This is a genomic window from Comamonas sp. 23, assembly GCF_049601575.1.
In the GTDB taxonomy this organism is placed as follows: Bacteria; Pseudomonadota; Gammaproteobacteria; order Burkholderiales; family Burkholderiaceae_C; genus Comamonas; species Comamonas squillarum.
In genome coordinates, this window is the sequence record NZ_CP187127.1 from 987,616 (window position 1) to 1,030,000 (window position 42,385).

36 protein-coding genes (1 of these 36 cut by a window edge) are annotated in these 42,385 nt (G+C 64.7%); 19 read left to right on the plus strand and 17 right to left on the minus strand.

The window, feature by feature from the left end; all coding sequences use genetic code 11:
- Positions 1–885: 885 nt before the first annotated feature.
- Positions 886–2,916, minus strand: a complete 2,031-nt coding sequence (locus ACPEE1_RS04450; RefSeq protein ID WP_423935349.1) for a glycosyltransferase family 2 protein — start codon at positions 2,914–2,916, stop codon at positions 886–888.
- A 64-nt stretch (positions 2,917–2,980) separates the two neighbouring features.
- Positions 2,981–6,673: a methyltransferase domain-containing protein gene (locus tag ACPEE1_RS04455; RefSeq protein ID WP_423935351.1), complete on the minus strand. Its 3,693-nt coding sequence runs from the start codon at positions 6,671–6,673 to the stop codon at positions 2,981–2,983.
- An 81-nt stretch (positions 6,674–6,754) separates the two neighbouring features.
- On the opposite strand from ACPEE1_RS04455, the gene ACPEE1_RS04460 reads away from it, so the two are divergent.
- The 13 genes from ACPEE1_RS04460 to ACPEE1_RS04520 all read left to right on the plus strand — a co-directional run bounded on the left by ACPEE1_RS04460 (position 6,755) and on the right by ACPEE1_RS04520 (position 20,687).
- Positions 6,755–7,660 (plus strand): glycosyltransferase family 2 protein, encoded by a 906-nt coding sequence (locus tag ACPEE1_RS04460; RefSeq protein WP_423935353.1) that lies wholly within the window; start codon positions 6,755–6,757, stop codon positions 7,658–7,660.
- 65 nt (positions 7,661–7,725) lie between these two features.
- A complete protein-coding gene (locus tag ACPEE1_RS04465; RefSeq protein WP_260718236.1) occupies positions 7,726–8,517 on the plus strand; it encodes a glycosyltransferase family 2 protein in 792 nt (263 codons plus the stop codon).
- Complete coding sequence (locus ACPEE1_RS04470; protein WP_116926369.1) at positions 8,517–9,617, plus strand: glycosyltransferase family 4 protein; 1,101 nt, start codon at positions 8,517–8,519, stop codon at positions 9,615–9,617. The genes ACPEE1_RS04465 and ACPEE1_RS04470 overlap by 1 nt, the downstream gene beginning before the upstream one ends.
- Before the next feature lie 73 nt (positions 9,618–9,690).
- Positions 9,691–10,584, plus strand: coding sequence for an acetylglutamate kinase (gene argB, locus ACPEE1_RS04475; protein ID WP_116926370.1), 894 nt, complete (start codon positions 9,691–9,693; stop codon positions 10,582–10,584).
- A 200-nt stretch (positions 10,585–10,784) separates the two neighbouring features.
- Entirely contained in the window at positions 10,785–11,465 is a 681-nt protein-coding gene (slmA, locus tag ACPEE1_RS04480; protein WP_021028954.1) for a nucleoid occlusion factor SlmA, read from the plus strand.
- Positions 11,466–11,635: 170 nt separating this feature from the next.
- On the plus strand, positions 11,636–12,385 hold the full coding sequence (locus ACPEE1_RS04485) for a TetR/AcrR family transcriptional regulator (protein ID WP_021028953.1): 750 nt from the start codon (positions 11,636–11,638) through the stop codon (positions 12,383–12,385).
- A 19-nt stretch (positions 12,386–12,404) separates the two neighbouring features.
- Positions 12,405–14,207, plus strand: a complete 1,803-nt coding sequence (locus tag ACPEE1_RS04490) for an acyl-CoA dehydrogenase C-terminal domain-containing protein (RefSeq protein WP_182343679.1) — start codon at positions 12,405–12,407, stop codon at positions 14,205–14,207.
- 39 nt (positions 14,208–14,246) lie between these two features.
- Positions 14,247–14,696: a DUF2147 domain-containing protein gene (locus tag ACPEE1_RS04495; RefSeq protein ID WP_409935109.1), complete on the plus strand. Its 450-nt coding sequence runs from the start codon at positions 14,247–14,249 to the stop codon at positions 14,694–14,696.
- A 68-nt stretch (positions 14,697–14,764) separates the two neighbouring features.
- Positions 14,765–17,173 (plus strand): 3-hydroxyacyl-CoA dehydrogenase/enoyl-CoA hydratase family protein, encoded by a 2,409-nt coding sequence (locus tag ACPEE1_RS04500; protein WP_260718235.1) that lies wholly within the window; start codon positions 14,765–14,767, stop codon positions 17,171–17,173.
- A gap of 75 nt (positions 17,174–17,248) precedes the next feature.
- On the plus strand, positions 17,249–17,599 hold the full coding sequence (locus tag ACPEE1_RS04505; protein ID WP_423935358.1) for an endonuclease domain-containing protein: 351 nt from the start codon (positions 17,249–17,251) through the stop codon (positions 17,597–17,599).
- Positions 17,600–17,604: 5 nt separating this feature from the next.
- A complete protein-coding gene (locus tag ACPEE1_RS04510; RefSeq protein ID WP_116926374.1) occupies positions 17,605–18,804 on the plus strand; it encodes an acetyl-CoA C-acyltransferase in 1,200 nt (399 codons plus the stop codon).
- Positions 18,805–18,968: 164 nt separating this feature from the next.
- Positions 18,969–19,811, plus strand: a complete 843-nt coding sequence (locus ACPEE1_RS04515) for a thioesterase family protein (protein WP_423935360.1) — start codon at positions 18,969–18,971, stop codon at positions 19,809–19,811.
- Between the two features lie 93 nt (positions 19,812–19,904).
- Positions 19,905–20,687, plus strand: coding sequence for an enoyl-CoA hydratase (locus ACPEE1_RS04520; protein WP_116926376.1), 783 nt, complete (start codon positions 19,905–19,907; stop codon positions 20,685–20,687).
- 7 nt (positions 20,688–20,694) lie between these two features.
- Here ACPEE1_RS04520 and ACPEE1_RS04525 read toward each other — a convergent pair whose 3' ends face one another.
- From ACPEE1_RS04525 to ACPEE1_RS04535, 3 genes are read right to left on the minus strand one after another with little or no spacing between them, the layout of a single operon-like run.
- Positions 20,695–21,510 (minus strand): ChbG/HpnK family deacetylase, encoded by an 816-nt coding sequence (locus ACPEE1_RS04525; protein WP_423935362.1) that lies wholly within the window; start codon positions 21,508–21,510, stop codon positions 20,695–20,697.
- Positions 21,507–21,941: a GtrA family protein gene (locus ACPEE1_RS04530; RefSeq protein ID WP_423936386.1), complete on the minus strand. Its 435-nt coding sequence runs from the start codon at positions 21,939–21,941 to the stop codon at positions 21,507–21,509. The genes ACPEE1_RS04525 and ACPEE1_RS04530 overlap by 4 nt, the downstream gene beginning before the upstream one ends.
- A complete protein-coding gene (locus tag ACPEE1_RS04535; protein WP_116926378.1) occupies positions 21,938–23,005 on the minus strand; it encodes a glycosyltransferase family 2 protein in 1,068 nt (355 codons plus the stop codon). Before ACPEE1_RS04535 ends, ACPEE1_RS04530 begins: the two co-directional genes overlap by 4 nt.
- Positions 23,006–23,103: 98 nt before the next feature.
- Between ACPEE1_RS04535 and ACPEE1_RS04540 the strand changes: the two genes are divergently transcribed.
- Both ACPEE1_RS04540 and ACPEE1_RS04545 read left to right on the plus strand, forming a co-directional pair.
- On the plus strand, positions 23,104–23,619 hold the full coding sequence (locus ACPEE1_RS04540) for a thioesterase family protein (RefSeq protein ID WP_116926379.1): 516 nt from the start codon (positions 23,104–23,106) through the stop codon (positions 23,617–23,619).
- A 172-nt stretch (positions 23,620–23,791) separates the two neighbouring features.
- Complete coding sequence (locus tag ACPEE1_RS04545) at positions 23,792–24,412, plus strand: bactofilin family protein (protein WP_182343667.1); 621 nt, start codon at positions 23,792–23,794, stop codon at positions 24,410–24,412.
- A gap of 105 nt (positions 24,413–24,517) precedes the next feature.
- Here ACPEE1_RS04545 and ACPEE1_RS04550 read toward each other — a convergent pair whose 3' ends face one another.
- Positions 24,518–24,931 carry an acyl-CoA thioesterase gene (locus ACPEE1_RS04550; protein WP_021028940.1) on the minus strand — a complete coding sequence of 138 codons (414 nt, stop codon included), beginning with the start codon at positions 24,929–24,931 and terminating at the stop codon, positions 24,518–24,520.
- Positions 24,932–24,972: 41 nt separating this feature from the next.
- Between ACPEE1_RS04550 and ACPEE1_RS04555 the strand changes: the two genes are divergently transcribed.
- Positions 24,973–26,799 (plus strand): ABCB family ABC transporter ATP-binding protein/permease, encoded by a 1,827-nt coding sequence (locus ACPEE1_RS04555; RefSeq protein ID WP_423935365.1) that lies wholly within the window; start codon positions 24,973–24,975, stop codon positions 26,797–26,799.
- 12 nt (positions 26,800–26,811) lie between these two features.
- On the opposite strand, the gene ACPEE1_RS04560 is transcribed toward ACPEE1_RS04555, so the two are convergent.
- From ACPEE1_RS04560 to exaC, 3 genes are all read right to left on the minus strand, one after another.
- Positions 26,812–27,252, minus strand: coding sequence for a polyhydroxyalkanoate granule-associated phasin (locus tag ACPEE1_RS04560; RefSeq protein ID WP_423935367.1), 441 nt, complete (start codon positions 27,250–27,252; stop codon positions 26,812–26,814).
- Positions 27,253–27,424: 172 nt separating this feature from the next.
- Positions 27,425–27,826, minus strand: coding sequence for a DUF779 domain-containing protein (locus ACPEE1_RS04565; protein WP_260718229.1), 402 nt, complete (start codon positions 27,824–27,826; stop codon positions 27,425–27,427).
- A gap of 139 nt (positions 27,827–27,965) precedes the next feature.
- Positions 27,966–29,486 (minus strand): acetaldehyde dehydrogenase ExaC, encoded by a 1,521-nt coding sequence (gene exaC / locus ACPEE1_RS04570; protein WP_423935369.1) that lies wholly within the window; start codon positions 29,484–29,486, stop codon positions 27,966–27,968.
- 295 nt (positions 29,487–29,781) lie between these two features.
- Here exaC and ACPEE1_RS04575 point away from each other — a divergent pair, with 295 nt between their 5' ends.
- The gene (locus ACPEE1_RS04575) at positions 29,782–31,770 is read left to right on the plus strand and encodes a sigma-54-dependent Fis family transcriptional regulator (RefSeq protein WP_423935371.1); all 1,989 of its coding nucleotides are present in this window, start codon (positions 29,782–29,784) and stop codon (positions 31,768–31,770) included.
- Between the two features lie 69 nt (positions 31,771–31,839).
- Entirely contained in the window at positions 31,840–32,685 is an 846-nt protein-coding gene (locus tag ACPEE1_RS04580) for a creatininase family protein (protein WP_423935373.1), read from the plus strand.
- 17 nt (positions 32,686–32,702) lie between these two features.
- On the opposite strand, the gene ACPEE1_RS04585 is transcribed toward ACPEE1_RS04580, so the two are convergent.
- The 7 genes from ACPEE1_RS04585 to ACPEE1_RS04615 form a co-directional block, all read right to left on the minus strand.
- A complete protein-coding gene (locus ACPEE1_RS04585; protein WP_423935375.1) occupies positions 32,703–33,671 on the minus strand; it encodes a threonine dehydratase in 969 nt (322 codons plus the stop codon).
- Between the two features lie 3 nt (positions 33,672–33,674).
- A complete protein-coding gene (locus ACPEE1_RS04590) occupies positions 33,675–34,400 on the minus strand; it encodes a VOC family protein (RefSeq protein WP_243419462.1) in 726 nt (241 codons plus the stop codon).
- Positions 34,397–35,335, minus strand: coding sequence for a PhzF family phenazine biosynthesis protein (locus ACPEE1_RS04595; RefSeq protein WP_423935377.1), 939 nt, complete (start codon positions 35,333–35,335; stop codon positions 34,397–34,399). The genes ACPEE1_RS04590 and ACPEE1_RS04595 overlap by 4 nt, the downstream gene beginning before the upstream one ends.
- A gap of 22 nt (positions 35,336–35,357) precedes the next feature.
- Positions 35,358–36,242, minus strand: a complete 885-nt coding sequence (locus tag ACPEE1_RS04600) for a PhzF family phenazine biosynthesis protein (RefSeq protein WP_423935379.1) — start codon at positions 36,240–36,242, stop codon at positions 35,358–35,360.
- A 78-nt stretch (positions 36,243–36,320) separates the two neighbouring features.
- The gene (locus tag ACPEE1_RS04605; protein WP_182343651.1) at positions 36,321–36,962 is read right to left on the minus strand and encodes a glutathione S-transferase; all 642 of its coding nucleotides are present in this window, start codon (positions 36,960–36,962) and stop codon (positions 36,321–36,323) included.
- Between the two features lie 111 nt (positions 36,963–37,073).
- Positions 37,074–38,261, minus strand: coding sequence for a PLP-dependent aminotransferase family protein (locus ACPEE1_RS04610; RefSeq protein ID WP_182343648.1), 1,188 nt, complete (start codon positions 38,259–38,261; stop codon positions 37,074–37,076).
- Positions 38,262–38,527: 266 nt separating this feature from the next.
- A complete protein-coding gene (locus ACPEE1_RS04615; RefSeq protein ID WP_116927847.1) occupies positions 38,528–39,124 on the minus strand; it encodes a LysE family translocator in 597 nt (198 codons plus the stop codon).
- A gap of 236 nt (positions 39,125–39,360) precedes the next feature.
- Here ACPEE1_RS04615 and ACPEE1_RS04620 point away from each other — a divergent pair, with 236 nt between their 5' ends.
- Positions 39,361–40,827: a PLP-dependent aminotransferase family protein gene (locus ACPEE1_RS04620; RefSeq protein ID WP_116927848.1), complete on the plus strand. Its 1,467-nt coding sequence runs from the start codon at positions 39,361–39,363 to the stop codon at positions 40,825–40,827.
- 33 nt (positions 40,828–40,860) lie between these two features.
- Here the strand turns inward: ACPEE1_RS04620 and ACPEE1_RS04625 are convergent, their stop codons facing one another.
- Positions 40,861–42,385: the 3' portion of an ATP-binding cassette domain-containing protein gene (locus ACPEE1_RS04625; RefSeq protein WP_423935382.1), read on the minus strand. Its footprint extends 392 nt past the window's final position; 1,525 of the gene's 1,917 nt are visible here — the last part of the coding sequence; its start codon lies beyond the right edge, outside the window; it ends in the stop codon at positions 40,861–40,863.

Here is a 42,385-nt window from a genome sequence, read left to right on the forward strand (position 1 = left end):
GCGGCTGCAAATGCTGCGGATGCAGGATCTGTGGACCATGCCGATGCAAGGGCATCTTGGGGTTGGGCATGCACCTCGGAGCTGCCAAACTACCAAGGAGTGATTCACGCGTACCGAGCAGATGGCCTCTTCTTAGGGGTGCTTGAAGCGAACCATCCGCGAGAACAAGCCGTGGCAAATCTCTGCGGCGGCAATGGGAATCATGGATTCGGAGGCGACTTTATCTATGATGCGAGCAAGCTAGATGGCAGAAGATACGATATTAATTTGTATTTTATTCGCGCAGATGGATCTCACTTCGAAGTCTCAGGCTCACCAGTGAGGAATGTCCAGTTTGGGAATCCGCCGCCTCCTCCGCCTCCGCCACCACCTCCTCCACCCCCACCACCGCCACCCAGTCCACCATATGTGGTTGTTGAGGGTTGCAATATCCAACGGCCTGGACCAGGTTGGGCTGCGATCGCATGGGGTGGCAGCCCTCCACCATCCGCAAACTGTCCACCACCAAATTCCTTCGGAGTGCAGACTTATATGAAGTACAGAAATTTCAATGTATTTCCGGCATTCAGGCGAGGCACAATCATGACAACATGTGCTGGGCCTGTTCCGACAGGATGGACCGTAGCCAGCAATAGCAGATCTTCTTATATTTGCCGCCAGCCTGGCGGAACCGGTGCAAATGGATGGGAATGGGAAATCCGTAAAAACTGAGTTGAGTTCGCCTTCAAAACCATCTCATTAAACGTCACCTCACTGCTTGGACACTGCTCCAAACAGTGGGGATTTTATATGGCGAAATACGATGTGGGATACCCACACTCTCCCGGACCTGTTTGGCTTAACAGCCTACCGGAGCCTTACCTCGCCTTGTAGCGAGCATGAGGGTCATGCGTTGACGGTTGTAGGGTCTTCCTGCTGGATTGGCACCGAGACGCTGGCGCTGTAGCTCAGGCGCTGCATGCGCTGGCCCAGGCCGCTGCGGCTAAAGAGCCGACGGTTGATCGAGGCCTCACAATGCAGGGGCGTGCGCACCAGCCAGCAGGTATGGCGCACTTCAAATGCGGGGTGGAAGTACGGATCGCCCTGGTCCAGAAAATCGCGCCAGCGGCTGGCGAACAGTGCCGAGTCCTCGGGGTGCGGGTCATAGCCTTCGGCCTTGCCCCGGGTGATCGACTCATGGTGTACCAAGGTGGCCTGCGGGCAGTACAGCACGCGCCAGCCCAGCTGCAAGGTGCGCAGGCACAGGTCCACGTCGCCAAAGCCCACGGCCAGCTTTTCGTCATAGCCGTCGATGGCATCAAAGGTTTCCTTGCGCATCAAGAGACAGGCAGCGGTTACGGCCGATACCTCATGCGTGCTCACCAAACGGCCCATGAAGGCGATATCGACGCGGTCGGGCGGCAGCTTCAAAAACTTGCCATAGTGCTCGGCAATGCCGAAGGCCCCCACGCAGACACCGGCGTGCTGGATCGACGTGCGGTCGGGGTAGAGCAGCTGCGCGCCCACCATGCCGACGCTCGGGTCCTGGCACTGTGACAGCATGTGCTCCAGCCAGCCGCTCTCCAGCGCCTCGATGTCGTTGTTGCAGAACAGGTAGTGGCTATACGGCCGGGTCAGCTGGCGCACCGCCCAGTTGTTGATGGCCGAGAAATTGAAGGGGCCCTGGTAGCGCAGCACGGTGGCGGTGCCTTCTTGCTCCAGTTGCGCAAAGTAGTCGAGGCTGGCCTGCTCGGTCGATGCATGGTCGATCACGATCAGGTCATAGGCGGCATGCTGCACGGTGGCGCGGATGCTGTCCACACACTGGCGCACGAGGCTGCCGTAGTTCTTGGTCGGGATGATGATGGCCACGCGCTGGCCATCGGCGATCTGGTGCTGCGTCTCAAAGAAATTGAACGACACCCCGGGGGCCGAGCGCGCCGCCACGCCGCTGCGGTCCAGGTGGCGCTGCAGTACGGCGGTCGAGGTGCTCATCACCTGGGCCATCTTGTCGTGGCCGGCCGAGCCGGTGTGGGTGCGCCATTGGTAGAGGATCTCCGGCAAGTGCACGATGCGGCTGGCCGCTTCGCTGACCCTCAGGATCAGGTCGTAGTCCTGCGAGATGCCCAAGGTCTCGTCAAAGCCACCCAGGCTGCGCAGCAGCGCCGTGCGAAAGCCCACCATGTGCACGATATAGGGGTGGCTGCGCAGGTATTCGGGTGAGAAGGCCGGGCGGTGGAAGTACTGCAGCACCTCTTTGCCATCGGGGCTGACCAGCACTTCGTCCGAGTACAGCATGTCCGGGTCATCGGCCATGACGCTTTGCGCGACGCGGTAGATCGCCTGCGGCTGGAGCAGGTCGTCATGGTCGAGCAGCACCACAAACGGGGACGTGGCCAAGGCCAGCGCCCGGTTGCTGGCGTGTGATACGCCATGGTTGCTCTCGCCCAGGTGCAGCTTGATGCGCGGCTCTTGCGCGGCCAGCTCCTGCAGCATCTGGCGCACATGGGGCTTGGGCGATGCATCGTCGGCAATGCACAGCTCCCAGTGCGGGTAGATCTGGGCGCGTACCGAGTCGACCATCGCGGTGAGCATGGCCGGGTCGGTGTTGTAGGTGGGCACCAGGATGGAGATGCTGACGGGTTGCTTTAACGCGGCAATCTCGGCGCGCAGCACGGGCAGCACTTCGCTAGAGAGGCGCTGCTGGTAGTCCTGCCAGGCATCGGTAGGGGCGACGGGCACCGTCGGTGCATCGGGATGGCCCAGCGACAGCAGCTGGTGCTTGAGCATCTGGCTGCCGCCCGTGCGCCAGGCGCGCCAGAGCCTGCGGCTGTTGCTGCCCAACTGGCGTGGATCGGCGGCCAGCAGGTAGAGGCTGCGGCTGAGCTGGCGCAGCTTGTGGGGCAGCTTGCGCAAGGTAGAGAGAGTGGATGACAAGGAATGGCTCTTTGTTTTTGTAGCGGTGGCTGCTTGATTTGCAAGCACTATTGGCCTATTTTATTTAATTAAGGGCCGGGCGCAGACCCGTCAGGTAATCGTGCCCGTAGCTCCAGGGCTGCAGGTACTGGGCTTTCAGATCGACCGCGGCAGCCGGGGCAGGCAGCGGTGGCTGGCCGTCGACGTACTGGCGCTGGCGAATGTCCTGCAGCAGCGCCAGCCATTCGTCGGCCGAGGTGCTCCAGGGACGCAGCCAGGTCCAGGGGCGGCCTGCCAGTCGCTCGGGGAAGGCGCCGATATCGGGCGCGATCACCGGCACACCGGCTTGCAGGCAAGCGCTCAAGGTGTAGCTATAGGTCTCGGGCCACAGCGCCGGGAACCAGACCACATCGGGCTGCAGGCGCGCCATCAGTGCGGGCAGGTCGGCATCGTCATAGGGGCCGTGCACGGTCAGGCTGGCATGGGGCTGGGTGCGCATGCGGCGGTGCGGGTAGCCCAGCAGGTGCAGCTCGACCGGCGCCTGACTTTGGGCGGCGGCCAGCGCCACGGCTTCCATCACATCGCCCCCCTTGGCCAGGCTCACGCCGCCGAGGATAAAGACGCGCAGATGGGCATGGGGCGCCAGCGGCTGGCCCTTGGGCACAGGCAGCAAGGCTGCATCGGGGATGTCATGGTGGGTGACATAGCGCACTGGCGCATCGGGGAAGTACTCGTGCATGCGCAGTGCCGCATCCTTGCTGGGTGCGAGCACATAGCGCGCCTGGTTCAGGAACAGGCGGTGGCGCATGCGCCAGGCATCGATGTACTCGCCGGTGGGCGCGGGTTCGGCGCCAGAGCATTGCGGGCACTGCGGCACCCCCAGCGCCGCATAGCGCGGGTTGTGGGTGGGCTCCATCAGGTTGATCTGCGGGCAGATCGCGTAGTAGTCGTGGGCGGTGAAGTCATAGCGCACGCCCAGCAGCTCGGGCAGGCGCATCACTTCCAGGTTCAGCCCCATCAGGTGGTGGAAGTGGATATGGCTCACGCCCAGCTCGCGCAGCTGCGCCACCAGTGCGTCAGACTGCGTGGGCCAGTGGAACTCCTCGTCATAGCCTTCGGCCGCATCGAGCCACTGCAGGCGGATGTAGTTGTCTTCCAGCGGGGTCAGGGCCAGCGATACCGCGCGGTCGCGCAGGCTGTGGGCCAGCTCCTTGACATGGCGCAGGGTGCCGCCGCCGGCGTTGTGCAGCACCATCAGCACGCGCGGCAGCGGGTGCTGGCGCAGGCGTGCCTTGTCGATGGCATTGCGCGCGGCCTGGGCCGGGTTGGCCTTCAGATGCGCTTGCACCAGGCTGTCGTAAGCAGGGTGCAGTTGCAGCAGGGTCTGGTAGGCGGCCTGCTCGCGCGGCGTCTTGCTGTCGCCAAAGCTGACGCCGCCGGTGTGCAGCACCACGCTGTCCAGCGCCAGCAGATGGCGCCAGCCCAGGTCATGGGCGCGCATGCAGAAGTCGTTCTCTTCGCCGTAGCCCTTGCCGAAATGCGCCACATCAAACAGGCCGGTCTGCGCAAGGCAGTCGCGGCGGATGTACATGCAAAAGCCCACGCCGGTGGGCACCTCGACCGTCTGCCCGGCATTGGCGCTGGCGGCCAGGTGGTTCAGGCGCAGCAGATCGGCGTCGGCCGGCAGCGCATTCTTTTCGCAAAAGCGCGGGTAGCTGCAGATCGTCGCGTTGTTGGACAGCGGCGTGACGCTGCCCACATCGGTGGCGCTGTAGGCCGCCCGGTGCAGGCGGTCCAGCCATTCGTGCGACACCTCCGTGTCGCTGTTGAGCAGCAGCACATCATGGCTGGGGTTGAGCGCCATGCCTCGGTTGACGGTGGCGACAAACCCCAGGTTGCTGTCGTTTTCCAGCAGTTGCACGCGGCTGTCCTGCTGGGCCAGCTCGCGCAGCCAGGCGGTCAATTCCGGCTCGGGGCTGGCGTCATTGATCACCACCAGCTGGCTATTGGTTTGCGTGGCCGCTTGCAGCACCGACTGCAGGCAGCGTTGCGTATCGACCAGGCCCCGGTAGACCGGGACGATGATGTCGACCATGGGAGCGGGCTGGGCTGCTGCGAGCGGGCGCACAGGCTCGGGCCGGGATTCAGCGGGCGCAGCTTCATCGACAACAACGGCGAGCACTGCATCAGCTTCCAGCTCTGCGATCACCTCCTGTGCATCGACTGCTTGCACTGCATCCTGCACAGGCTCGGGCACATGCACAACGGCCGGGGCGGGCGCAGGCCGGCCGCGCAGCCGCGCCTTGGCGCTGGCCAGTTTCTGGCCCACACGGTAGGCCTCCGAGGCTTCGATATTGCCCAGGTGGGTTTGCAGGTTGCCGATATGGGTCTGCTGGCCCTGGATATGTTCTTGCTGCTGGGCAATCGCGGCTTCCAGGTTTTCTTTCTGCTGCTGCATATGGGCCTGCAGCAGGCGCAGCTGGGTGTGGGCATCGGCCTGGGCCTGTTGGGCGCGCAGCACCTCGGTATCAGCGTGGCGGATGCGGGCCTGCAGCTCCTGGGCGCTATCGGCCAGCGCAGCGTAGTCGGCCGACATCGGCCAGCCCAGGCTGACTTCGAGCACCGCACCTTCGGTCTGCAGGCAGTCCTGCAGCAGCGCCGGGGCAATCGGCAGGTGCAGGTGCGGGTCATCGCCCGTCAGCAACAGCAGCGTGCTGCCCGGCGCGGTGGCGGGGGCCGGCTGCCAGCTGATCTGGCTGTGCGGCACCTGGGCCAGCGCTTCTGGCCGGTCCGCTTCCCAGCGCCAGCGCAGCGCACCACTGGCGTCATAGAGGCGCATCGCATGCAGGTGCAAAAAGCCGGGGCGGTCGGCCGGGTCCCAGCGCAATGTGGGCTGGGTGCCTTCAAAGCGCGGCAGCGCAAAGCGAATGCTCTGCTGCAGGGCGCCGATCTGGCCCTTGGCAATCAGCTTGTGCGACTCGCTGAACTGGCCGGCATCGGCCCAGTACAGGTTGGTGGTGAAGCTGGCATGCGCCGTGTTGGCCTCGCTCTCGATCGCCAGCAGCGCATGGGCCTGGGCTGCAGCGGCATCGCTGCTGGGCCGGACACTGCAGATGAACTGGTAGGCCAGCGCATCGGGCTGGGCCAGCAGGTAGCGCATCACGGCGGGCGGCAGGCTGTCGGCGGTGGTCCGCGCAAATTCGGATTCGTCGAGCGGGCGGTCGATGGTCTCGAGCGACTGCACGCTCCACTGGCCCGCTTGCATCAGCCGCAGCAGCGACTGGCGGGTGAAAAAGCGCAGGTGGGTGGCGTCAAGCAGGCCTTCTTCGCGGTAGCGCAGCTCACCTTGCATCAGCTCCATCACCAGGCCGCAGTAGCCCGCATTGGGGATCGAGACCAGGATTTCGCCGTTTTCTGCCAGCAGATCGCGGCAGTCGGCCAGCAGTTGCTCGGGCTGGCGCAGGTGCTCCAGGACATCGGCGCAGACGATATAGTCATACTGGCGCAGCGCAAAAGCTTCAGCCAGGTTGATCTGTTCCAGATCGGCCACAGCCAGATCGCGATAATACGGCCTGGCGAGCGCGGCCTCCTCAGCGCTGAACGTCACACCATCGAGGGTGCAGGCCTTGTGCTCGTGCAGGTACTGGCCCAGCACGCCGGGGCCGCAGCCCAGATCGAGCACCCGGGCGCCCGGCTGTATCTTGTTCGCCAGCACGGACAGCGAACTGCGCTGCTGGAGATCGATGTGGCGGGTGTAGACGTGGTGTTCGCGGGTCATGGATATGGGAATGGGTAGGAATTTTGCCGAGATAGGCCTGCAGATGCAGGTGAAAGATGAATGACTGACAAGCAAAATCGTGTGGCAATTCTATTGTCTACATTCAACGGCGAGCCGTTTCTGCCTGCGCAGCTCGATTCCCTGCTGGCGCAAAGCCATGCGGGTTGCGATATCTGGGTGCGCGATGATGGCTCCAGTGACCAGAGCCTGGCCATTGTCCGGCGCTATGCCAGCATCCATCCAAACATCCACATCCAGGCCGGCGAAAACCTTGGTTTTGTAGCTAGTTTTTACGAATTATTGCAAAACGTGGGCGCTGGCTATGATTTTTATTTATTCTGCGACCAGGATGACGTCTGGCTGCCCGGCAAGGTGAGCCGCGCGCTGGCGCTGCTGGAAGGCAAGCAGGGCGCGGCGCTCTACTGCTCGCGAACCCAGTATGTGGACCGCGATCTGCAGCCCATCGGCCCTTCGCCCGATTACGACCGCCGCTGCATTGGCTGGGGCAATGCGCTGGTGCAGAATATTGCGACCGGTTGCACGATGGCGCTCAACCGCGCGGCGCGCGAGCGCCTGCTGGCGCAGCGCCCCGGCTTTTGCCTGGCGCATGACTGGTGGGCCTACCTGGTGGTATCGGCCTTTGGCCAGGTGGTGTTCGACAGCGAGAGCCACATCCTCTACCGCCAGCATGGCAGCAACACCATCGGCATGCAAAAGCAGGGCCTGGCCGGCCAATGGGCACGCGTGCAGCGCTTTTGGCGCCGGCTGCGCCAGGCGGGCCCCGGCTGGATCGACCAGCTGAGCGAGTTCGACCGGCTCCATGGCCCCAGCCTGGCCGATACCCAGCGCCGCCAGCTGCGCATGCTGATCCGCTCCCGCAGCAGCTGGACGACGGCGTTGCGCGCCTCGACCCAGCGCTATTACTGGCGCATGAGCAAGGTCGACACCTTGATATTGCGTGTGCTGCTGGCGCTGCGCCTGTACTGAGGTGCCGTTACAACTGGCGCGCTGGGCTGATTTCAGCACTGGCCGCTGATGGATAATGCCCGCTGATGTCCGCCAGCCCCACCTCCCCGCTCCCTCCCATCGCCTTGTCCGTGGTCAGCCATGGCCATGGGGCGATGGTGCAGCAGCTGCTCGATGCCTTGGCGCTGCACGGCGCGGGCGGCACCGGTGTCCGCCGCGTGGTGCTGACCCTGAACCTGCCCGAGCCCGCACCCTTGGCGCCCGCCGGCGGCTGGCCCTTTGTGCTGGAGCTGCGCCACAACAGCGTGCCGCAAGGCTTTTCAGCCAACCACAATGCGGCCTTGGCCGGCGCGACCGAGCCCTTGGTCTGCGTGCTGAACCCGGATGTGGATCTGACGGGCGGCAACCCCTTCCCCGCGCTGGTGCGCGCGCTGCAGCGCCAGGGTGTGGGCCTGGCCTACCCGATGCAGGTGGATGAAAACGGCCAGCTGCAGGACAGCGAGCGCGAGCTGCCCACCCCCTGGTCCTTGCTGCGCCGCTATGCGGTCAAACGCCGCGAGACCCGGGCCGAATGGGTCAATGGCGCCATGTGGCTGCTGCCTACGCCCGTCTGGCAGGGCATTGGCGGGCTCAATACCGCGTACTTCATGTACTGCGAGGATGTGGAGCTGTGCCTGCGCCTGCGCCTGGCGGGCTGGACCCTGGCGCGCGCCGCCTGCGTGGTGGGCCATGCTGGCCAACGCGCCAGCCACCGCCGGGCGCGCCATGCTTTGTGGCATATTCGCAGCTTGCTGCGGCTGTGGACCTCGGCAGTTTTCTGGCGCGCCCGGGCCTTGCTCCGGCGTACCCCCACGGCAGCACTCACGATGATTGAATAATGATTTTCCTGGCAGTGGTCGCTTTTCTCTGTACGCTCATTGGCGCGGGTTTCATCGTGCGCCGCATGCGCGGCCATGCCAAACGCTATGGCAAGGATTTGCCCCAGCGCTTCCATATGGGCAACATCCCCCGGCTGGGCGGTTTGGCGATGTTTGTCAGCCTGGTGCTGACGGTGGGCGTCGCCGGCCTGCAGAACTGGTGGGGCTACTACGGCAATGCGCTGCACTGGAACCAGTGGGTGCTGTATTTCTTCATGGCGATGCTGCCCGCCGTCGCCGGTGGTATTGCCGAAGACATGACCCAGCGCATGACGGTGCGCTACCGCCTGGTCCTCACTTTGCTGACCGGCTTGCTGGCCGTCTACCTGCTGGGCATGACGGTGCCGCGCATGGGCTTGGTCTGGCTCGATACGGTGCTGAGCGCCGCGCCCTGGCTGGGCATGGCGCTGGCCGTATTGGCCATTGCGGGCCTGCCCCATGCCTTCAACATCATCGATGGCTACAACGGCCTGGCCGGCATGGTGGCGGTCATCATCTGCGCGGCGCTCACCCATGTGGCGCTGCAGCTGGGTGACCGTGAGCTGGCAGCGATCCTGGTGATCACGGCCGCCGCCACCCTGGGCTTCATGTTCTGGAACTACCCCATGGGCCAGCTGTTTGCCGGCGATGGCGGCGCCTATGTCTGGGGCATCGTGATCGCCTTTTGCAGCATCACCTTGGTGCAGCGCCACCCCATCGTATCGCCCTGGTTCCCGATGCTGCTGCTCATCTATCCGGTCTGGGAGACCATGTTTTCCATCTACCGCAAGCTCGCGCGCGGCGACTCGCCGGGCATGGCCGATGCGCTGCACCTGCACCAGCTGATCTACCGCCGCATCGTGCGCAGCGTGCTCGATGAGAATGCGGCGCGCCGCATGCTGCGCCGCAATAACCGGACCGCGCCGTATTTGTGGGCGTTCACTTTGCTCACCGTGGTGCCGGCGGTCCTGTTCTGGCGCAACACCTATATCCTGATCGGTTTTTGTGCGCTGTTCTGTGTCTCCTATGTCGCTGCCTATCTGGTGATCGTGCGCTTCAAGCTACCGGGCTGGATTCGCTGATCAGCAGGCAGGCGGCACTTTGGGGCACAATGCGCGTTTTGCATCTTCTCCGCTGCTGTAAAGGCCTGCAACCATGACGACTCCTTCTCTCTCCATTGCCCCGCGCGACAAGGCTGAAATTCTGGCGCAGGCACTGCCCTACATCCGCAAGTTCCATGGCAAGACCATGGTCATCAAGTACGGCGGCAACGCCATGACCGACCCCGAGCTGCAGGCCGACTTTGCCGAAGACGTGGTGCTGCTCAAGCTGGTGGGCATCAACCCTGTGGTGGTGCATGGCGGTGGCCCGCAGATCGAGAACGCCTTGAAGCGCCTGGGCAAGGAAGGCAAGTTCGTGCAGGGCATGCGCGTGACCGACTCCGAAACCATGGAAGTGGTGGAGTGGGTGCTGGCCGGCGAAGTGCAGCAAGACATCGTGGGCCTGATCAACCAGGCCGGCGGCAAGGCCGTGGGCCTGACTGGCCGTGATGGCGGCCTGATCCGCGCCCAAAAGCTCAAGTTGAAGGACAACAAGGATCCATCGGTCGAGCACGATGTCGGCCAGGTCGGCGACATCCTGTCCATCGACCCGAGCGTGGTCAAGGCGCTGCAGGACGACGCCTTCATCCCCGTGGTGAGCCCGATTGGCTTCGGTGAGAACAACGAGAGCTACAACATCAATGCCGATGTGGTGGCCAGCAAGTTGGCCACCGTGCTGCAGGCCGAAAAGCTGATGCTGCTCACCAACATCCCTGGTGTGCTCGACAAGCAAGGCCAGCTGCTGACCGAATTGACCTCGCGCCAGATCGATGAACTGATCGAGGACGGCACCATCTCGGGTGGTATGCTGCCTAAATTGGCTGGCGCCATCGATGCCGCCAAGAGCGGTGTCAATGCCGTGCATATTGTCGATGGCCGCGTGCCACACGCGATGCTGCTCGAAATTTTGACCGACACAGCCTACGGAACAATGATTCGTAGTTATTGATACATTTGATTGCGTAATTGATTTGTGCATCTAGCAATGCACATGATTTTTATCATTTTTCTGCAGTTCTTTTGCAGTAAGATGTTACAGAGGGCCCAAGGTTGCGCTGGCAACCTGTGAGGCGAGTGCCTTACTTTTATCAATAAAAAATACCTGGCGGTGTTGGGAGACTGCGTCGGGTGCAGCCTCATATTCAACGCATGTCTGATCAAGAATCTTCTTTCGCCGCCGACCTCGTCGATGCGCCGCTAGAAGCCGCTAACCCGGCACCTACCCGTAAACGTCCAAAACCCGGAGAGCGTCGAATCCAGATTCTGCAGACGCTGGCGGCCATGCTGGAGCAGCCAGGCGCAGACCGCATCACCACGGCGGCACTGGCCGCGCAAATGTCGATCAGCGAGGCGGCCCTCTACCGCCACTTTGCCAGCAAGGCCCAGATGTACGAAGGTCTGATCGAGTTCATCGAGCAGTCCGTCTACAGCCTGGCCGTGCAGATCACCGGCCGCGATGTGCCGGACCCCGCCAAGACCGTGGAGCAGGGCATTGCCCAGGCCCACCGGGTCGTGGCCATGGTGCTGCAGTTTGGCGAGCGCAACCCCGGCATGGTGCGCGTGATGCTGGGCGATGCGCTGCAGTCCGAAAACCCCCGTCTGCAACAGCGCATGCAGCAGTTCTTCGAGCGCATCGAGACCACCTTGCGCCAGTGCCTGCGCGTGGTGCCCGGCGGCGATGCATCGGCTACGCCCACCGTGGATGCCAATGTGCGCTCCAGCGTGCTGATGTCCTTCCTGATCGGCCGCCTGCAGCGCTTTGCGCGTTCGGATTTCCGCCGCCTGCCCACCGAGCAGCTCGACGCCTGCCTGTCCTTGATGGCGCACTGACGCCAGCCAACCCCATCGCAAAAGCTGCTGAGCCTGACAAGGCCAGCAGCTTTTTTCATGGGGGGCACGGCCGTTGCCGTGGTTTACCCTTGCTTTGCACACCAACGGTTGGCAGCACACTGGGTTTGTGCAAGAATCAAAAAAAGAACGACCGTGCTATTTTTTGATTTATGACCAAACCCCTTGCTTCCACCCCAGGCCCTGCCGAGATCGCCAAGCTGGCCAAAGGCGCCCAAACGCGTGCTGCGATTGTGGATGCCGCCCTGTCCCTGGCCGCGCAAGAGGGGCTCGATGGCCTGTCGCTGGGCATGGTGGCGCTGGCCATGGGCATGAGCAAGTCAGGGGTGTTTGCCCACTTTGGCTCACGTGAGGAGCTCCAGTGCTCGGTGGTGCGCGAATACCATGAGCGCTTTGAGCGCGAGATCTTTGTACCGGCGCTGCAGGTGCCCCGTGGGCTGGCCCGCTTGCTGCATATGGCCACCGGCTGGATGGGCAGCACCGCCCAGCCCAATGATGCCAGCCGCCTCTACGGCAGCCTCTACATCAGCGGCGCGGTGGAGTTTGATGACCGGCCCGGCGATGTGCGCGATGCGCTGTCCGAGTCGGTGCGCATCTGGATGGATGCGATGCGCCGCGCGATTGTGCAGTCCCAGACCGAAGGCCAGCTGCGCAGCGATGTCGCTCCCGACCAGGTGCTGTTCGAGCTGCACGGCATCATTTTGTCGCTGCACTATGAAACCCGCTTTCTCCATGGCCCGCAGGCGCTGCGCCATGCTGCCACCGGCCTGCGCGGCATCTTGCTGCGCCATGCGGTGAACCCCGAGCGCGAGGCCGCCTTGATCGATGCCGCGCTGGCCCCTTGCCTGGCAGCGCTGCCCGATGCGGCCGCGCCCGCCTCCGTTTCTGTTTTGACCTCGTAATTTTTCCAAAGGACTTTCCATGCCTCAGTACACCCCACCGCTGCGCGACATGCAGTTCCTCATGCAAGAAGTGCTGGACCTGCCGGCCCGCTTTGCCCAATTGCCGGCCTATGCCGAGGTGGACACCGGCACCATGGATGCGATTTTGGAAGAGGCCGGCAAGTTTGCGGTCGAGGTCGTGCAGCCACTCAACCTGCCTGGTGATGCCGAAGGCTGCACGCGCAACCCGGCCGATTCGAGCGTGACCACGCCCAAGGGCTTCAAGGAGGCCTATGCCAAGTATGTGGAAGGCGGCTGGGCTGCCCTGTCGTGCGACAGCGCCTATGGCGGCCAGGGCCTGCCCTTTGTGCTGAACCAGTGCCTGTATGAGATGCTCAACAGCGCCAACCAGGCCTGGGCCATGTACCCCGGCCTGTCGCACGGCGCCTATGAGGCACTCCATGTGTATGGCTCGGACGAGCAGAAAAAGCTTTACCTGCCCAAGCTCACCAGCGGTGAATGGACCGGCACCATGTGCCTGACCGAGCCCCATTGCGGCACCGACTTGGGGCTGCTGCGCACCAAGGCAGAGCCCCAAGCCGATGGCAGCTACAAGATCACCGGCAACAAGATTTTCATCAGCGCCGGTGAGCACGACATGACCGACAACATCGTGCACCTGGTGCTGGCCCGCCTGCCCGATGCGCCCAAGGGCAGCAAGGGCATCAGCCTGTTCCTGGTGCCCAAGTTCCTGGTCAATGCCGATGGCTCGCTGGGTGCGCGCAACCCCATCAGCTGCTCGGGCCTGGAGCACAAGATGGGCATCCATGGCAATGCCACCGCCCAGATCGCCATCGATGGCGCCGTGGGCAGCCTGGTTGGCCAGGCCAACAAGGGCCTGCAGGCCATGTTTGTGATGATGAATGCCGCACGCCTGGGCGTTGCCAACCAGTCGCTGGGCCTGATGGCCGTGGCTTATGAAAATGCACTGGCCTACGCCAAGGACCGCGTGCAGATGCGCAGCCTGTCGGGCACCAAGGCCAAGGACCTGCCGGCCGACCCGATCATCGTGCACGCCGATGTGCGCCGCATGCTGCTGACCGCCAAGGCCTACAGCGAAGGCGGCCGCGCGATGATGGTCGCCACCTCGGCCCTGGTCGACGAAGAGTTGAACCACCCCGACGAAGCCGTGCGCAAGGCCCATGCCGCGCAGGTGGCCCTGCTCACCCCCATCCTCAAGGCCTTTTTGACCGACAAGGGTTTTGAGGTGACCGTGCTGTGCCAGCAGGTGTTTGGCGGCCATGGCTACATCCATGAGACCGGCATGGAGCAATTTGTGCGCGATGCGCGCATCAACATGATCTACGAAGGCACCAATGGCATCCAGGCGCTGGATCTGTTGGGGCGCAAGGTGCTGGGGGACCAGGGCGCGGCGCTCAAGGCGCTGGGCAAGCTGGTGCAGGGTCTGGTCGAGGAAGAGGGCGTCAACGAGCGCATGGCCGACTTCATCAACCCGCTGGCGCAGCTGGCCGGCCAGATGACCGGCATCACCACCGAGCTGGGCCTCAAGGCGCTGCAAAACCCTGACGAAGTGGGCGCTGCGGCGACCGACTACCTGTGTGTGATGGGCCACCTGGTGATGGGCTACTGGTGGGCGCGCATGGCCCAGACCGCGCTGCGCGCACTGGCCGAAGGCGATGTGACGGGCAAGACCTTCTACGAAGCCAAGCTGCAGACGGCACGCTTTTACTTTGCGCGCCTGTTCCCCGAGGCGGGCCTGCGCGTGCGCACCATGCGCACCGGCAGCAAGCTCTTGATGAACACCGACGCGGCGCTGGCTTGACAGCTGCAGTGCTGCCGAAAAACACCGAAGGAGACCCTGATGCAAACCTTGCTGAAACCTGTGCTGATGGTGGCTGGCAGCTTGGCGGTGGCACTGCCAGCGCTCGCGGCGGACATGTCGCCGGTGGGCCTGTGGCGCACCTTTGACGAGAAAAGCGGTGAACCCAAGTCCGAGGTGCGCATCAGCGACAGCGGCGGGGTGCTCAGCGGCAAGGTGGAAAAGCTGCTGCGCAAGGGTGCCGATCTGCAGGCCGTCTGTGACCGCTGCAGCGATGACCGCAAGGGGCAGCCGCTCGTCGGCCTGGAGATCATCCGCGGTGCCAAGCAGGCGCCGGGCAAGGCGGTCTGGGAAGACGGCAAGATCCTCGACCCGGAAAACGGCAGCAGCTACAGCCTCAAGCTCACACCTGCGGACAACGGCAACAAGCTCGATGTGCGCGGATCGATTGGCCCCTTTGGCCGCACGCAGACCTGGACGCGCGTCGAATAGGTTTTGAATACAACGGCTTGTCAGCGCATCCCTATCAGGGGCTGACAGCCATGAAATGTGGAGTAACCATGTCCCGATTTGTGGTGAAAAAAGTGGCGGTGCTCGGCGCCGGCGTGATGGGCGCGCAGATTGCGGCCCACCTCGTCAATGTGCGCGTGCCGGTGGTGCTGTTTGACCTTCCTGCCAAGGAAGGCCCCAAAAGCGCGATTGCCCAGAAGGCCATTGCCAACCTGAAAAAGCTCAAGCCCTCGCCGCTGGGCGTGGCGGCTGAAGCGGATCTAATCACGCCCGCCAACTACGAAGAACACCTGGCGCAGCTCAAGGACTGCGACCTGGTGATCGAGGCGATTGCCGAGCGCATGGACTGGAAGCGTGATCTGTACCACCAGATTGCGCCGTTTGTCGCACCCCATGCGATCCTGGCTTCCAACACCTCGGGGCTGTCGATCACTGCGTTGTCGGAAGCATTGCCAGAGCAGCTGCGCCACCGCTTCTGCGGCATCCACTTCTTCAACCCCCCGCGCTATATGCAGCTGGTGGAGCTGATCCCCACGGCAGCGACCGAGCCCCAGGTGCTGGACCAGCTCGAGAGCTTTGCCACCAGCCAGCTGGGCAAGGGCGTCATCCGCGCCAAGGACACGCCCAACTTTGTTGCCAACCGCGTCGGCGTGGCGGGCATGCTGTCGACCATTGCCGAGGCCGAGCGCTTTGGTCTCAGCTACGACGTGGTCGATGACCTGACTGGCAAGAAGCTGGGGCGCGCGAGCTCGGGCACCTTCCGCACCGCCGATGTGGTGGGCCTGGACACCCTGGCCCATGTCATAGCGACGATGCAGACCCAGCTGACGGCGCAGAGCGACTCGTTCTACGCCAGCTACACCACGCCGGCGGTATTGACCCAGCTGATCGCCAACGGCGCGCTGGGCCAAAAGACCAAGGCGGGTTTTTACCGCAAGACCAAGATGGGCATCGAGCGCTTTGACTCCGCGCACCAGGCCTATGTGCCCTCGGGCGAAAAGGGCAACGACGTCTATACCCGCATGCTGAAAAAGCCGGCGGGCGAGCGCCTGCAGCTGCTGCGGGGCAGCGAGGGCGCGCAAGGCCAGTTCCTCTGGGCCATCTTGCGCAACAGCTTCCACTACGCCGCCGTGCACCTGAAAGACATTGCCGACAATGCCCGCGATGTGGATCTGGCCATGCGCTGGGGCTTTGGCATGCAGCAAGGCCCGTTCGAGCTGTGGCAGGAAGCCGGCTGGCTGCAGGTGGCCAAGATGGTGCAGGAGGACATTGACGCTGGCAAGGCACTCAGCACCGAGCCGCTGCCGCAATGGGTGTTTGAAGGCCCCGTGGCGGACGCCGGCGGTGTGCACACGGCGCAGGGCTCCTGGAGCGCTGCCGAGAACCGCTTTGTGCCGCGCCGCGATCTGCCGGTCTATGCGCGCCAGCTCTTTCCCGAGCGCGTGCTGGGCGAGACGAGCGCGCCCGCGCAGGACTGGCGCACGGCAGGCCGCACCCTGGCCGAGAGCAAGGCCTCACGCAGTTGGACCCTCGATGACCAGGTGCTGGTCTTCAGCATCAAGACCAAGATGCATGCCATCAGCCCCGATGTGATGGAAGACCTGCAGGCCGCGCTGACGCTGGCCGAAAAGGATTTTGATGCGATGGTCGTCTGGTCGGGCGATGCACCGTTCAGCGTGGGCGCCGATCTGCAGGCGATGATGCCGGCCTTTGCACTGCAAGGCCCGATGGCCATCGATCAGATCGAGCAGGTGATGCAGCAGCTCTTCCTGTCGGTGCGCTATGCGCAGATCCCGGTGGTTGGCGCTGTGCATGGCATGGCGCTGGGCGGCGGCTGCGAGCTGCTGCTGCACTGCGCACGCCGCGTGGCGCATATGGAAAGCTATATCGGCCTGGTGGAGATGGGCGTGGGCCTGGTGCCCGGCGCCGGCGGCCTCACCAATGTCGCCTACCAGGCCGCGCGCCATGCGCAGTATTCCACCGGCACGGATCTGCTGCCCTTCCTGGCCAATGGCTTTACCGCAGCCGCCAAGGCCACCGTCGGCACCAGCGCGCTGGAGTCGCAGGCCATCGGCTACCTGCAGGCCGATGATGTCATCGTGCCGCACCGCGACGAGCTGCTGTTTGTGGCGCTGACGCAGGCCAAGGCCATGGCGCAGTCGGGCTGGCGCCCACCGCAGCGCAAGCCCTTCCCGGTGGCCGGCCGCAGTGGTGCAGCCACCTTGCGCAGCACCCTGGTCAACATGCGCGAAGGCGGCTTCATCACCGAGCACGACATGCTGATCGCGAGCCATATGGCCGATGTGGTCTGCGGCGGCGATGTGGATGCCGGCACCCTGGTGAACGAGGAGTACCTGATGGCGCTGGAGCGCAAGGCCTTCACCGACCTGATCGTGAAGGAAAAAACCCAGGAGCGCATTCTGGGCATGCTGAACACCGGCAAGCCGGTCCGCAACTGAGGCCCAGCATGCAAGACAACGCCCTGCTCTCCAACACCCTCTCCCGCAAGCGGGAGAGGGCAGGGGTGAGGGCGGATGTCAGCGTGCAGCAAGCCCGCGCCCTGCGCCAAGCCTTCACCACTGCAGAACAACTGCTCTGGCGCCAAGTTCCGCAGACAGCATCCGCTGGGGCCTTACATCCTGGATTTTGTCTGCCTGGAGCAGGGTCTGGTGGTGGAGATCGATGGCGGCCAGCATGCGGATCTGCAGGCGCAAGCCTATGACCAGCAGCGCACGGTGTGGTTGCAGCAGCAGGGTTTGCGCGTGCTGCGATTTTGGAACCATGAGGTTGTACAACAAACGAATGAGGTGCTTGCACGTGTGCTGCAGGCCCTCACCCCGGCCCTCTCCCGCTTGCGGGAGAGGGAGGTGAATACCGAGGACTAGTCATCATGAGTAAACAAGTTCAAGACGCCTACATCGTTGCGGCGACGCGCACGCCGATTGGCAAGTCGCACAAAGGCTATCTGCGCAATATGCGCCCTGACGATCTGCTGGCCACCACGATGAAGGCCGTGCTGGCGCAGGTGCCGGGGCTGGACCCGCAGGCGATTGAGGATGTGGTTTGCGGCTGCGCGATCCCCGAAGCCCAGCAGGGCCTGAATGTGGCGCGTATCAGCGCGGTGCTGGCAGGGCTGCCGGTGGGGGTGGGCGGGGTGACGGTCAACCGCTTTTGCGCATCGGGCCTGACGGCACTGCAGATGGCGGCCGACCGCATCCGCGTGGGTGAGGCAGATGTGATGATCGCCGCCGGTGTCGAGAGCATGAGCATGGTGCCGATGATGGGCAACTCGCCGTCGCTGTCGCCGTCTATCTTTGAGCGCGAAGGCGATGTCGGCATTGCCTACGGCATGGGGCTGACTGCCGAGAAAGTCGCGCAGCGCTGGAAGGTGAGCCGCGATGCCCAGGATGCCTTTGCACTGCAGTCTCACCAGCGCGCGCTGGCGGCGCAGCAGGCCGGCGATTTTGCCGCTGAGATCACGCCGATCACCGTGACCGACCGGGGGGTGGACATCGCCCGGGGCGAGGCGGTCAGCCGCTCGCGCACGGTGGACCTCGATGAAGGCCCGCGCCCGGACACGTCGATCGAGGGACTGGCCAAGCTGCGCACCGTGTTTGCGGCGCGCGGCTCTGTCACTGCCGGCAACAGCTCGCAGACCAGCGATGGCGCAGGTGCCTTGCTGGTGGTGAGCGAGGCGGCGCTCAAGCGCTTTAACCTGACGCCGCTGGCGCGCTTTGTCAGCTATGCCAGCAAGGGCGTGCCGCCCGAGATCATGGGTATTGGCCCGATCGAGGCGATCCCGGTCGCGCTGCGCCATGCCGGCCTGTCCTTGCAGGATATCGACTGGATCGAGCTGAACGAGGCCTTTGCCGCGCAGTCGATCGCGGTCATGCAGCAGCTGGGCATGGATCCGGCCAAGGTCAACCCCATGGGCGGCGCAATTGCGCTGGGCCACCCGCTGGGCGCCACCGGTGCCATCCGCGCGGCCACCGTCGTGCATGCGCTGCAGCGCAACAAGCTCAAGTACGGCATGGTGACCATGTGCGTGGGCATGGGGCAGGGCGCGGCGGGCATTCTGGAGCGCATCTAAACCGGCGCTGGCTACGGCATCTGTCGCCCACTGGGCTGCAACAGATGCCGTTGGCTGCTAATGTCGGGTGGCAGAAAATGCAACTGCAAGACAGGTCTTGAAAGGCTTGGTACGGGCACATGGCGTTTTCGGCGGATTCGAAAATTTCTGCGAAAGATGTCCGAATGAGTGAACTCTCCTCCCACCACGCCCGCCATGCCTTTGACCGTGCGATGGCCATGGAACCCAGCGGCCAGAACCAGTATGCGGCGCAGGCTAGCAAGGACTACTGGAACATGGTCGGGCCCTACGGCGGCATCACTGCTGCGCAAGTGGCCCAGGCCGTGCTGCAGCACCCGCAGCGCCTGGGCGATCTGGTGGCGGTCACCGTGAACTACGCCGGCGCCGTGGGCGAGCGGCCTTATGTGATCGAAGCCATCCCGGCGCGCACCAATCGCAGCACCCAGCACTGGATCATCACCTTGCGCGAGCAAGACGCCGAGGGCCAGTGGTCCACGACGACCACCGCGACCGCGATGACGGCCCTGGCGCGCGATACCTGGTCGGATGACGAGTACGTGATGCCCAAGGTGCCGCCTTCCAGCGCGGTGGAACGCTACACCACCGATTTCCGCGTGGAATGGCTGAACCGCTACAACATCCGCCCGCTGTTGGGCGGCTATCCGACGGAGTGGGACGGCGCAAGCAACCCGAGCCTGACCCGCATGTGGGTCAGTGACGAGCCCCCGCGCCCGCTCGATGTGCCGGCGCTCACCTCGCTGTGTGACGTGTTTTTTCCCCGCATCTGGCTGCGCCGCGCCAAGCGCGTGCCGGTGGGCACCGTGTCCTTGACGGTCTATGTGCATGCCAGTGCCGAGCAATTGGCCGCAGTCGGCACCCAGCCGGTGCTGGCCCAGGCCCAGGGCCAGGGCTTTCGGGATGGTTTTTTTGACCAGACCGCGCAGATCTGGTCCCCCCAGGGCGTTTTGCTGGCCACCAGCCACCAGCTGGTCTATTACAAGGAATAAGGCGCGCCAAATCCGGTTAGCATGCCAGCGTCTTCGGTGTGCGCCCTGGCCGTGGCCCGGGCCCGGCACCGACCCCTTTTTTGAGAGACTGTTATGACGATCCAATCCTCGTGCGACGATATCCGGGTGCTGGCCGAAGCGGGCATCTGCACCATCACCTTCAACCGGGTGGCCAAGAAGAACTCGCTGACCGGCGCCATGTACCTGGCCCTGGCGGAGGTCTTGCAGCAGGCCGCCAGCAGCGCCGAGGTGCGCGTGGTGCTGTTCCAGGGCGATGCCTCGGTGTTCACGGCGGGCAACGACCTGGGCGATTTCCTCCACGGCCCCAAGCCCGATGACAACGCGCCGCCGTTCCAGTTTTTGCAGGCACTGGCCGCGTTCCCCAAGCCGATCGTCGCGGCCGTCTGCGGCCCGGCCGTGGGCATTGGCACGACGATGCTGCTGCACTGCGACCTGGTCTATGCCGGTGACAACGCGATGTTCTCGCTGCCCTTTGTCAACCTGGGCTTCTGCCCCGAAGGTGCGTCGAGCCTGCTGTTGCCCCAGCTGATGGGCCACCAGCGTGCCTGCGAGGCCTTGCTGCTGGGCGACCCCTTCATGGCCGAGGCGGCGCTGGAAGTGGGCTTGGTCAACCGCGTGGTGCCACCGACCGAATGCAACACCATTGCCCAGGCGCAGGCGGCCAAGCTGGCGGCCAAGCCGCTGGCATCGCTGATGGCGAGCAAGCGCCTGCTCAAGAGCGGCCAGATGGCGGCCGTTCAGTCGCGCATCGCCGAAGAAGGCCGTGTGTTTGCCGATCTGCTGCAGCAGCCCGCTGCCAAAGAGGCAATGCAGGCCTTTATGGAAAAGCGCAAGCCCAACTTCAGCGGTCTGTGATCCCTGCTTAGGCGCCCTTGGCAGGCACCAGCTTGCCAATGCGGCAGCCCTGCGCTGCCAGCAGCGCGCCAAACGCGGGCGAGCGCAGATAGGCCCATTCCACTGGCCGCTGCTGGCCAATGGCGTCGTCTGGCATCGGCGTTTGCGCCGGGTGGCACATCAACAAGCTGCCGTCTTGGCATTCAGCCAGCCATTGCGCCATCAGGCCGCCATAGGCGGCTTCCGTCGGCGCATCAAAACCATAGATCCCGGCAAAGCCCCGGTTCGTCGCCCAATGCTGGCGCTGCAGCTGGTGGCTGAGGCGCCAGCCGCCCAGGAGCGCAATCGTGGCTGATTTGGCCTGCCAGCGCAGGGCGCCCGCAGGGGCCGTGGAGCGGATCCAGATTTGCCGGGCCGCTGCTGCGCCATAGCGCGCTTCGAGTTCAGCCAGCATCGCCTTGCGCACGCCGGGCAGCTGGTGCACATGCTGGTGGCCATCCACATAGACGGGCGGCATGCCCAGCGCATCCTCAAAGGCATCGAGCTGGCGGCGCCAGGCGTCGCGCAGCGCAGCGGCAGACAGCCGGGCGGTATAGGCCTGGCCGAGAATGCGCGTGATGGGGGTATCGGGCGCTACGCCATGGCCTTCGGTCAGGTTGAAATGCAGGCCCAGGTCCAGCTGGCCGCGCACGGTGGGCAAGGCGCGTGCCGCGTCACGCCAGCCCGGCGCCGTGGTCATGCAACTGGTGGCCGATAAGCGGCCCAGCGCCGCCAGCTCCAGCACGGCGGCATCGACTGCCGGGTGCAGCGCAAAATCGTCGGCGCAAAGGGTGATGTGTTTCATGGTGCGCAGTGCGGCCGAGCGTGGGCAAAGGCCCAGCATTTGGCCGCGGCAAAGGTAAATACCGCCACGACGACCAGCACCGCGACCAGGCTCCAGGCGTAGTGCCAGTGCAGCTGGTGCAGCGCCAGGTAGTAGAGCAGTTCATTGAGGGCAAAGGAGCTGCAGGCGACCAGAAAGAAGCGCGGCAGCGCCTGGGCATGCGGCGCCTTTTTATCGGCAAAGGTCAGCCAGGCGTGCCCGCTGTAGCTGACCACAAAGGCGACCAGAAAGGCCAGTACATTGGCCAGCAGCGGCGCCAGGCCTGCGCCGCCGACCAGCAGCAGCACCACCAGCAAATGGGTGGCAGCGGCCGAGCCGCCCACGGCAATAAACTGCAGCCCCTGGGGCAGTCTGCGCAGGCGATCGGCCAAGGCAGCGATCGGCAAGCTCAGGACTCCGGCGGCATCGGCGCGACCGGTGCGGGCGCGGTGGCGGATGCGGGCACAAGCGGGGGCGCAGCGGGCTCGCTGCTCACGGGGCTGCGGTCGTCGTTGTTCGCCACGATGTACAGGGGCCGGCGCTTGACCTCGTCATAGATGCGGCCGATGTACTCGCCCAGCATGCCGATGGACATCAGCTGCACGCCGGAGAACAGCATCAGGCCGGCGGCCAAGGTCGGCCAGCCATCGATGGGGTTGTCCAGCACCAGTGTCTCGATGGTGATGTAGATGCCGTAGATGATGGCGATGACCGAGATGCAAAAGCCCACCAGGCTCCAGATACGCAGCGGCAAGGTGGTGAACGAGGTCAGGCCCTGGAACGCCAGCGCGAAGAGCCGGTGAAAATTGAAGCTGGACTGGCCGCTGCGCCGGCTGTCGGGCACAAAGGGCAGTGCCACGCTCTTGAAGCCGACCCAGGCGTACAAGCCCTTCATGAAACGGTTGCGCTCGGGCAACTGGCGCAGCGCATCGACGACCTTGCGGTCCATGAGCCGGAAATCGCCGGCATTCTCGGGGATATGGATCGCGTTGTCGCGGTTCATCAGGTAGTAGAACAGCGACGTGCCCCAGCGCTTGGCCTTGGCTTCGCCGGCGCGGTCGGCAATCACGCCGTAGACCATGTCATAGCCGCCCTGCCACAGCTGCACCATCTCAGCAATCAGGGGCAGCGGGTGCTGAAAATCCGCATCGATCAACAGCACCGCATTGCCGCGTGCATAGTCGAGCCCGGCGGTCATCGCCGCTTCCTTGCCAAAATTGCGCGCCAGCTGGATGTAGTGCAGCGGCAGCTGCTGGCCCAGGCGCTGGGCCACCTCATCGGTCGCATCCTTGCTGCCGTCGTTGACCAGCACAATCTCGCATTCCACGGACAGCGCGCGCACCGTCTCGTACAGGGCGGGCAGAAAGGCTTCCAGGTTGCTGGCTTCGTTGTAGGCGGGCACCACGCAGCTCAGGCGCAAGGGCGGCCTGGGCGCTGTGCGGGCGGCGGGCGGGGCGGGGGGCAGGGTATCAGGCATAGATGGGCTGCATTTGCGCGCAGTCTAGCGCATGGCGCGGTGGCATCCAGCAGAATCTGCGATTGCCGTGCAGGGCGCTTGACTGCATACTGCGGTGGATGAGCACCGCCACCTTGCCTGCCCCGCATTCCAAAGCACCAGCCTATGTCTCCATGCAGGGCCTGGATAACGCCTATGTCGAAGGCCTGCGCGACATTTTTGAAGAGCGCATCGTTTTCAACAAGCTGCTGGGGCTCAAGCTCCAGGCCGTGCAGGACGATGCGGTCTGGGCGAGTCTGGAGATGCGCGCCGAGCTGATTGGCCATTTTGGCCTGCAGCGCGTGCACGGGGGCGTCATCAGTGCCAGCCTGGATGCGCTGGGCGGCATCGCGGTGATGGCGGCCTCCGGCGCCAAACATGTGGGTGAGCCGGTGATGCAGCGCCTGATGCGTTTTGCCAAGCTGGGCACCATTGATTTGCGGGTCGACTACCTGCGTCCGGGCACCCACGGCCCTTTTGGGCTGCAGGCCCGGGTGCTGCGCTTGGGCTCGCGGGTGGCGACGACGCGCTCGGATTTTTGCGACAGCAGCGGCCAGGTGCTGGCCACGGCCACGGCGGCCTATATCGTGTCCTGATGCGGGCTGGCGGTACTATTGCGATGTTGGGAAATGTGAGATTTGTCCGACCTATGAAAGTATTGATAGGAAAGGCCGCCATAGTTGCCGCCTGTTACGACTAGTGTCAAATTTTGTGAACACCCTAGCTATAAATTGAATAGCATGTTGAAGCTTTTCACAAGGAGAACCGATGGCTGTACAAAACCCTTTCTTCGGCGGACGCCGTGACAATGACTCTTCTGCCTCCAAATTCATGGGAGGCAATGCTTCGAGTACTTCGGGCAGCACCTTGCCCAGCACCGCAGCGGGCTCTGCCAGCTCCGTGCTCGGCGGCAACCTGAGCGGCCACAAGGCCGACGAGCCCAGCAACCTCTCTCCTACCTCTTCCTACACCAGCACCGTGACCACTGACACCACCGCCGGCACCGGCAGCAAACTGACTGTTGGCCCCAATATCAAGCTCAAGGGCGTTGAGATCACCGATTGCGACACCTTGGTGGTGGAAGGCACGGTCGAGGCCACGATGGATTCGCGCGTGATCCAGATTGCCGCAGAAGGGGCCTTCCGTGGCTCGGCGGAGATCGATATCGCCGAAATCCATGGCGAATTCGAAGGCAACCTGACGGTGCGCGACAAGCTGGTGATTTTTGGCAGCGGCCGTGTGCACGGCAAGATCCGCTACGGCAAGGTCATCATCGAAGAAGGTGGTCAGCTGACCGGCGAGATCGAGTGCTCCAACAGCACGCGCAAAACCGTGGCCGCCAGCACCACGACCAACAAGACGGAAAAGCCCGCCGAAAGCCTGGCTTGATCGCTGAGGCCCCGGCCTCCCGCTTGTGAAAAAGCCGCTGCAGCGCAGATTTGCGTTGCAGCGGCTTTGGTGTTTTTAGGCCGGTCGCCGGTGGCCCATGGCCGGTCAGACCGGCAGCGGCGGCACGGTGCGGGGATGGCCTTCGTCATCGATGGCGACATAGGTCAAGGTCGCCTCGGTCACCTTGAAGAACTGGCCTTGCTTGGACAGGCGCTCGGCAAACACCTCGACCTGGACCGTCATCGACGTGGTGCCCACGCGCACCAGCTTGGCGTAGAACGACAGGATGTCGCCCACGCGCACGGGCTGCTTGAAGATGAATTCATTGACCGCCACGGTGACGGTGCGGCCGCGCGAGTGGCGCAGCGGCAGCACCGAGCCGCCCAGATCCACCTGCGACATGACCCAGCCGCCAAAGATATCGCCGTTGGCATTGCAGTCGGCGGGCATGGGAACCACGCGCAAAACCAGCTCTTTGTCCTGGGGAAGCGCGTTGGATGCGGTGCGTGGGGTATTCATGGTCACAATGGAGGTCTATAACAAACCCACCATTGTCTCCGATGCGACGTTATGCCGAGGCGCCTGCCGCCACAAGCCCTACCCCTAGTGATGGAAAAAATCTGACCGCTGGCGACGGCCGTACCTTGAAGCGACTGCTGCCGTATTTGTGGACCTACAAGTGGCGGGTGCTCGCCGCCCTGGTGCTGATGGTGGGGGCCAAGGTGGCCAATGTCGGCGTGCCGGTACTGCTCAAGCATGTGGTCGATGCGCTCGATATCCGGCCCGGCCAACCCCAGGCCTTGCTGGTGGTGCCGGTGGGCCTGCTGCTGGCCTACGGGGGCCTGCGGCTTTTGACCTCGGTGTTTGGCGAGCTGCGCGAGCTGGTGTTTTCCAAAGCCACGCAGGGCGCCGCGCGCGCGATTGCGCTGCAGACCTTTGAGCATCTGCATGCGATGAGCCTGCGCTTTCACCTCGAGCGCCAGACCGGCGGCATGACGCGCGATATCGAGCGCGGCGTCAAAGGGGTGGAGTCGCTCATCTCGTACTCGCTCTACAGCATCGTGCCCACCTTGATCGAGCTGGCGCTGGTGCTGGGCATTCTGGCCGTGCAGTTCGATATCTGGTTTGCCATCATCACCATCGTTGCGCTCACGGTCTACATCACGTTCACCGTGGTGGTCACCCAGTGGCGCACGCATTTTCGGCGCGAGGCGAACCTGATCGACTCCTCGGCGCACAGCAAGGCGATTGACTCGCTGCTGAACTACGAGACGGTGAAATACTTCAACAACGAGGCCTTTGAAGCCCAGCGCTATGACGGGGATCTGGAAAAACTGCGCCGCTCGCGCCTCAAGAGCCAAAGCAGCCTGAGCCTGCTCAACAGTGGCCAGCAGCTGATCATTGCAGTCGCGCTGGTCGCAATGCTGTGGCGTGCCACCCAGGGCGTGGTCGACGGCCGGCTCAGCCTGGGCGATCTGGTGATGATCAATGCCTTCATGATCCAGCTGTACATTCCGCTCAATTTCCTGGGCACCTTGTACCGCGAGATCAAGCAAAGCCTGACCGACCTGGACCGCATGTTTGTGCTGATGGACCAGCAGCGCGAGGTGGCCGATGCGCCGACGGCCCAGCCGCTGGCGCTGCAGGCCGAGCCTGAGCTGCGTTTTGACGACGTGCATTTTGCCTACCACCCGGGCCGCCCCATTTTGCAGGGCCTGAGCTTTGTCGTGCCTGCGGGCAAGACCGTCGCGGTGGTGGGCCCTTCGGGCGCCGGCAAATCCACGCTCGCGCGGTTGATCTTTCGTTTTTACGATGTGCAGGCGGGCGCCATCCGCATTGCGGGCCAGGACATCCGCGATCTGACGCAGGACAGCCTGCGCCGCGCCATCGGCATCGTGCCGCAGGACACCGTGCTGTTCAATGACACCGTCGCCTACAACATCGCCTATGGCCGGCCCGGCGCATCGCAACAGGAGATCGTGCAGGCTGCGCAGGCCGCGCGCATCCACACGATGATCGCCGCCTCACCCGAAGGCTATGCCACCCGTGTGGGTGAGCGCGGGCTCAAGCTCTCGGGCGGCGAAAAGCAGCGCGTGGCCATTGCCCGCACCTTGCTCAAGAACCCGCCGATCCTCATCTTTGACGAGGCCACCTCGGCGCTGGACTCGGCCAGCGAGCGCGCCATCCAGCAGGAGCTGCAAAAGGCCGCGCAGGGCAAGACCACCTTGGTGATTGCCCACCGCCTGTCCACCGTGGTGGATGCGCATGAAATCCTGGTGATGGACGCCGGCCGCATTGTGGAGCGCGGCACCCATGCGCAGCTGCTGGCGCAGGGTGCGCGCTATGCCAGCATGTGGGCCTTGCAGCGCAACCAGGTGCAGCAGTAGATTGAAATTTGCTTAGCGCTTGCTGCGCGAGAGCCGCTTGGCGTTGCTTACGGCCTTGGCATGGACGGGTGTGATGCCGGCGTTGAGCACGTCGGTGACGGCCCGTACCTGCTGCGTGACCATACGCGAGGTAGCCTTGCCCACGCCAAAGGCGGCCAGCGGGTTGCTGCTGCCGGGGGTGAACGGCCCTGGGACGGTATACAGGCTGGCGGCGGCCTGCCAGTAGGCTGTACAGGCCTGGGTCCACATCCCGATCCAGGATTCGTAAAAGGCGGTGACCTTTTCGTTGCTCATGCGGTAGAACTCTTGCTGGTCGCGCGCCGAAGGCTGGGTGCCAGCGAGCATCATGCGGCCCACGCGTTGTGCGACCACCTGGGGAGCAGCCAAGCTGAGCTCCAGGCTTTTGGTGGCCAGATTCTGGACCTTGGCTTGGGTAGTGTGTCTTGCAGTCATGGGCATTCCCAGTGGGTTAAAACTAGGGAAATTGTAGAAAGCTTTGAAGAATGCTGCATTGCAGCAACTTCACCTGCCTGCACCCATGGTTATTGCTTAAGCCATTGATATGAAAAGAATACCTGTATTTCTTGCACCATTCTTGTGGGGTAGGTGCAGCGCTTGACCTGGCCTAGGACTGCGCATTGTTTGCAATGGCTGGCGCGTCCTGTTGCTGCAGCGCCTCCAGCTCGTCGCTGCTGAAGACGCGCGAGCGCGTGTGAAAGGCCTTGCCCTCGGGGCCTTCGAGTGAGAAGGTGCCGCCGCCGTGCGTGTCGATCACATCGATGATCAGCTGGGTGTGCTTCCAGTACGCGTACTGGGAGGTGCTCATGTAAAACGGGCAGCCCCCTATATCGCCCAGGTAGACATCGCCCTGGCCAATCGTCAGCTCGCCCAGCAGGTAGCAGTTGGCCGCGCTGTTGTCGCAGCAGCCGCCCGATTGGTGAAACATCAGGCCAGGGCCATGCTTGTCTTTGAGCAAGGCAATCAGCGCTTGCGCGGCCGGGGTGGCCACTACCTTTTCCACAACCATGTTGCTGTCTCCTGTGAGGTGGGCAAGGCAGGTGCCATGCCGGCGGGAATGGGTGGTGTTGCACAGGCGGTGTGCGTGGCCCCAGCCCTGACTGCTGAGGCAGCCTGGGTCGGGCACACCGCCCTGCATACCCTGTCTATTAGAAGAAGCCCAGCTTGTTTTCGGAGTAGGACACCAACAGATTCTTGGTCTGCTGGTAGTGGTTGAGCATCATCTTGTGGTTCTCACGGCCGATGCCGGACTCTTTGTAACCGCCAAAGGCGGCATGCGCGGGGTAGTGGTGGTAGCAGTTGGTCCAGACGCGGCCCGCCTTGATCGCGCGGCCCATGCGGTAGGCCAGGTTGCCATTGCGCGTCCACACACCTGCGCCCAGGCCGTACAGCGTATCGTTGGCCAGCTCCAGCGCTTCTTCTTCGGTCTTGAAGGTGGTGACCGCCAACACCGGGCCAAAGATTTCTTCCTGGAAGATGCGCATCTTGTTGTGGCCCTTGAACACCGTGGGCTGTACATAGTAGCCGCCGTCCAGGTCGCCGCCAAGCTTGGCTTCGGCGCCGCCGATCAGCACTTCAGCGCCTTCCTGGCGGCCCAGGTCCAGGTAGCTGCTGATCTTGATCAGCTGCTCCTTGCTGGCCTGCGCGCCCATCATGCTGTCGGTGTCCAGCGGGTTGCCATGCTTGATGGCGGCAATGCGCTTGAGCACTTTTTCCATGAAGCGGTCATAGATGGACTCATGGATCAGCGCGCGGCTGGGGCAGGTGCAGACCTCGCCCTGGTTGAAGGCAAACAGCACCAGGCCTTCGATCGCCTTGTCGAGGAAGGCGTCGTCCTGGTCCATCACATCGGCAAAGAACACATTGGGCGACTTGCCGCCCAGCTCCAAGGTGGCCGGAATCAGGTTGTTGGCAGCGGCCTGGGCGATGACGCGGCCGGTGCTGGTCGAGCCGGTAAAGGCAATCTTGGCGATGCGCTTGCTGTTGGCCAGCGGCATGCCGGCCTCGCGGCCATAGCCGTTGACCACGTTAAGCACGCCGGCGGGCAGCAGGTCTTCGATCAACTCGATGAGGATCAGCAGGCTGATGGGGGTGGATTCTGCGGGCTTGAGCACCACGCAGTTGCCCGCAGCAATGGCGGGGGCCAGTTTCCAGGCAGCCATCAGGATGGGGAAGTTCCAGGGAATGATCTGGCCCACAACGCCCAGCGGCTCGTGGTAATGGTAGGCCACCGTCGTGTAGTCAATCTCGCTGATGCCGCCTTCCTGCGCCCGCAGCGCGCCGGCAAAGTAGCGGAAGTGGTCGGCCGACAGAGGAATGTCGGCATTGAGCGTCTCGCGGATCGCCTTGCCGTTGTCCACCGTTTCGGCGTAGGCCAGCAGTTCGGTATTGGCGTCGATGCGCTCGGCAATCTGCAGCAGCACATTGGAGCGCTCGGTGGCTGATTTCTTGCCCCAGGCATCGGCCGCGGCATGGGCGGCATCCAGTGCCAGCTCCACATCTTCGGCGGTCGAGCGTGCGGCCTGTGTGTAGACCTGGCCGTTGATCGGCGAGATCACATCAAAGTACTGGCCCTTGACCGGCGCCTTCCACTGGCCGCCAATGAAGTTGTTGTACTGCTTTTTGTAGCTGATCTTGGCGCCCGATTGGCCGGGAAATACGTATTGCATGGTGTGTCTCCTTGGAAATGGATATCGCAAGCTGATTCGTGCCGGATGCCAGCAGGAAAAGGCACGAGTCACACCTGAGATATCAAGATGCATGCCAGGCCCGATTGCGTGCCAAGTGCTTGATTTGTATCAGTCCCGCTGGCCGCGATGGCTGGCGTTGGAACAGCGCCGGACAATGCAGGTGTTCCAATCTGGAACAGTCGGACAGCGGCATGGCTATTCACGGCGACTCCGTGCGGCCGCTTTCCTATACTGTCCCCATGGGCCTGCGCAGACAGGCTTGCAAGGAGACAACATGGATCCCCAGATCACCTCCCAGGTGCTGCGCCAGGCACGGGTGCATTTGTTGGCACATGGTGAATGCCCGCCCGGGGCGGTGCAGGCGCGCATTGCCAGCTCCTGGCAACGCAGCCTGCGCGCAGGGGTACAGCCAGTCGGCCGGGTGTCTTACGGCGACCCGCTCACCGGCTCCGAAATGCGCCAGGTGCTCACGCGCAGCGAAGACCTGCTGGCCATTGCCCGGCCGGTGATGGACTATGTGTTCGAGCAGATCCAGGACAGCCACAGCATGGTCATCCTGGCCAACGCCCAAAGCACCCTGCTGCACACCTTGGGTGACGCCCCTTTCCTGAACAAGGCCGAGCGCGTGGCGTTGCGCAGTGGCGCGATCTGGACCGAAGAGGCGCGTGGCACGAATGCGATTGGCACGGCGCTGGTGGAAGCCACGCCGCTGCGCGTCGAAGGCGCGGAGCACTTTCTGGAGGCCAACAGTTTTTTGAACTGCGCAGCCTCGCCCATCTTCAGCGCCCAGGGCCAGCTGCTGGGCGTGCTCGATATCTCTGGCGACCAGCGCCTGGCCCAGGCCCATACCTTGGGGCTGGCCACCACCGCTGCCCGCATGATCGAAAACCGCTGGCTGCTGGCACGCCACCAGCGCGACTGGCGCATGCATTTCCACACCCAGGCCGAAGGGGTGGGTACCGCCGCCGAAGGCATTCTGGCGCTGACGCCCGATGGTTTGCTGCTGGGCGGCAACCGCACCGCCATGCAAAGCCTCAAGATTGCCGCGGCCGACTGGGGCCATCTGCACTGGGACGACATCAGCGCGATGCCGCTGCGCGACTGGCTGGCCCGGGGCCATACCCAGACCGAGCGCTTGCATCTGGCGGCCCTGCACACCGGCCGCAGCGTGTTTGCGCGCCTGGTGCTGCCTCAGGCATCACACGCCACGCCGGTGGGCGCTGCACCGCCCGCGCTGCCAGGCGATCGCGCGGGCCGGGCGCCGCTCGTGGCCGTGCCCCAGCCAGCGGCGCCCGATGCGCTGGCCCGGCTGGACACCGGTGACCCGGGCTGGCGCGCTGCGGCCGAGCGCGGGCGGCGCACCTGGGGCAAGGGCATTGCCTTGCTGGTGCAGGGCGAATCGGGCGTAGGCAAGGAGCTGTTTGCGCGCGCGCTGCACGACAGCAGCGCACGCCATGCCGCGCCTTTTGTGGCCATCAATTGCGCGGCGATTCCGGAGCATTTGATCGAGGCCGAGCTGTTTGGCTACGAGTCCGGGGCTTTCACCGGCGCCCGGCGCGATGGCCAACTGGGCCGCTTGCGCGAGGCCCAGGGCGGCACGCTTTTCCTCGATGAAATTGGCGATATGCCGCTGGCGCTGCAAACCCGTTTGCTGCGTGTGCTGCAGGAGCGCAGCATCACGCCGTTGGGCGGCGGCAAGGCCCAGCAGCTCGATTTTGCGCTGGTCTGTGCCACCCACCACCAGCTGCGCGAGGCGGTGGCGCAGGGGCGCTTTCGGGCCGATCTGTTCTACCGTATCAACGGCCTGGCCTTGCAGCTGCCCGCGCTGCGCGAGCGCAGCGACCGCGAGGCCATCACCCGCCGCTTGCTGGACCAGTTCAACCCCAGCCAGCCGGTACGGCTGCATCCTGATCTGGCCTTTGCAATGGCGCACTACCCCTGGCCCGGCAATCTGCGCGAGTACGCCAACGCGCTGCAGACCGCATCGGCGCTGTTGCTGCCCGGCGAGGACACGATTGGCTGGTCGCAGCTCTCCGACGATCTGGCGCAGGAGCTGCTGCGCTACCGCGAGGGCGCGCCGATGGCGGTAGCCGCTTTGGCCGCGCAAGCGCAGCCACCCAGCCTGCCGGCCACCGATCTGAAAACCCTCTCGCACACCGCCATTGCGCAGATGCTGCAGCAGTGCCGGGGCAATGTATCACAGGCGGCCAAGCTGCTGGGCATCAGCCGGCAGACCCTGTACCGCCGGCTCAAGACGGCTTAGGCTTAGCTGCATGGCCTAAGATAGCTGCTGCGCCGGCACATGGTGTGCCGCCTGTTTGTTGGAATGCCCATGCCCGCCTCTGAAAACCCTGCTGTCGCCACCTGGTCTTCGCGCTGGTGGGCCGATATCAGCACGCGCGAATTTGCCCAGGCGCAGACCAGCGGCCTGGCGGCCAGCACGGTGGCGGTGCTGCCCGTCGGCGCAGTGGAGCAGCATGGCCCGCATTTGCCAGTCTCTGTCGATGCCACCTTGCTGCAAGGCATTGTGGCGGCGGCCATGCCGCTGCTGCCAGCCGATGTGCCCGTGCTGGTGCTGCCGGCGCAGAACATTGGCCTGAGCACCGAGCACCTGAACTTTCCCGGCACCTTGAGCCTGCCGCCCAAGCTCATCATCGACCTGTGGACGGCGCTGGGCCAGGCGGTGGCGCGTGCGGGTATCCGCAAGCTGCTGATGTTCAACACCCATGGCGGGCAGGTGGCGGTGATGGATATCGTCGCGCGCGAGCTGCGCATCGCCAATGGCATGCTGGTCTACAGCAGCAGCTGGGGCGGCCTGCCGTTGCCCGCCGAAGTGACGGGCCTGTTCAGCGCCGAGGAGCACCGCTTTGGCATCCATGGCGGCGAGGTGGAAACCTCGATGATGCTGCACCTTGCACCCGCGCAGGTGGACATGGCGCAGGCGGGTTGCTTCCATTCCACGTCGCAGGACCGGGCGGGGCGCTTTGCGATTGTGGGCAATGGCAAGAGCGCCAAGATGGGCTGGGCGATGGAAGACTACAACCCCTGCGGCGCCGTTGGCAATGCCGCGGGTGCCACGGCAGACAAAGGCCGGGCGGTGGTCGAGGCAGCGGCCCAGCAACTGGCATTGCTGCTGCAGGAGATCCACCAGCTGGCGTGGACGGTGCCGCCGCGCTGATGGCTACCCGCTGAGGATCAACCCCGCAGCACCTCGCTGAACACGGCCGCATCGACATTGCCGCCGGTCAGCGCCAGGCCCACGGTCTGGCCGGTGATCTGTTCGCGCTCCTGCAGCGCGGCGGCCAGGGCGCCGGCACCGGCGCCTTCGGCCACATTGTGGGTGTCGGTAAACAGGAAGCGCATCGCTGCGCGCACCTCGTCGTCGCTGACGGCCACCAGGTGGTCCAGGTGCTGGCGCAGCACCGGCAGGGCCATCGGGTCGGCGCGGCGCACGGCCATGCCGTCGGCAATCTCGGTGCTGACCACCGCCTCGACTACTTCACCGGCGGCGATGGAATCACGGTAGGTGGTGGCGCCGGTGCTGATCACGCCGACAATGCGCACCGGGTGCTGCAAGGCCAGCTTGGCCGCCACGGCGGCGCAGGCGCCCGAGCCCAGGCCAATGGGCACATAGACGGTCTGCAAATGCGGTACGGCGCGCAAAAATTCCCACCAGTAGGTGCTGACGCCGCTGACCAGGTCCGGGTGGTAGCTGGGCACCATGTGGGCGCCGCTGTGCTCGGCCAGCGCCATCGCATGCTCGCGGGCGGCCTGGAAGTCGTCTCCGTGCTCGATCAGCTCGGCACCCAGCGAACGCATCGCCATGTTCTTCTCGACCGAGTTGCCATGGGGCACGACGATGGTGCAGCGCACGCCATGGCTGCGCGCAGCCCAGGCAATGCTCTGGCCATGGTTGCCGCGCGTGGCGCTGATCACCTGCGCGGGCAGGGTGCCGCGCGCTGCCATCTGTGCAAAGTAAGACAGACCGCCCCGGATCTTGAACGCGCCGACGGGCGTGTGGTTCTCGTGCTTGAGCCAGCACTCGGCCCCCAGGCGTTCGCCCAGCAGCTGCCAGCGGTACTGCGGCGTGGCCTGGAACTCACGGTAGACGATGCGGGAGGCGGCCTCGATTTCGGCGAGGCTGGGCAGGGAGATGGCTTGCATAGATCAGAAAAAAGGGTGCGTTGAAGAGCGGGTCAGAGACGGCTGCGTGCGCAGCTGCACCAGCCCCTTGGGCGTGTGCAAATGCGCGACCAGCGCAGGCGTGGGCGCTTGGGCCACCTGTAAGGCGGGGTGGCTGCCCAGGCCTATTGCCTGCAGCGCGGTGTGCAGGGCCGCTGCATCGGGGTGCAGCAGCTGCAACTGCTGCAGTGCAACGCCTTTATCCGCCATGCTGGCTTCCGGGTGCTGGTCTCCCCATTCAATCAAGGTGGGCAGCAGGCCTTGGAGCAGGCGCTGGCCATCGGGGCGCAGGCCAATTTGCCAGGCCAGCAGGCCCCGGGGCGTTTGCCGGCTGGCGGCCTGGGGCGTGCCGGCGCCATAGCCCAGGGCGCGCAAGGCCTCGGTCGCTTGTGCTATGCCGCTGACGCGCGCGACCCAGTGGGTCAGCTGCGGCCCCTGGCTGCGCACCTGCGCCTGCAGTGCGGCATCGTCCATGTCAAACCAGCGGCGGTGGCTGCGGGGCGCCTGGCCTTGCGGGTCGATCGCGATGACCTCCAGGTAGCTGGCGGCAAAGGCTGGGCTGCTGATGCGCAGCAGGCGGTTGTGGGTGCCCATGAAGGCATGCTGGCCGCCCGCATCGGGCGTCACGCCCAAGCTCGCCTCGCACCAGGCCAGGCCTTCGTCCAGGCTGGCGGCCATGACAACCAGGTGGTCCAGTCCGGCGCCGTTCACAGCAGCACCTCGCCCTGGATGCCTGCGGAGATATGGCCGCCCACCCAGACCTGGCCTGCCGCATCCTGCGCAATGTTGACGATGCCGCTGCGGTCCAGGTTGATGCCCTGGCTGGCGACATAGGGGGCCTGCAGATGGCCCTCGGCCAGCAGCCACTGGGCCAGGCTGGCATTGAGGCTGCCGGTTATCGGGTCTTCGCTGAGGCTGGTGCCGGTGTTGAACCAGACGCGCACCTCGATATCGGCCTCCGGTGGGCGGCTGGCCTGGCCTGTGGCGCCGTCAAACGCACGCGCCTCGCGGCTGGCGCGGCCGATCAGTGCCTTGCCCGCTTGCGGGTACAGCGCGGCCACGGCCAGCTCCATGCCCAGGCCATGCAGCGCCGCCAGATCAGGCTGGATCGCAAGCACGGTGTCGGGGTCGTCCAGCAGCAAGGCCCAGAACACGGGGCCGTTGTTGAGTTTTTGGCTGGTCAGCACCTGGTCTGCCTGCAGCCCGATGGCCTGCAGCACCGGGGCCAGCTCGGCCGCGCTGATGGCGCTGCGGCTGAGCGAGGGTGCGGCAAAGGCCAGCCGGCCATTGCGCGCGTCTTGCTGCAAGGGCACCAGGCCCTTGGCGCATTCCTGCACAATGCGGCCGGTCTGCTGCGGCTGGCCGCCGGCTGCGAGCCAGGCGTGGCAACTGCCCAAGGTCGGGTGGCCGGCAAAAGGCAGCTCGCCGCTGGGGGTGAAGATGCGCACCCGGTAGTCCGCCCCCTGGGCGCGGCCCTCGGGTGTGGGTGGCAGCAAAAAGGTGGTTTCGGACAGATTGGTCCAGCGGGCAAAGGCCTGCATGGCCTCGTCGCTCAGGCCCTCGCCTTCGAGCACCACGGCCAGCGGGTTGCCACGGTAGGCGGTTTCGGAAAACACATCCACCTGCATAAAGGCGCGTGTACGCATAAGAGCTTCCTTTCTTCGGTATTCAGAGAACGACGTGGCCGGTGACCACGCTGTGTACCCGCCCCTGCACCCAGATCTGGCCCTGCGCATCGGCGACCAGGCGCATGCGGCCCGCGCGGCCGATCGCCGCCCCTTGCTGCACGCAGTAGGGCAGAGCGATATGGCCGGCTGCGCTGAGCCACTGGGCCAGGCTGGCATTGAGGCTGCCGGTGGCCGGGTCTTCGGCAATGCCGTGGGCGGTCAAGGTGATGCTGCGTACTTCCAGCACAGGTTCTGCCGCAATCGTGCCGCTGCAGGGCCGGTGGAGGGCGCAGAGGCCGGCCTTGATGCCCAGGGCCCGCAGCGCGGCCGCGTTGGGCTGGGCGCGGGGTAGCACCTCTATATCGCGCATCAGCAAACCCATCCAGCGTGATCCATTGTCCAGCCACTGCGCGGCGACCAGGTCATCGGCCTGCAGTGCCAGGGCGGCCAGCACCTGCGCCTGCACACCGGCGGGTACCTCGCTGCGCTGCAGCGGTGGCGCGGCAAAGGCCAAGCCCTCCAATCCAGCAGCAGCCGAGCGTTGGATGCTGACCAGGCCTTTGGCGCATTCCTGCACCACCCGCTGCGCTTGGCGCGGTGTGCCGCCGGCGTTGAGCCAGGCCTGGCAGCTGCCCAGGGTTGGGTGGCCGGCAAAGGCCAGCTCGCCCGCCGGGGTGAAGATGCGCAAGCGGTAATCGGCGCCACCGTCGGCCCCCTCGGCCGTGGGCGGCAGCACAAAGGTAGTTTCGGACAGGTTGGTCCAGCGCGCAAAGTTCAGCATCGCCGCGGCGCTGAGGCCCTCGCCATCGAGCACCACGGCCAGCGCATTGCCTTGCAGGGCATGGTCGGCAAATACATCGAGCTGGGCAAAGCGGCGTGGCTGCATGGTGGTTGGGTCTTGGGATGTCAACAAATGGTGGGGCGAGCCGTTTTGGCGCGGTGCGGGGAGCGGGCTGGGCGGCGCTTATTCGATCGTGATATCCAACACGCCCCGGCTGGCCGGGCGGGCCAGCATCGCGGCAAACCAGCGCTCCACATGTGGGTAGTGGGGCCGCTGGTAGGCGGCGGCGGGCAGGTTCCACCAGCGGTGCACCTCGCAGGCGACGGGGATATCGGCCATGCCGAACTGTGCGCCTTGCAGATAGGGCTGGCTGGCCAGATGCCGGTCCAGCAGCTGCAGCAAGGGCTCCATTGCGGCGATGGAGGCGGCGATCTTTGGCGCATCGCGCTGCGCGGGGGCGGTGCGGATGAGCTGGATAAACGCATCGCGCCCGGCGGGGTTCATCGTCGTTTGCTGCCAGTCCATCCAGCGCTCGGCATCAAAGCGCTGGGCCAGCGCTGCCGGGTAGAGCACGCCGGGCGCGTAGCGGGCGCAGAGGTAGCGCACGATCACATTGGACTCGAACAGGGTCAGCCGCATGGCGCCTTCGCCGTCTTCGATGGCCGGTACCATCGCATTGGGGTTGCGGGCCAGAAACTCCGGCGTCTGCGTGCCGCCAAACTTGCCGCCGGTGTCTATGCGCTCAAACGCAACGCCCACTTCCTGCGCGGCCCAGACGGCCTTGCGCACATTGATCGAGCTGATGCGGCCCCAGATTTTCAGCATGTCTCTTCCTTGGTATTGGCGCGCGGCCCGCGCACAGGCGGGCTGCGTGGTGGTGGTGTGGCCAGAGTGCCTGCCATGCGGACTGGCGCTCTGGCGATCAGGCCAGCTGGCTTATCGCGCTGCCAGCGCGGCACGCACCGTATCAGCCAGCGCCCGGATCGCAATATGGATCTGCTCTTCCGAGGCCGTTACATAGGACAGGCGCATCGTGCGGTTGTCGGGCTGGCTGGCATAGAAGGCGCTGCCGGGCACATAGGCCACATTGCGCTCGACGGCGGCGGGCAGCATGGCGACGGTATCAATGCCTTCGGGCATGCGCAGCCAGAGGAACATGCCGCCCGTCGGCGTGGTCCACTGCACATCCAGGTCCGCGAAATGTTCAGCCAGCGCGGCCAGCATCGCATCGCGCTGCTTTTTGTAGAGCGTGCGGATGGTGGGCACATGCTGGTCCAGAAAGCCGCTTTGCACCACCTCGGCCACCATGCGCTGGTTGAAGGTGGGCGTGTGCAGATCGGCCGCCTGCTTGGCCTGCAGCAGCTTGGTGTAGACGGCCTTGGGCGCCACCACATAACCCAGGCGCAGGCCGGGTGCCAGCACCTTGGAGAAGGAGCCCAGGTACACGCCGCCCTCGGGGTTGCGGGCGGTCAGCGGGGCAGGGGGCGCCTGGTCGTACCAGAGGTCGCCATAGGGGTTGTCTTCCAGAAACGGAATGCCTAATGTGGCCAGGCGGTCCACCACGGCCTGGCGGCGGGCGTCGTCCATGCTGCGGCCGGTCGGGTTCTGGAAGTTGGGCAGCAGGTAGACCATGCGTGCCTTGTCCGCGCCTTCTCCGGCTTTGCGCACCAGGTCGTCGGGGATCACGCCCTGGTCATCGCTGTCCACCCCCACCACCTGGGGTTGCTGGGGGGAGAAGGCCTGCAGCGCGCCCAGATAGGTGGGGGTCTCCACCAGCAGGCGGCTGCCCTCGTCGAGCAGGATCTTGCCCATCAAATCCAGGCCCTGTTGGGAGCCGGTGGTGATCAGCACCTGGTCGGGGCTGACGTCCCAGGGCAGCTGCTGGGCCACAAACTCGCGCAACGGCGCATAGCCTTCGCTGGCGGCGTATTGCAGCGCAGAGGCGCCGTCTTGCAGCAGCACCTTGTCCGCCGCTTCCTTGAAGGCCGCGATCGGGAAGGTCTTGGGGGAGGGCAAGCCACCGGCCAGGCTGATGATGCCGGGCTTCTCGGTCACTTTCAGGATCTCGCGGATCACCGAGGGGTTCATGCTGGCGGCGCGTTTGGCCAGGGTCCAGTTCGTCATCATTTCCTCATCTCATTACAGGTAGCCGGGGCGACAGCGCCCTGGCCGGGGTGGATGCAGCGCAGAGCCACCTTGGGGTTGGCGTATTGGCAGGGGCCGGGCGTCTGGGATGGCACACGGCGGGCGGCCTCTGCCGGCAGGCTTTTGGCCTGCATGTTGGTTGGTTTGCAGGGGCAGGCCTCATCTCGGGCCTGCCAGTAGGGCTTTGATTGTCCGTCTAGCGGTGGGCTTGTGGGTGGTGGCACAGGCTTTGTTTCTTGCGGGCTTCAGGCCTTGATCATCCAGGCTGCGGTCAGCACCAGGATCAGGGCCATCGCCCGGTTGAACCACAGCAGGCGCTGGCCCTGGGCCAGCCAGCTGCGCAGCAGCGCGCCAACGGAGGCATAGAGAAAGTTGCTAGCAAAGGCGTAAAACAGCATCACCGGCAGCACGATGGCCAGGCGCGTCAGCGCATCCTGAAAGCCGACAATCCAGCCCGCGACAATGGCCAGCGCCAACAACCAGGCCTTGACGTTGACGAATTGCAAGCCCACGGCCTGCCAAAAACCGAGCAGATGGCCGTTTTGGGCCTCAGCCAACCGGCCGCTGCGGCTGAGTTTGTAGGCCAGCCAGACCAGGTAGACAATGCCGACGGCCTTGATGGCGCCTTTGAGGGCGGGCGCCGCCATGACCAGCGCACCAACGCCGCTGGCGCAAAGCAGCAGCAGGGCGCCCCAGCCCAGGGGCACGCCCCAGACAAAGCGCATCGCGGGTTTGAGCCCCCAGTTGGCGCCCATGGCAGCCGCCATCGTGGTGTTGGGTCCGGGGGTAAAGCTCATGGCCGTGGCCAGTACCAGAAATGCGCTGAACTCTACGGCGGTCATGGTCGTTGTCATGGTGATCGTATCTACGGCCCTTGGGGGATCCCATCATGCCCTGCCGCTGCAGCATTCCCGCAGAGCGAGGGCGCAGGCCGGTTGCGGCGGGGACAGTCTGGGCCTCGGGGGCAGGCTTGCCAAAAAATAATGTAGCGCTGATAGCAATACAGTTACAGTACAGACAGAAAATCAATACCATGAACTGTATTGGTGCCAAAACCAGTACATCTCACTCTTTTGCCATGCTGACCCGCGATACCACCCATACCCTGACCGAGCAACTGGCGGCGCGCTTTGCCGAACGCATTCGCTCGCGCCTGCTGCCGGCCGGCGCGCGGCTGCCGTCGGTGCGGGCCTGCGCTGCCCAGCAAAGCGTCAGCCCCTATACCGTGGTCGCGGCCTATGACTTGCTGCAGGCCCAGGGCTTGGTGGAGGCGCGCCGCCAGCGCGGCTTTTATGTGCGTGACTATGTGGCCAAGGCCGTGGTCACCGCGCCATCCGCTGCACCTGCGGCCAAGGACAAGACCTTGAAGGATGCGGTGTCGCTGTCGCTGCCGGCGGCCTCTGCCCGCATCAATGCGACCTCGCTGATCCGGGGCATGATGCACAAGGCCACGCACCCGCAGCCGGGGGCGGGCATGTTCCCGCCCGAATGGCTGCAGAACCAGTTTTTGCAATCGGCGCTGCGCAAGGTCGTGGGCTCGGACGCGCTGCATGCCATGCACTGGAGCTACGGCGCGCCGATGGGCGATGAACTGCTGCGCACGCTGCTGGCCGATCGCCTCAAGGCGCTGGGCTTGCCGGTGGCGTTGGAGCAGGTGATGACCACGATGGGCGCGACCCAGGGCCTGGACATTGTCAGCCGCACCTTGCTGAGAGCCGGTGATGCGGTGATGGTCGAGGAGCCGGGCTGGTCGGTGGAGTTTGCCCGGCTTGCGGCGCTGGGCATGCAGGTGCTGCCGGTGCCGCGCGGGCCCGATGGCCCGGATCTGGCCGTCATGCGCCATTTCTGCGAAACCCATGCGCCCAAGCTCTATGTCAGCGTCAGCGTGCTGCACAACCCCACCAGCTACAGCCTGCACCCGGCAGCCGCCCACCAGGTGCTGCAACTGGCGCAGGCCTTCAATTTCTACATCGTCGAGGACGATACTTACAGCCATATTGCCCCCGAGCATGCCACGCGGCTCAGCGTGCTCGATGGCTTGAAGCGCAGCATCTATGTGAGCGGCTTTGCCAAGATTCTGGCGCCCAACTGGCGCGTGGGTTATATGGCGGCGCCACCCGATCTGGTGGACCGCATGCTGGACACCAAGCTGCTTTCGACCTTGACCAGCCCGGCGCTGATGGAGCGCGCGATGGCGCTGTGTATGGAAAACGGCCAGCTGCGGCGCCATATCGAGCGCATGCGCAGCCACCTGGTGCAGGCGCGCAAGCACAGCGTGCCGCTGGCGCTGGAGGCTGGTTGCCGCTTTGTCACCGAGCCCGCAGGCATGTTCGGCTGGGTCGATACAGGCATGGATACCGAGGTGCTGGCCCAGCGCATGCTCGATGAAAACTACCTGATTGCGCCGGGCAGCCTCTTCCATGCCAGCCGCCAGCCGTCCACGCTGATGCGCATCAACTATGCCTGTACGCAGGACCCGAGCTTCTGGCGGGTTTACCAGCGGGTGCGCGCGGAGTTTGCGCAGGCCGAGTCCATGCCGCGCTGAGCCGCTGAGGGCACAGCGCAGCGCGGCGCCGGATCAGCTGGCCAGCTCTTCCCAGCGCATCAATGCTTCAAGCAGCTGCTCTTCAATGGCGGCATCGCGCTGCTGCAACTGCATCGCCTGGCCATAGTCCTTGGTGTAGAGGCTGCCATCGGCCAGCCTGGCCTGGATGTCCTTTTGCTCGGCCTCCAGCTCGGCAATGCGGGCGGGCAAGGTGTCCAGGTCGCGCTGGTCCTTGTAACTCAGCTTGCGCTTGGGCTGTGCGCTGGGCACGGCTGTTGCAGCGGGCGCTGGCGCGGGGGCAGCGGCGGCGGCCTTGCTCTCTTTGGCCAGCTTGCTGGCTTGCACAGCATCCCGCTGCTCGGCAATCTCACGCGAGCGGCGTGACTGGATCAGCCAGTCCTGCACCGAGCCCTCGTACTCGCGCCAATGGCCATCGCCTTCGGCGGCGATGATGCTGGTGACCACGTTGTCCAAAAAGGTCCGGTCATGGCTGACGAGGAAGACCGTGCCGTCGTACTGCTGCAGCAGGTCTTCCAGCAGGTCCAGGGTGTCGATGTCCAGGTCGTTGGTGGGTTCATCAAGCACCAGCACATTGGCGGGGCGGGCAAACAAGCGGGCCAGCAGCAAGCGGTTGCGCTCGCCACCCGACAGGGAACGCACCGGGGAGTGCGCGCGTGCGGGCGAGAACAGGAAATCGCTCAGGTAGCTTTTCACATGCTTGCGCTGGTTGCCGATCTCGATCCATTCGCTGCCCGGGCTGATGAAGTCCTCCAGGGTTGCATCCAGATTGATGGCATCGCGCATCTGGTCAAAATAGGCCACCTGCAGGTTGGCGCCCTGGCGAATCGTGCCGCTGTCTGCGGCCAACTCGCCCAGAATCATCTTCAGCAAGGTGGTTTTGCCCGCGCCATTGGGGCCGAGCAGACCGATCTTGTCGCCGCGCAGCACCGTGGTGCTGAAGTTGCGCACAATGGTCCGGTCGCCAAAACGCTTGCTGACATCGGTCAGCTCGGCAACGATCTTGCCCTGGTAGGCGCTGCCCGTGCCCGAGGCAATGTCCATCTTCACACTGCCCTGGGCGGTGCGGCGTGCGGCATGCTCGTTGCGCATCACCTTGAGCCGCTCGATCCGGCTCTGGCTGCGCGTGCGGCGGGCTTCGACGCCCTTGCGGATCCAGATCTCTTCCTGGGCCAGCAGTTTGTCGGCCTTGGCATTGATCACCGACTCTTGCACCAACTGCTCCTGCTTTTGCACGACGTACTGCGCAAAGTTGCCGGGGTAGCTGCGCAGCTGGCCACGGTCCAGCTCGACAATGCGGGTCGCGACCGCATCCAGAAAGGAGCGATCGTGGGTAATAGTAATGATGCTGCCCTTGAACTCCTTGAGCAGGTCCTCCAGCCAGGCGATGGAGTCCAGATCCAGGTGGTTGGTCGGCTCGTCGAGAAACAGTACATCGGGGCGCAGCACCAGGGCCTGGGCCAGCGCCACGCGCTTTTTCACACCGCCTGAGAGGTTGCCGACGACCGCTTGTGGGTCCAGGTGCAGGCGCTGCAGGGTT

Excerpts from the sequence above, each read along its gene's own strand:
- ACPEE1_RS04455 (WP_423935351.1), bottom strand. The coding sequence starts at position 6,673 with ATGACCCGCGAACACCACGTCTACACCCGCCACATCGATCTCCAGCAG.
- ACPEE1_RS04465 (WP_260718236.1), top strand. The coding sequence starts at position 7,726 with ATGTCCGCCAGCCCCACCTCCCCGCTCCCTCCCATCGCCTTGTCCGTG.
- ACPEE1_RS04470 (WP_116926369.1), top strand. The coding sequence starts at position 8,517 with ATGATTTTCCTGGCAGTGGTCGCTTTTCTCTGTACGCTCATTGGCGCG.
- argB (WP_116926370.1), top strand. The coding sequence starts at position 9,691 with ATGACGACTCCTTCTCTCTCCATTGCCCCGCGCGACAAGGCTGAAATT.
- slmA (WP_021028954.1), top strand. The coding sequence starts at position 10,785 with ATGTCTGATCAAGAATCTTCTTTCGCCGCCGACCTCGTCGATGCGCCG.
- ACPEE1_RS04485 (WP_021028953.1), top strand. The coding sequence starts at position 11,636 with ATGACCAAACCCCTTGCTTCCACCCCAGGCCCTGCCGAGATCGCCAAG.
- ACPEE1_RS04490 (WP_182343679.1), top strand. The coding sequence starts at position 12,405 with ATGCCTCAGTACACCCCACCGCTGCGCGACATGCAGTTCCTCATGCAA.
- ACPEE1_RS04495 (WP_409935109.1), top strand. The coding sequence starts at position 14,247 with ATGCAAACCTTGCTGAAACCTGTGCTGATGGTGGCTGGCAGCTTGGCG.
- ACPEE1_RS04500 (WP_260718235.1), top strand. The coding sequence starts at position 14,765 with ATGTCCCGATTTGTGGTGAAAAAAGTGGCGGTGCTCGGCGCCGGCGTG.
- ACPEE1_RS04505 (WP_423935358.1), top strand. The coding sequence starts at position 17,249 with ATGTCAGCGTGCAGCAAGCCCGCGCCCTGCGCCAAGCCTTCACCACTG.
- ACPEE1_RS04510 (WP_116926374.1), top strand. The coding sequence starts at position 17,605 with ATGAGTAAACAAGTTCAAGACGCCTACATCGTTGCGGCGACGCGCACG.
- ACPEE1_RS04515 (WP_423935360.1), top strand. The coding sequence starts at position 18,969 with ATGAGTGAACTCTCCTCCCACCACGCCCGCCATGCCTTTGACCGTGCG.
- ACPEE1_RS04520 (WP_116926376.1), top strand. The coding sequence starts at position 19,905 with ATGACGATCCAATCCTCGTGCGACGATATCCGGGTGCTGGCCGAAGCG.
- ACPEE1_RS04525 (WP_423935362.1), bottom strand. The coding sequence starts at position 21,510 with ATGAAACACATCACCCTTTGCGCCGACGATTTTGCGCTGCACCCGGCA.
- ACPEE1_RS04535 (WP_116926378.1), bottom strand. The coding sequence starts at position 23,005 with ATGCCTGATACCCTGCCCCCCGCCCCGCCCGCCGCCCGCACAGCGCCC.
- ACPEE1_RS04540 (WP_116926379.1), top strand. The coding sequence starts at position 23,104 with ATGAGCACCGCCACCTTGCCTGCCCCGCATTCCAAAGCACCAGCCTAT.
- ACPEE1_RS04545 (WP_182343667.1), top strand. The coding sequence starts at position 23,792 with ATGGCTGTACAAAACCCTTTCTTCGGCGGACGCCGTGACAATGACTCT.
- ACPEE1_RS04550 (WP_021028940.1), bottom strand. The coding sequence starts at position 24,931 with ATGAATACCCCACGCACCGCATCCAACGCGCTTCCCCAGGACAAAGAG.
- ACPEE1_RS04555 (WP_423935365.1), top strand. The coding sequence starts at position 24,973 with ATGCGACGTTATGCCGAGGCGCCTGCCGCCACAAGCCCTACCCCTAGT.
- ACPEE1_RS04560 (WP_423935367.1), bottom strand. The coding sequence starts at position 27,252 with ATGACTGCAAGACACACTACCCAAGCCAAGGTCCAGAATCTGGCCACC.
- ACPEE1_RS04565 (WP_260718229.1), bottom strand. The coding sequence starts at position 27,826 with ATGGTTGTGGAAAAGGTAGTGGCCACCCCGGCCGCGCAAGCGCTGATT.
- exaC (WP_423935369.1), bottom strand. The coding sequence starts at position 29,486 with ATGCAATACGTATTTCCCGGCCAATCGGGCGCCAAGATCAGCTACAAA.
- ACPEE1_RS04575 (WP_423935371.1), top strand. The coding sequence starts at position 29,782 with ATGGATCCCCAGATCACCTCCCAGGTGCTGCGCCAGGCACGGGTGCAT.
- ACPEE1_RS04580 (WP_423935373.1), top strand. The coding sequence starts at position 31,840 with ATGCCCGCCTCTGAAAACCCTGCTGTCGCCACCTGGTCTTCGCGCTGG.
- ACPEE1_RS04585 (WP_423935375.1), bottom strand. The coding sequence starts at position 33,671 with ATGCAAGCCATCTCCCTGCCCAGCCTCGCCGAAATCGAGGCCGCCTCC.
- ACPEE1_RS04595 (WP_423935377.1), bottom strand. The coding sequence starts at position 35,335 with ATGCGTACACGCGCCTTTATGCAGGTGGATGTGTTTTCCGAAACCGCC.
- ACPEE1_RS04600 (WP_423935379.1), bottom strand. The coding sequence starts at position 36,242 with ATGCAGCCACGCCGCTTTGCCCAGCTCGATGTATTTGCCGACCATGCC.
- ACPEE1_RS04605 (WP_182343651.1), bottom strand. The coding sequence starts at position 36,962 with ATGCTGAAAATCTGGGGCCGCATCAGCTCGATCAATGTGCGCAAGGCC.
- ACPEE1_RS04610 (WP_182343648.1), bottom strand. The coding sequence starts at position 38,261 with ATGACGAACTGGACCCTGGCCAAACGCGCCGCCAGCATGAACCCCTCG.
- ACPEE1_RS04615 (WP_116927847.1), bottom strand. The coding sequence starts at position 39,124 with ATGACCGCCGTAGAGTTCAGCGCATTTCTGGTACTGGCCACGGCCATG.
- ACPEE1_RS04620 (WP_116927848.1), top strand. The coding sequence starts at position 39,361 with ATGCTGACCCGCGATACCACCCATACCCTGACCGAGCAACTGGCGGCG.